Origin of the sequence: Parabacteroides sp. AF19-14 (assembly GCF_003635485.1) — a bacterium.
Classification (GTDB): Bacteria; Bacteroidota; Bacteroidia; order Bacteroidales; family Tannerellaceae; genus Parabacteroides; species Parabacteroides distasonis.
In genome coordinates this window covers 120,662-178,332 of the sequence record NZ_QTMJ01000006.1, presented here as the reverse complement: position 1 = coordinate 178,332, position 57,671 = coordinate 120,662, and the positions used below count along the sequence as shown (strand labels likewise).

Genomic DNA, 57,671 nt, shown 5'->3' with positions numbered 1-57,671 from the left:
TCTATTAAGAATCAGTTGGCTTATAAGGGAAGTCTGGCCGGAGTAAGCTCAATTTCAGAAACAGAGATCGATGCTTATATCAGTGGCACGACAACACAAAAGGACTTCGTCGACCCGGTTAATGGTCAAAACAGCATCAAGGCTCAGAATGATATTACGGTTAAGTGGGATGAGAGCGCAACTAATGAGAAGAAATTACAACGTATCATTACACAGAAATGGATTGCGAACTTCCCGTTGTCTTGCGAGGCTTGGGCGGAATTTCGTCGTACAGGTTATCCGAAATTATTCCCGAACCGCGTGAATAAGAGTAATGGGGATATTGATACGAATGAACAGGTTCGTCGTTTATTGTATTCCGATAATGAGGATAATACGAATACCGTGGAATATCAAAAAGGTATCGAGCTGCTGAACCAAGAGAATACGGGTTCGATCTCCGGTGATAAAGGTGGTACTCATGTATGGTGGGATAAAGCTGGTGCAGGTAATTTCTAATCGGCATTAATAGGTTTTATTGTTAAATAATATGTAATGAAAGGGCTTCTTCGAGTTTGCGAAGAGGCCCTTCTGAATTTTGTAGTACTTTAGAAGGATAAATCTAAGATTATATGATGAACAGATGTATTTATTTATTTTGTTGGCTTTGTCTGGCTTGCTGGTTAAAGCCCTTATCAGCAGAGGAGCAAGCCTTGTTGGCGATCCCGGAGCCGGGAGAGAAAACCTTGATTCACTCAGATTGGTATGCCCGGAAAGCGAATGAAGTGAAAATGGATGGGAACCGGTTGAGTGCGGCGCCTTTGGATAAAACAGGATGGTTACCAGCCCGTGTGCCGAGCACGGTATTGACTACACTTTTGGAGAACCATATGTATCCGGCTCCCGAGTTCGGCTTGAATAACAATCTGATACCCGATATACATGAGGTCGGCAATGATTTCTATACTTATTGGTTTACTCGTCAGTTTACTATCAATAATTTACCAGAGGGACGTAATGTCTGGTTAAATTTCCGGGGCATTAATTATAAGGCGGAAATCTTTTTAAATGGTAAGCGGATCAATCGAAATACCCATGAGGGCATGTTCTTGAGGAAGACTTTTAATATAACCCCTTATCTTCGTACGGATGCCCCCAATGTATTAGCGGTATTGGTTTATCCACCTACACATGCCGGAAATCCGAATGGCGGACAAGGTGGTGATGGGCAGATCGCCCGGAATAATACGATGCAATATACGCCGGGTTGGGACTGGATACAACCGGTACGTGACCGGAATACGGGTATTTGGGATGAGGTCTCTATTACGACAACCGGGCCGGTATGCCTCTCTTCTCCTTATGTCGTGACCAAGGTACCCGGCGTACGTGATCCGGAAACGAAAACTCAAAGGGAGGCTTTTGTGAATACCTCTGTCGAGCTAGAGAATACCGGGAGCACTTCCTTAAAGGGGCTATTGGTTTGTGAGACGAACGGAACCCGCTTAACCCAGCCGGTTACTTTATCGCCATTCGAGAAGAAAACGGTATCCTTGAATCCTTTAGCGGTAAAGAATCCTCGTTTATGGTGGCCTAACGGTATCGGTGAGCAGCCTTTATATGATATGAACCTCTCTTTTGAGATCGGGAATCAAGTGAGTGACCGTGAACGGTTGCGTTACGGTATCCGAGAGATTACTTCCGATAAATGCCCGGATAACGGGGGACGCCGTTTCTTCGTGAACGGACAGAAAATATACGTCACGGGTGGTAACTATATTAATTCCGATTGGCTGCTTCGTCTTTCTCCGGAACGTTATCGGGATGAGGTACGTTTCCATGCGGAAATGAATCTGCGTATGATCCGTGTATGGGGAGGTGCGTTGGTGGAACGGCCGGAATTCTATAACGCCTGTGATGAGTTCGGTATCTTAGTCTTTCAAGATCTGTGGGGCAGTGGTGATTGCAATGGCGCTTGGGAGGACCCGACCAAGATGGATTCCCGAGAGCGTCGTTGGGAATATCCTGATAATCACGATTTATTTATCGCCTCCGTGGAAGATCAAGTGAAAATGATCCGTAACCATCCGAGTCTTTGTTTCTGGTGTGGGGCGAATGAATGGCCTTTAGCGAAAGATATCGATCAATGTTTGAGAAAGGAGGTTTTCCCCCGGTTAGATCCGGAGCGTCTTTTCGTGAGTTTCTCTACAGATACGTTGTTTACCCGGAATTATTTGGGGGATAATGGGGATGGTCCTTACGGTATACAAGAGCCGGAATGGTTCTTTAGCTTCCGTTCGCATCCGTTTAATCCGGAAGCCGGATCGGTTGGTTCCCCGGAGGTCGAGAGTATGCGGGAGATGATGACGGAACAGGATTTGGCCGGTTTCCCAAGGAAAGGTTTTACTCGTAATTATACGTGGCGGTATCATAAGGATCTGGGCTATGGCGATCATCTGGAGCGATATGGGGAGGTGAAGGATATCGAGACCTATTGTAAGTATGCCCAAGTCGTGAACTATGACCAATATCGTAGTTTTATGGAAGGCTGGGCCTCTCATATGTGGGATTGGTATACGGGTATCTTGATCTGGAAAACCCAGAATCCATGGACATCCTTGCGGGGGCAAATGTATGATTGGTCTCTCGATGTAAATGCTTCCTTGTACGGAACCCGGAAAGGCTGTGAACCTTTACATGCCTATTATAACCCGGTAACCCGTAAGGCGGGATTGTTGAATACGACCCTGAAAGATTATACGGATTTATCGATTATAGCCCGTATTTATAATCTGGAAGGCAAACTGCTTTGGGAGAAAGAGACGAGAGCGAGCTCCAAGGCGAATACGGTACAGGAATTATTGGATATCCCCGTTCCGGAAGGGATCCAAGGCGCTTATTTCTTACGGCTGGCTTTGAATGCGGACGTTCCCAATATTTATTGGCTGACAACCGAGCCGAAAGACTACACCAGCTTATCTCAACTTCCGAAGTCAAGACCGGATATCAAGACCGAGATCAAGAAGGAAGGCTCGAATTTCGTAGGTACAGTCCGTCTGAGCGCAGATTCGCAGATCTCGTTCTTCAACCGTATCAAGGTTTTTGATAGGGAGACAGGCAAACGAATCCTACCGGTACATTATTCGGATAACTATATTACGCTAATGCCGGGTGACCAACAAGAAATAAGCTTGGAGTTCCCTGCTAATCTGCCGGAGGAGCGAATACAAATCGTGGTGGATAGCTACAATTCTCCTTTGCCTTGACGTACGATCTCGAAATTATCCGTCGTGCAATCTATAACCGTAGAGGCTTCCAATCCTCCGAAACCGCCATCGATTACGATATCCACTTGATGCTCGTATTTCTCGTGTATCAATTCCGGATCTGTCGTATATTCGATCACCTCATCCTCGTCACGGATGGACATGGTTAGGATTGGATTTCCCAAGGATTGTACCAATGTACGGGTAATGTTATTGTCCGGTACACGGATTCCGACTTCTTTCCGGTTCTTGTAAATCTTTGGAAGCTCGCTGCTGGTGGGTAAGATAAAGGTGAAAGGACCGGGTAGATGTTTCTTCATCAGCTTGAAAGCGGCATTGCTTACCTTGGCGTATTCACTAAGATTAGACAGGTCGTAGCAGATGATAGACAGGTTGCTTTTCTGTGGATTAACCCCTTTCATCTGACATATTTTCTCTACCGCACGCACGTTTAACGCATCGCAACCGATCGCGTAAACCGTGTCGGTAGGATAAACGACAAGGCCGCCGTCCTGCAGGACTTTGACGACCTTGTCTATTTCTTTTTGATTCGGATTCTCCGGATAGATTCTCACTAACATATTAGCCGTAGATAATGTGTCCGTTCTCGTCTGTATATTCCTCTAATCCTTTACTATATTGGTTCATGGCCCGGAGGCTCATACCCATGCTTGAGAAACCACCATCGTGGTATAGGTTCTGCATCGTTACCTTGCGGGTAAAGTCGGAGAACATCATTACGCAATAGTCCGCGCACTCGTCGGCGTTGGCGTTACCCAGTGGACTCATTTTGTTAGAAAAGTCCATCAAGTGTTCCATTCCCTTCACGCCACTACCTGCGGTTGTCATTGTCGGGGATTGGGAGATCGTGTTCACACGTACGCCTTTCTCACGGCCATAGATGTAACCGAAACTACGGGCGATAGATTCCAGCAGGCTCTTAGCGTCCGCCATATCGTTGTATCCGAAGAACGTGCGCTGGGCGGCCACATAACTTAATGCCACGACGGAACCATTCTCGGCGATAGCGTCTTGTTTCTTGGCTACCTGTAGCATCTTGTGGAAAGAGATAGCGGAGATATCCAACGTCTTTTCCAGCATTCCATAGTCCAGATCATCGTACGTACGTTTCTTGCGTACGTTCGGGCTCATACCGATAGAATGTAAAACGAAATCTATTTTACCACCTAATATTTCCACTGACTTCGCGAATACGGTCTCCAGATCCTCTACGCTGGTTGCGTCCGCCGGGATTACCTGCGCGTTCAACTTCTCCGCCAAAGCATCTACCTGACCCATACGAACAGCGATAGGCGTATTGCTTAACGTGATAGTCGCACCTTCCTCTACGGCTCTTTCTGCCACTTTCCAGGCGATAGACATATCGTTTAGCGCACCGAAGATAATGCCTCTCTTGCCTTTCAATAAATTATGACTCATACCTCTTGTTTATTAATTACGGCACAAACATACACAAAATGTGCAACATACGCAAATGAATATCATAGCCTGACATTTGAATATGTGCCTTGATATTAAAACAAGGTAGAGCCATTCTTTGTTGGCAGTTACTTCTTATTCCCGGAAATAAACCCTCTTTACCCGAGGCGAGATAGAGGTTAATATCTCATAAGGGATTGTTTTCAGTTTATCCGAAAGTTCGCTCACCGGTAGTTCGTCGCCGAAAATAATTACGGCGTCGCCTTCTTGCGCATGGATGTCGGTGACGTCGATCATGCAAGCGTCCATGCAGATGTTGCCGATAATCGGGCAGCGTTGTCCATTGATCAAGACCTCCCCGCCTCCGTTGCTGAAGTGGCGATCCAATCCGTCGGCGTATCCGATCGGGATGATAGCGATCCGGGAATCACGTTTCACATAACTCATACGGCTATAACCGATCGAATCCCCTGCGGGTACGTTTTGTATTTGCAGGATCGTCGTCTTCAAGGTGCTGACGTTCCGTAAGCCTTTTTGTCCGGATGCGCTTACTCCATATAAACCGATACCTAAACGTACCATATCCATTTGATAAGCGGCGAAACGCTCGATTCCTGCGGAGTTTAGGATATGTTTGATTACCTTATACTCTAACCCGTTTTCTAATTCCCCTGCGGCTTTGGTGAATTTATCCAATTGTTGATGGGTAAAATCATCGAAGACGTACGAGTCGCTTCCGGCTAAATGAGAGAAGACCGAACGGGCGATAACCCCGGATTGTGCTCTCAAGCGTTCACAGATCGCCGGGACATCCTCCGGTTGAAACCCTAGGCGATGCATGCCGGTATCGATCTTGATATGGATAGGGTAAGAGGTGATCCCTCTGCGCTCGGTCTCCCGGATCATGGCATCCAATAGGCGGAAGCTATAGACTTCCGGTTCCAGATGGTTCTCGAACAAGACATTGAAACTGCTGAACTCCGGATTCATGACGATAATAGGGATCGAGATACCTTCTTTACGCAATTCGGCTCCCTCGTCGGCTACCGCCACGGCCAGATAGTCGCAACGATGTTCTTGAAGGGTCTTCGCCAACTCGTAAGAGCCGGCTCCATAACCGAAAGCTTTTACCATACAAACCATCTTAGTCTCCGGCTTTAGCTTGGAACGATACTGATTGAAGTTGTGTACGATCGCGTCCAGATTTACCTCTAGGATCGTCTCATGCACCTTTTTCTCCAACAACTCGGAGATCTGCTCGAAATGGAAATGGCGGGAACCTTTAATCAAGATCAACTCATCCTTGAATTTCTTGAAGGAAGGAGACTTGATAAATTCCTCGGTGGTCGTGTAAAACTCCTTCTCGATCTCGAAGACGGAAGCATATTCCTTTAAGTCGCGGCCGATACCGACGATACGATCTATCTTCTTACGGCGAACCAAATCGGCGACCTTCTTATATAGAGATTTCGGCAAGGTGCCCGATTGAAGGATATCGGAGAGGATTAAAGTGCTCTTTAATTGCTTGCCTACCCGGCGGCTTTGTTGGAAATCGAGTGCGATATCCAAGGAGTTGATATCCGAGTTATAGGTATCATTTATCAATAGGCAATTGTTGATACCTTGCTTTACGTCCAATCGCATAGCCACCGGCTCAAGATGTAAGAATTTCGTTACGTCGTTTACGCTGGTGGGTTTTAGGTAAAGCATAACCGCCATACAATGGATCACGTTCTCGATAGAAGCGTCGTCCGTGAACGGAATGGTAACGACCCGGTTGAAGCCCAGTAAAGTACAGTGAATGATCGTCTCAAACTCTTTCTTATCGATAGACTCGATAAACAAAGGAGCCTCGGAGTCCGTACGGCTCCACGCGATCGCTTTATGAGAAAGGCAAGCCGATTCGATACAATTGGCGATAAATAAATCATCCCCATCATAAATAATGGCTTCGCAATCATTGAAAAGCGTCAGCTTCTCCATACATTTCTGATTGGAGGAGAGGAAATTCTCTTGATGAGCCTCCCCGATATTCGTGATGATACCGATCGTGGGGGCGATGATGGGTTGCAGGCGTTCCATCTCGTCCGGTTGTGAGATACCGGCCTCGAAGATGCCCAGTGTATTTTTCTCGCTCATCTGCCATACCGAGAGAGGAACCCCCAACTGGGAGTTGTAGCTCCGGGGCGAACGTACGATGTTGAACTCGTTATGCAGCAGTTGATAGAGGAATTCCTTTACGATCGTCTTTCCGTTGCTACCGGTGATGCCGATCACGGGGATGTTGAATTGCTTCCTGTGGTGAGTCGCCAGCTTTTGTAAAGCTCGTAACGTATCTTTTACGATCAGGAAGTTCGCATCCTTCATGCTCTCGAACTCCGGTAGCATATCGCTTACCACGAAGTTGCGAACACGAAGTTTATAGAGTTCCTGTATATATCTATGTCCGTCGTTCGTCTTGGTTTTCAAGGCGAAGAAGAGGCTTTTTTCCGGGAAGGAGAGACGACGGCTATCTGTCAACAGCAAACTGACCGTATCGTCAAGCAATTGGTTTGTTTTAGCACCGATAACTCTTGCTATTTCTTTAATTGCGTATTCCATTCTTTTATTTTAGTTTAGACTTTACTATTTCGATCTCTTTTCTGATATCAAAGGAAGGAATTTTCTTGCTAATTCGTTCCATCTTTAACAAAGTTTGAAGTATAAACCGCTTATAGGCTTCGCTATCCGGTTGAAAGGGCTTATGGTTAATAGCTTTTTGAATATCACCCCATTCTTTAAGGATTGCCGAAGTGTCTGTGGATAAGAAATTTTCGATAAAACGTTGCCAAATATAATCAATGGCCAATGGGGAGGGATGGAGCATATCGTCCGCATAGAAACGATAATCCCGGAGCTCGTCCATAAGGATCTCATAAGCGGGGAAGTAGGCGATTCGGTCGGGATAATCTTTCTGTAAGGCATCCGTGGCTAGCAATAGGGTGGCTTTGCTGAGTTGGTTCTCGTGCGCCCCGTCTTTCCAGTGGCGGATCGGACTTACGGTAAATAAGATTTTCAAGGCGGGATTTTGTTCCCAAAGGGCTAGTAACAGAGGTTTCCAGTCCTCGACGATCTCTTGCGTGGATAATCGTTGCCGGTCGAACATCTTTTCCGGTAGCTTATGGCAATTCGACACGATTCGCCCGTCGCTCTTGAGGCGGTAGACGAAAGCGGTTCCCAACGTGATTACCAACCGGGTCGCTTTTCGCAGGAAATCGGAGGATTCGGATAAGCGGCTGTTTATATGGCCTAGGCATTCTTCTTCCGAGGGAGCGGAGAAACGGCTATGATGGGTAAAACTATGGTATATGCCCTCATGCTGGAATAAATCGCCGGGAGTGAAACGCTCCGGGCGTAGCAGCATCCTCAATCCTTCCGCTACGGAAGCCGGGTTATACAGAGTACCGAATGGGTTTATATCTACGGAGAACTTATTCTCTTCCAGCTTCCGCCCGATATTCTCGGCGAAGCAGGAGCCCATCATCACGACCCGGTCCTCATACGAGAAAGAGAATCGTGCTTTCGGCAACAGGATTCGGGTATAAAGTTCCATATTTACTTTTTCGCAAAAGTAGATATATGTTTACGGAAATGCAAATAAGGAAGGTGTTTTAGGGGAATAATGTAACAATGCCCATTGTAAGGTTGTTAGGATGGGCAGTATAAGGAGCTTACGATGGGCATTGTCGCGACCTTATAATGCCTATTGGCGGAAGGTCGGGAGTGATACTATAAAAGAACGGCGGTAACTTGTTGAGTGTTACCGCCGTTGGTCGTAGCCTTTGCCGGGGCTACGCTTCATCTCCCATCGTTGCCATATATTCTTTCCATAAGGAGTCTATGTCGTAATCATTGCCGAGCGCGTATTTCACGCCACCATCGAACGACCAAGGAATAACTTCTAATGTGCTTCGGTTGAACTTCCGCAGGAAATCCGGGTTTTTGGTTTGCGTAAGCCATGCGAGGAAGAAGCCTGTCGTGCGGTAACCATCCATATAATGGCCGCCTTTGGGACGATCTTCCAAGGTAAAACCGCCGTTTAGGTATCTTACGGCATCCGCCACACCTTCTATCATGGCCCAGAAAGTCTTATTAGTCCCATAGCTACCTATGCCTTGAGGCTCCAATTGGAAACCATGCGTCAGCTCATGGTATAATACGCCACGGGTCTCGTAATCCACTTTCGCGGTGTCGTTATTGGCAAAACTTTTCTCGATCCATTTCGTGCTGTATACGATACTGATGGAAGGGGGCGCTCCGTCTTTCGCGGATACCCCGTCGTATTCCTTTAATGTATAGTGGATCTCCTCGATGCCCGGGATACTATCTTCCGGAGTGAAATAAAGCGTTTCTACGACCTTGCGGGCGTGCTTGGTAATATAAGCTTCCGGATCAGGGATAACGGCGGCATAGATCGCCGAGCCCTTAGCCTCGGGGGAAAGATTCTCGAAATCGATCTTTCCGATGTAATAATTATCCCAAGGAGTAGGGGGAGCTTCCGCTACGGTAGCCGCCTGTTCCTTTTTGCCGGAGCAAGCGATGCAAGTCCACAGCAGGAAAGCACCGCTGATTAATTGTTTATATCTCATAAGTCTCATCTGTTTTTAGGTGAAAATAGGCTAATCTGTCAGTGAATAAGGACGATCCTCTCCGTTGAACAATCGCTTTTTGTTCGGGCTGGAAGTCATCTCGAAAGTGAGCGTTCCGCCGTTCAAGATGTCATCCTGCGTGATGTATCCTTTGGTATAGGGTTTCCCGTTTAGCTTTACCGCTTTTACATAACGGTTCTTGTCGCTGACTTTATCGGCTTTTACCTCGAAAGTCTTACCATTCTCCAAGCGAACCTTCATATATGGAAGGTAGGGAGCGCCTAATACGTATTGATCCGTACCCGGGCAAACCGGATAGAATCCCATGGCGGAAAGGATATACCAAGCGGACATCTGGCCGCAGTCGTCGTTACCACAAAGGCCGTCGATATTGTTGCGATACATCTTATTCATGATCTCACGTTGCCAGTATTGGGTTTTCCAAGGCTGGCTGGTCCATGTGTATAAGAATGGGATGTGATGGCTGGGTTCGTTGCCGTGTACATAACCTCCTAGTAATCCTTCTTTGGTTACGTCTTCGGTCTCGGCAAAGAACTCATCAGGAAGATGCATCGTGAATAAGGAATCCATTTTAGTGATGAATGCTTGCTCGCCTCCCATCAACTGAATCATACCATTGACATCTTGAGGGACATAGAAGGAATAATTCAAGGCATTTCCCTCGATAAACCCTTCACCGTGCGTGCTTAACAAACTGAAGTCCTCTTTGAATTTACCATTCGTATAACGGGGACGGGCATATCCGATCGAGGTATCGAATACATTCGCGTAATTGGACGCACGCTTTTTATAGGTATCGGCCACGGATCGGTTTCCCACTAATAAAGCTGTATTATAGATTGTCCAATCATCATAAGCATACTCCAAAGTCAAGGAGCCTGCGCTACCGTTGCGATCTAAAGGAACATAACCTAATTCCATAAACTCTTTGGTTCCCTCATAATACGGAATCGTAGAGCTGCTGATCATCGCTTTTAACGCGGCGTCTTTATCGATCGGTAATCCTTTGGCGATAGCATCTGCCAAGACAGAGACGGAATGATAACCGATCATGCACCAGTTCTCGTTTGCCATATGGCTCCAGATCGGCAAGGCATGATGAACGCTTTGCTCGCAATGTTTCAACATAGATTTGGCGATATCCGTGTTAACTTGTCGGTTGATGATATTGAACAGGGGATGTAGGGCACGATAGGTATCCCATACGGAAAAAACCGTATAGTTCGTGAATCCGTCCGCTTGATGGATATTATGGTCGAGTCCGCGGTATTGACCGTCAACGTCCGTATATACGCAAGGATTGATCATCGTGTGATACAAGGAGGTGTAAAGCATAGCCAATTGATCATCGCTTCCTTTCGCGTCGATGACGGAGAGCGCTTTATTCCAAGTATCGGAGGCTTTGGCGGCTAATTGGTCGAAGTCCGCACCGGAAGCCTCGGCACGTAGATTTTTCAAGGCTCCCTCGGTGCTGACTCCGGAAAGGGCGACTTTCACTTCCAACTCATCAGACGTTTTCGGATCGAAATCAAAATAAGCGACGATCTTACGTCCTCCGATATCCGGGAAGTTCTCTTTCATATTGAACTTGGCATAACCGCCCCGATAATTAACTTTCGCTTTCTCTTCGCATCCGTAATGCGTGATCGGTTTGGAGAAAGACATGGCGAAATAAGTATAGTTGGTACGTGCCCAACCGTTTGTGATACGATAGCCGGTTACCAGCGTATCGTTCTCTACGCGAATATTGGTCCAAAGAACTTTGCCGTCATAGTTATAGATCCCGTGAATCATATCAAGGATAATGCGTTGGTTCTCACTGTTCGTAGGGTATGTGTATTTGTGGATGCCGGCCCGTTGGGTAGTGGTTAGTTGCGCCTTTACGCCATAATCGGCGAGCATCACCTCATAGTATCCGGGACGGGATATCTCGGTGTCATGCGAGAAGCGGGAACGGTAACCGCCATCGGGATTCGTGGCTGTACCGGGATTTAGCTTCAACGTTCCGGTGGTAGGCATAATCAAGATGTCTCCTAGGTCGGAGTGGCCGGTACCGCTGAAGTGGGTGTGGCTGAAACCTACGATGCTGCTATCCTTATGTTGATAGCCGGCGCAATACTCGTAGGAGCGAGGTTGGTATTTACCGTCTACGTTGTGCGGTATGGTATCCGTATCCGGACTGAGTTGCACGAGTCCGAAGGGTACGCAAGCGCCCGGGAATGTATGTCCCATTCCATTTGTCCCGATGATCGGGTTTACAAGATCAACTACATTAGTCTGTGCGATCGCTACTGTTGAGCTGGCTGCCAGAAAAAGGCAACACATCGATTTCTTGAGATTTATCATGTCGTATCAATTAGTTAGAAAAGGATGAAACATAAAAGGCCACCTTTGATAGTTCCAAGGATAACCTTTGATAGTGACAAAGGTAACCTTTTATATTTTCAGATCAATAAGTATAGTAGTCCTCTATCATTGTCAAGTGCTAATTTGTTAATAATGGATTTCTACTATACTTAGTTGATATTTAGAACAATGAGTTAGCCTCGTTCGGAGATAAGTTTGCGTTAGCATCCAATTGTCTTTGCGGAATAGGGAAGATATTACGCTTTGGTTCGTTGGATGCAGTCTTGTCCCACCAAGAAGTGGTTACGAACTTGTTAAAACGAACCAAGTCTGTACGGCGGATTCCTTCGAAAGCAAACTCTCTACCTTTTTCGGCTAAGAACTCATCCATTGTCAATGTAGCGGTCGTATATTTCGCTTTCTCCCAATCCTCTGCCTTGAAAGAACGTTGACGAACGCTGTTGATCATATCTACCACTTCTTGCGTTGCTTTGCCTCCGTTCTTACGCATCAAGGCCTCCGCTTTGTTATAGATAACCTCGGAATAACGGAACATCACCCAGTCGTTGTTCATATCGCCGGTAGTACCCGGTTGGATTTCATACTTGATAGAGCGAGCGCCGCTGTTTTCTTCGCCCTCGGTCATGGACTTAATGTAGTTTACGAATACCAAATCCTGCCCATTGTACTCCTCTGAACCTTTCAAAGGCTCTGCGGTCGTGTCGTAGTAGTAATTACCGTTTTCATCTACTTTGCGAGGATATTGCTTACCGATCAAGAAACCCTCAATTTTTCTCAAGTCGTTGTCAGCGAATGAGTCATAAAAGGTCGGTTGTGTCACCAAGCCGTTCCAAGGACCGGATTGCAAATCCCAGCCAGTTTGGTGTGCGTAATGCAACCAACGTTGATACCAACCCATTCCTTTGGCATATACTTCATCATACACGATTGACCAGATAATCTCGGTAGATCGCTTGTCGTTATCCGCACGGAAAGTGTCGTTCCACTTCTTATCCAATGCGAAACCTCCCTTAGCTAATTCATCGCAAGCTGCGATACAATCATCCCAGCGTGCTTGTCCAGTATAAATTTCCGCATTCAAATAGAGACGAGCCAATAATGCGTAAGCCCCCCATTTGGATACACGTCCGTAGGTCTCTGTTTTACTCTCTGACAAAGAAGGAATACTCTCGTTTAACTCTTTTTCGATCCAAGCGAATAACTCTGCGCGAGATTTGGAGGAAGGATTGATTTCACCGATTTTCTCGCAAATTGGAGCCGTACCGAACATATCCATCACATACCAATAACAGTAAGCGCGATATACACGCATCTCCGCTTGTGCTTGTGCTTTAGACATTGGAACTTGGAGTGCTTCAAAATCTATATTCTCTGTATCTGTAAGGAAGTTGTTAGCATATCCGATACCTTCAAATAATTTTTTCCAAGCATCCACTACTTGACCATCCGTAGGAATCCATTGATGGCGGTGTAAGCGAATCCAGTCTCCATTGTCATAGCCGTGGCGACCTTTTTGAGGCCATGCGGCACAGTCGGAAGATAACTCGTTACATGACCAAGGCGATTGGGCTACTTGCATAGTTCCACAGAAGTGTCCCCATGGACGCATCATGGCGGCCATTACCTCGCCTGCATTGTTGTAATAATTCTCAGCGATTACCGAGCTATGTATTTCCTCTGTCAGGTCCGTACAAGAGGTAAATGCGGTAGCTCCCAGCAATAATGAAATTGCGCATATATTTTTTAAAGCTTTCATTGTATTGTCTTAAATCTATTGTTACTTAATTAGAATCCAAAATTAACGCCAAACGTGAAGGTACGGGTGGTGGGATAAGATCCGCGCTTCTCTATACCTGCTTGTAGTCCTGTTACGTTTACGTCAGGGGTTAAACCAGAGTATCCTGTAATAGTCGCAAGATTGGTGACATTACCATAAATACGTAAGTTGCGCACATATTTATTATTTTTGAAGTTGAATGTATAACCTAGTGTCACGTTATCGATCTTCAAGAAGTTCCCTTTCTCTAGATAATAAGAAGAGAACAATGGTTGCTCTGTTACCTTGTTCTTCAAGGCATCCTTGTATACGTTTGTGCCAGACTGATCAATATTAACAGTCGTTCCGAAATAAATAGCACCCTCGTTCAATACGTCATAATCAAACATACCGCGCAGGAAGAAGCTGAAGTCAAAGTTCTTATAGGTAAATGTGTTCTGTAAGCCAGCCTTGAATTTCGGCAAACCATTACCGATAAAGGTACGGTCAGCGTCAGACAGACCTTCCTTTCCGTCTATGTCGCGAAGATTCCAAGTTCCGTCCGGATTGATACCATCGCATACATAACCGAAGAATGACGCGATCGGCTGTCCTTCTTGTAGGCGGTAAGCCTTGCCCGGGTTACCCGGAGAGGGCAGGTCATATTGATCCTCGTAAGAAGATTTGTACACGTCGTTAGACAAAGATGTCAATTTATTATTCTCGTATGAGAACGTGAAATTAGCCGTGTAAGAGAAATCCTTAGTCTTTACGACCTCTGCGTTTAATGCTAATTCTATACCTCTATTTCTCATTGTGCCTACGTTGGTGGTGATCGTGTTGTAGATCAAGGATGGCTGTTGGGCATTGTAGCTACTGATCAAGTCGCGAGTCGTACGACTATACCAATCGATCGTACCATTTAGGCGTCCACCTAGCAAGCCGAAGTCGAAACCGATGTTCAAGGACTCATTCTTCTCCCATTTCAAATCCGGATTCGGGTTGATATTCGGACCGTAAGTGGCGGTTAGCCATGAACCGGTGTAAGCGTTCCAAGCTCCAGCACCTGTGCCGTAGGTAGCGAGAGACATATATGGATCGGTAGGTAGACTACCCGTGATACCGAAACCGGCACGGAATTTCAATACGTCGAATACTTCTTGGCTCTCCATGAAGTCCTCACGAGAGATCATCCAGCCTGCGCTGACAGAGGGGAACCAAGCCCATTTGTTGTTCGCTCCGAACTTTGTGGAACCTTCACGGCGGATAGAGGCGCTGGCCATGTATTTACCGTCGTAATTATAGTTGGCACGGGCGAAGAAGGCGATCAGTTTGCTGGTCTCTTTTTTACTCTTCATCTCGGCCTTACCATCTTTTAGGTAACCGCCGGCTTCTAGGTTATTGGTACCGAATACGTCCGTCAAGAAGTTCTTGTTCTCGGCGCTGAATTGCTCGTATTCAAAATCTTGGTAACTGTATCCCAGCAAACCGGTAATATTGTGTACGCCGTTGATGGAAGTATTGTAGTTTGCTGTCCATTCAGTAGTACGATTGGTATTCTGATAATATTCTTTTTTGGCGCGTCCGTTTGTACCGTCTTTATATTGGCTATATTCCTCACGCATACTATAATCGTTAGTTAATGCGTCGTTCTTCTCCATAGCGAAGAAAGCGGCGGCTGTCAGACCGGGGATAATCTCATATTGAGCCTTGAAGTTCGCCAATAAATTCTTGAATTCCTTTTTCTTGGTACGCTGGTATATGCGGGCTACCGGGTTGAAATCTTCGTAACCGCTGTAAGTTTCCCAGAAGGAGCCGTCTTCCTTATAAATAGGCATCGTCGGGTTGATACGGATCGCCTGGTATAATATGCCGTAATTAGGGATATCTCCTACCTTATCCACATCATCGGAAACCGCGTCCACTTTCACGAAAGAGTTTGCTAGATTGAAAGAAAGCTGTAGTTTATCATCAAACGCACGGTGGTTCACGGCGATAGAGCCATTGATCGTTTCACGGCTGGTGTTACGGATCATACCATCATTCTTTTTGTAATTTAAAGAAGCGCGATAGTTTGTCTTACCATTACCACCGGTAGCGGTCAAGTTGTGTACATGGGTGAAATTACTCTTATTCAATAAAGCGTCGTAATGGTTATCCCGTCCACCAAAGTCGCGGATATTGGCGTTGTTGGTTTCCTTGCCATAAGCGACGAACTCGTCTCCATTTAAGATTTCCGGCCGTTTATAAACCGCCTCGTGCATGATATATCCTGAGTAATCCACTTGAGTAGTTCCGGCTTGCGGACGTCTCGTGGAGACGATGATCACACCGTTATTACCCCGGGTTCCGTAGATAGCGGCTGCGGAACCGTCTTTCAATACGTCGATCGCCTCGATATCCTCGGGTGCGATAGCGTTCAAAGAAGTCATATTACCCGGCATACCGTCAATAATAACGAGAGGCTCATTGCTACCTTTCAGAGATGAGGCACCACGCATCTGTACTTTTACCTCGCCATTCGGGTCGGTGCTACCACGTGATACAGTCAGACCAGCTACACGTCCTTCCACCAATTGCATCGGGTTCACTACCGGTGCCTTGTTAAAGTCGGATGCTTTCACGCTGGTAACGGATGAGGTGATCTCACCTTTCTTTTGGGAACCGTAACCTACGACTACTACCTCGTCTAGTGTCTCAGAGTCTTCAGCTAAGACTATGTTCAATGTTTTTTGCCCGGTATAACGAACTTCTTGGGATTTGAAGCCGATGAAGGAAAATACCAATGTGCTGTTATCCGGCACATCCAAGGTGAAATTTCCGTCAAAGTCCGAAGCTGTTCCGTTCGTGGTTCCTTTCACAACAATACTAACGCCAATCAGAGGTTCACCCTTTTGGTCTTTTACTACACCTTTAATGGTTGAACTTTGCTGTGCGATCTGATGAATCTCCATGTTTCCCATTTCAGGAACAGTAGAATCTTCGGCCGCATAAGAGGACTGAAACATTAAAGATAAACAAAGTAACAAAGAGGTTCGTCCACCTAATAAAGTCAGGCATTTCCTCGTCTTACCTTCACTCTTTTTTTTCATAAAAACATTAAATTAAAAGTTAATAATGTGCTTCCCGAAGGAAGAATACACACAAGCGGTTTGCTTTGTTATTCGACAGCAATATTAATAGGTCTTAACGAATTGAAGAGTGCTTTGAAATACCGAAGAAGTGTCATGAAATGCATATGGCAGATTATGATACTCTTTTGGTTGATTATGACACTATTTAGGAATCAATGATTTATGCCTCTTTTGTGCGGTATTCTTTAGGAGTCATGTTATATTTACGGGCAAACTCCCTATAGAAGTATGATTTGTTAGAAATCCCTACATTATAAATAATTTCCTGAACGCTCATGTTGGTATTTACGAGTAATTGCGCTGCATAGTTTAACCTATAATCCTTTATAAAATCACTCGGCGTCATGGTAGATATTTTCTTGAAACGGCGATATAAGATGCGGGTGTTTATATTCAGTGCGTCCGCTACCAGCTCGGGACCGAGTCCTTCCTTGCTGACATTTTCTTTGATGATAGCGGTTACGGCGTCAAGGAATTCCTTGTCTTCTTGATGTAATAATTGCCCTTCCGTATATTGATAAGCACTTTCCGGAGAATAGAAATACTCTTTTAATTCTCTTTGATTTGTCATCAATCGGTTCACGACGGATAGGAGAACTGTTGGCGAGAAAGGCTTGGTTAGATAGGCATCCGCTCCTATATTAAGTCCTGCCGCTTGCTCTTGGTCTGATATTTTGGCAGATACGATAATAAGCGGGATATGACGGGTATATCTATTTTCCTTGATAAGAGAGATCAATTCCAATCCGTCGATATTAGGCATCATGATATCGGTGATGATAAGGGAGGGAGTGTATTGCTTGAGGAATTCCAGAGCCTCCTCCGCATTATAAGCTTCCTGAACCTGATATTCGGAAGAGAGGGTTTCCGTGATTAGCCAGACGATGTCTTTATGATCGTCGATAACGAGTATCATCGGTTTATCTTCCGTCTCTTTTTGTGCCGTATGTGAGATTTGCGGCTTTTGTATATCCGTGTTTGGGGAAGGAAGCGATACGGGAATATCTTCGTCTATCGTGTCGTCTGAGCTCTCCTCTACGATGCCAAAAGGTAAGGTAACTGTAAATTCAGCATATTGGCCGACCTCACTCTCTATGTCGATTTTACCACCTAAGGATTGTACGAGGCTGTGGCAGATAAATAAGCCGAGGCCATTCCGTGCCGTATTTTGCCTGTTATCGTCGTTATCCATCGTGCCAAGGATACGATATCGGTCGAAAATATTTTGCATGTCTGCCTCCTCGATTCCTTTGCCGGTGTTGTAAACTTTAAGGACGAGGAAGTTCTCCTCCTCATGTAAGGAGATACGAACCGTGCCCCCGTCTTCCGTATACTTAAATGCGTTGGAAATCAGATTTGCTAGGATCTTCTTGAAATAGACGGAATCCGTATTCCAATAAAGCTCTTTGGGAGCATCGATCTTGAATTGGATTTGGTGTTGCTCGGATAGTGGGTAAAACCATTCGAATTGAGTTCGCAAAAGAGAGGATACGGATACTCTTCGGATGTGCGTATGACTGAATCCAGCGTCTTCCGCTTTCCGGAAATCAAGGATTTCTTGGATAAGCCCGTTCAGTTCCTCTACATTTTCCCGGAGGACTGAAGTGTATTTTTCTAATGTCTTGTCTTTTGAGGTGGCGGCATAGGCTTGGATATAATTCTCCACGCCATTGATCAAGGTAAGCGGGGTGCATAGCTCATGCGTAATGTGGGTAAAGAAATTCAGCTTGGACTCGTATAGCTTCTCTTTTTGCTCCTCCTTGATCTTGTCTGCGATCTGCTTCTGTTTCTTTAGTATTTGGTGATGGATACGATAGGTGGCGATGATGAGCAAAACCGTACCGATAAAAAGATACGTGAAAATGGCTAACGAGCTTAGATAAATAGGAGGTAATACCTTGATAGGTAGAGTGTATTCTTTTGCTGACGAATCAATGACATCGTTGCGATAACGGACTTTCAGCAAATATTCCCCGTACGGTAGGTTCCTGAAAGTTACCTTGTTTGTCTTTTGCAATTTTTCCCAAGAGGAATTATAGTTGACCAACTGATACGAATACTCGTAATTCTCCCCGTTGATGTAATCCGGAGCGACGAACGCAATCGTTAACGATTGCACATCAGCCGGAACCGTTACACCGTTCCGGCTGATGTCCTTATATAATGGAAGGATTTGTTTATCCATTTGCAACTCGAAGAAACTTAATTCGGGTTGATAGGTATGCTCCGGCTCCGTTTGTTTATTTACCCAGACTAATCCGTTGATGCCTCCAAAGAATAAACGCTCGGAGTATGGGCATTTCCAATAAGCGTCATCAGAGAATTCCGTGACGCTAAAGTAAGGCTGATGATAATTATGGAAAAAGTTGTTCCGGGGATTATATTTGGTGAGACCTTTATTGGTACTAAGCCAGATACAGCTATCGTTCCCCTCATGGATACCATGGATCATGTCGTTTACGATCCCGTCGCTTTTATCGAATTGGCGTAAACGCATCTTTCCCCCTCTGAATTTAATCCGGGTGAGACCGGAGCTGGCGCCTGCATAAAACGTGGAATCTTCGGTCTGGCATACGGAAAGCACATCTCCAATGGCCGGGTTTCTTAAATTGTTGGTTTGCAGGAATTCATATCCTTGATTGAAAATATTGAAACGAATGACTCCGTAACCGCCACGGCTCCCGAGGAACAGGGTAGAGTCGTTGTCATATACCATCGATTGGATTTCTTTACAGATGTTCTTTCCGTTTTTTAACGGGAAGGTTTGTACCTTCCCGATTGTAGGTACGGCTTTATCTATATGTAAGGTAACCTTTTGCAATCCGTTACCCGTTGTCGCTAGCCATAATGTGGAATCATCTACCTCGCAAATAGAGTGGACATAGCGTAGAGGGGTGGTGTCTTCTCGTTGCGGTATCGTTTTTATTCGTTTCTCTTTATACGAATAATAGGTCAGTCCCGGGCCTTCCGTGCCAATCCAGATACATGGATGGTACTCGCTTTTTTGGAAGCAATACACACGGTTGCTGGATAGGCCGTCGGCGGTGGTAAAATGCGTGATAGCGCTTTGTGGGATCATCTTTTTGTTATGGTAAGTGTCATACGCTTGTATCCGGACAATACCGTCTCCTTTTGTCCCGAGCCAAAGGGATTGATCATCGTCTGTATATAAAGAACGTATGGGGTTCTGTATATTAATCGGTAAATCCTTGAGTAAGATAGAGCCGAAAAGATCGGGTTTGTCATAAAACATCCGTATACCTTGCCCGTCTGTTCCCAACCAGAGAATCTCCTGCCTTTTATCGTTCATTAGGCAAAAGATACCGATGCCCATATTTATCGTGTTTTCCGGTTGGCTTAGGTCTAGAATATTGCCGTTACGGAAAACGATATACACATTGGATTGGAAGGTGCATATCTTGATGATGTTACCATATTGTTTTGTCATTTCAGGCAGATCGAACAGGAATTCTTTCCCCTTTCCGTCTACATGCTGTCGATATAATTTATTGTCGGTATCTACTATGAAAATATGATTATTCTCGTAAAATGCGGATAAGATCGGTTTATTATGGAATTGGCGTTCTTCCGATAGCAAATTAAAAGTAGTATCGGAGAAATCCGGAGTCAACTTTTTCAGTATGCCCGAGGCTAATAATAAATAAAAATGTCCGTCCGTCCCGGCGAATAAGGTACGTACGGTTTGAGGGCCTACTCCTTCTCTCGGCAGGTCCCGGAACCCATCGCTAGATGGGGTGTAGCAAGAGATTCTGTTTTCCTTACAAATAGCGAGCGTGATGCCGGATGAATCGGAGGCCAATAGATCGCATTCCATGTATCCGGGGAAAGACTCGGTGACTTTCCGTTCTTTTAGTGAGAATTTATTGATACCTAAAGAGGTTGATATCCATAAAAAGCCGGGTTCTGCGTCGGATATTTTGTGAATGATATTACTACAAAGAGAGTTTTTGTTATTTAATTCGAAACGATATACATACGTATCTTTTCCGTTGTATAAGTTAAGTCCGTCGTAAGTCCCGATCCACAAATAGCCATCCGGATCTTGATGCATGCAAATAATGGCATTGTTCGACAAATTAATCATATTTGCCTTATGCAAAGATTTAGACGCGAGTGAGATAGGAGATGCGATTAAAGATAGTATTCCTATAAATAAAACGGTAAACAGGATATTTCTCATGTGTTTGATCCAGATTAACTTTTACGTTCTGTAGGCAAAGATAGTGAATAAAATGGAGACTTCGTGCAAAGCATCGCATTACTATCCCGTTTCTTCTTGTATATTTTTAATACCTATTTATAGGGATTTTAGAGGGGTGTCGCAAATGTTACAGGAACATGAGGATAAAAGTTTTACCTTTGCGGCGGTAAAAATGTGGTATTAGATAAGATTGTTTATGAAATTTGAGAATGAGTGCTGGGATCACTTTAAGGGTGAGACCTGGAAAAGAGAGATCAATGTAAGAGATTTTATCCAGAGTAACTATACGCCTTATGAAGGGGATGATTCCTTTTTAGTCGCTTCTTCCGAGAAGACCCGTAAGGTCTGGAACAAGCTGACCGAGATGTTTAAGGTCGAGAGGGAAAAGGGAGTTTATGACGCCGAGACAAAATTACCTCAAGGGATCGATGTATATGGCCCGGGCTATATTGATAAGGAGAATGAGGTTATCGTTGGGTTACAAACCGATGCTCCGCTGAAACGTGGTATCTTCCCGAAGGGCGGTATCCGTATGGTCGAGAATAGCTTGGAAGCTTATGGTTATCATTTGGACCCGATGACGAAAGAGATCTTCACGAAGTACCGTAAAACTCATAACGAGGGCGTTTTCTCCGCATATACGGAAGAGATGATTGCCGCACGTCGTTCGGCTATTATCACCGGTCTGCCCGATGCGTATGGCAGAGGACGTATTATCGGTGACTATCGTCGTGTCGCTCTGTATGGTACGGCAATCTTGATCGAGGAGAAAAAGCGTTTCTTGAATCGTTTGGATATCCAAGAGATCACGGAAGAGATCATCCAGAGCCGTGAGGAGATTTCTGAACAGATCAAGGCTTTGAAAGCGTTCGAGAAAATGTGCGCTAGCTATGGCTTTGATGTGACTCGTCCGGCACAAAACGCTCGTGAGGCAGTTCAGTTTGTGTACTTAGCTTATCTGGCGGCGGTAAAAGACCAAGATGGCGCGGCGATGTCTATCGGACGTACTTCTACGTTTTTGGATATTTATATCGAGAAAGACATCCGTGAGGGTAAGTTGACCGAAGAGGAGGCGCAAGAATTGGTAGACCAGCTGATCATCAAGTTGCGTATCGTTCGTTTCTTACGTACGCCGGAATACAATGATTTGTTCTCCGGTGATCCGGTTTGGGTAACAGAGTCCTTGGGCGGCCAAGGAGTGGATGGCCGTTCTTTGGTAACAAGAACTTCCTATCGTTATCTCCATACATTATATAATCTAGGTCCGGCACCAGAACCCAATTTGACAGTTCTGTGGTTTAAGAACGCTCCCGAGAACTGGAAACGCTTCTGTGCCAAGGTCTCTATCGATACATCGGCTATCCAATATGAGAACGACGATTTGATGCGTCCGGATTATGGAGATGATTATGGTATCGCTTGTTGCGTTTCTCCTATGAAGATCGGTAAGCAGATGCAGTTCTTCGGAGCCCGTGCGAATTTGGCGAAATGTTTATTATATGCGATCAACGGAGGACGGGATGAGCGCAGCGGCGTACAGGTAGCCCCGATGTTCGAGCCGGTTCGCGGCGAGTATCTGGAATACGATGAGGTGATGGCTAAGTATGAGCAAATGATGCGCTGGTTGGCGAAAGTGTATGTGAACGCCTTGAAGATAATCCATTATATGCATGATAAATACGCATATGAGGCATTCGAGATGTCGCTTCACGATGGAGATGTAGAGCGTATCCGTGCGACAGGTATCGCCGGTCTTTCTATCGTTGCCGATTCGTTGGCTGCTATCCGTGATACGAAAGTACGTGTGATCCGTGACGAGCGTGGCTTGGCGGTTGATTTCGAACGTGAGGGAGAATATGTTCCTTTCGGTAATAACGACGATCGTACGGATAGTATCGCTGTAGAGATCACCGAGAAGTTCATGGAATATTTGCGTCAGCACGAGACCTATCGCCATGCGAAACCTACGCAGTCCATCCTTACGATCACCTCTAATGTGGTATATGGTAAGAAGACTGGTACGACACCGGATGGCCGTATCGGTGGAACTCCTTTCGCTCCGGGTGCGAACCCTATGAACGGTCGTGATACGAAAGGTGCTATCGCTGCGCTAGCTTCGGTAGCGAAGCTTCCATTCCAGCATGCGCACGACGGTATCTCTTATACTTTCGCTGTTTCTCCGGCTACGTTGGGAAAGGAGCGTGAAGTGCAGATCAATAATCTGGTTAGCTTATTGGATGGCTATTTTACTCCGGATGGAGGTCAGCATCTGAATGTTAACGTATTTGATAAGGATTTGTTGATCGACGCTATGGAACATCCTGAGAAATATCCGCAACTTACGATCCGTGTATCCGGATATGCGGTAAACTTCGTGAAACTGACTCGTGAACAACAGTTGGATGTTATTTCAAGAACCATTAACCATTCACTGTAAGTGATAAAAGGTAAGATACATTCATTAGAGAGTTTCGGGACCGTAGATGGTCCCGGAATTCGCTTTGTCGTTTTTATGCAGGGCTGCCCGTTGCGTTGCCTGTATTGCCATAACCCGGATACTTGGAACCCGAAAGGGAAGGTGAAATATCAGATGACTCCCGGCGAGCTATTGACGGAAGTCTTACGGTATAAGAGTTTTATCGCCCGTGGGGGGGTGACTGTTACCGGTGGGGAACCTTTATTGCAACCTGAGTTTCTGAAAGAGTTTTTCCGTTTGTGCCAAGAGCAAGGTCTTCACACAGCTTTGGACACATCTGGTTTCGTATGTACCTCAAAAGCTTGGGAAGTCTTGGATTATGCGGACTTAGTGTTATTGGACATCAAAACCTTAAACCCGGATTTACATCCGTTACTGGCGGGTGTCAAGCAGGATAATACGCTTCTGTTCTTGGATGAATTGGAGAGACGTGGCATAGATACTTGGATTCGCCATGTTATTGTCCCCGGATATACGGATAATGACGAGTGGCTGGAGGCGTTAGCTCGGTATGTCAGTTCATATAAAGTGGTTCGCAAAGTGGAATTATTGCCTTATCATACGATGGGAACCTATAAATATGAGCAATTAGGCCTCGATTATCCGTTAAAGGGGGTGGAACCCTTATCAAAAGAACGTTTAGATAATGCGAAAGCGATATTCTCTCGCTACAAACCAGAAAATAACAAGGCCTGATCTCTCGATCAAGCCTTGCGATTATGCAACAGCTAATCAGGGAAAACAATCTAATCCGATTAGCTTTTAAACGATAGTAATAATTTTTTGCCTAGACTAACCTTGACTATTTAATATGTGTTTGTTTTGTTATATGCAACAAATATCTATTTTTGTAAGGAGATAAAAAATGATATAGATCAGAAAATGATGAATAGTATGAAGACACCACAAGAAATAGCCGAAATGATATCCAAACGTTTTTATCCATTACCCGATGCGGATTTGGATTCTCTGGCCTCGATCATAGAATCAAGTAAGGCTGCGAAAGGAAAATTATTGTTGGATAACGGACAAATATCTAAATATTTATATTATGTGGAATCGGGATTATTACGCCAGTTTTACTATAAGAATAAACGTGATATTACCGAGCATTTCTCCTGTGAGGGAAATATCGTTATTTGTATAGCCAGCACATTCCAAAGAGAACCGACGCGTTTATTAATCGAGGCATTGGAACCGACGGTTTATCACCGGATCTCTTTTTCGGAATTTAGCGATTTATTGAAAACATCTTTAGCTATTAATAGATTGTACCAGAAAATACTGGAGTGGGCTTTGATGCTTTCGCAAGAGAAAGCGGACTCTTGGCGTTTTGAGTCGGCAAGAAAACGTTATCTGCGTTTTCAACAGGAATATCCGGAAGCAGCGAAACGTGCTTCTGTCAATCATATCGCCTCGTATTTATTGATGACACCCGAATCTTTGAGCCGGGTGCGGGCGGGAGTGTTGTAGCCTCTACCTACATTCAGGTATTATTGAGGCGAAAATAGCAATTTGTGGTGATTTCACGGTTCTAGTAATCCATCTATATTTGCGTCAGTTTAAAAAACGTAGAAGCAATGAAAATAGAAAAGATTACAGGACGTGAGATCCTAGATTCAAGAGGTAACCCGACAGTAGAGGTTGATATTTTACTAGAGTCCGGCGTTATGGGCCGTGCGTCTGTGCCTTCCGGTGCGTCCACCGGCGAGAACGAGGCTTTGGAGTTGCGTGATGGCGACAAGAAGCGTTATGGTGGTAAAGGCGTATTGAAAGCGGTTGAGAATATCAATACGATTATCGCTCCGGCATTGAAGGGGATGTCTGCCTTGGATCAGATAGGTATCGATCATGCGATGTTGGCTTTAGACGGTACGAAAACTAAATCGAAACTAGGTGCGAACGCTATCCTTGGCGTTTCTTTAGCTGTAGCGAAAGCTGCCGCAAATTATTTGGATATTCCTTTATATAGATATATTGGTGGAACGAATACCTACGTGATGCCTGTTCCGATGATGAATATTATCAATGGCGGTTCGCATAGCGACGCTCCGATCGCTTTCCAAGAGTTTATGATTCGTCCGGTAGGTGCTGCTTCTTTCAAGGAAGGCTTACGTATGGGCGCTGAGGTATTCCATGCGTTGAAAAAGGTATTGCACGATCGTGGGTTAAGTACCGCTGTTGGTGATGAGGGTGGTTTCGCCCCGAATTTGGAAGGTACGGAAGATGCCTTGAACTCAATTATCGCCGCTATCAAGGCGGCTGGTTATGAACCGGGCAAGGATGTGATGATCGGTATGGATTGCGCTTCTTCTGAGTTTTATAAGGATGGAATCTACGATTACACGAAGTTTGAAGGAGAAAAAGGCGTGAAACGTACTTCCGACGAACAGGTGGATTATCTGGAAAAGCTGATCAACGAATACCCGATCGATTCCATCGAGGATGGTATGAGTGAGAATGATTGGGCTGGTTGGAAGAAACTGACAGATCGTATCGGTAACCATTGCCAATTAGTCGGAGATGATTTGTTCGTGACAAATGTAGAGTTCCTTTCAAGGGGTATTAAAGAAGGTTGTGGTAACTCAATCTTGATCAAGGTAAATCAGATCGGTTCCTTGACGGAGACACTGAACGCTATCGAGATGGCTCACCGTCATGGATACACGACCGTTACTTCACACCGTTCCGGTGAGACGGAAGACGCTACGATCGCCGATATCGCTGTCGCTACCAATAGCGGACAGATCAAGACGGGATCATTAAGCCGTTCGGACCGTATGGCTAAATATAACCAGCTGCTTCGTATCGAGGAGGAATTGGGAGACCGTGCCGTATACGGATACAAAAGAATCAATTAAGTATATAAAGTAAATTATAATCGCTAATTATGTAGTAAGCCAAAACCCAAGATATTGAAGGGCTTCTCCGTGAGGAGAGGCCCTTTTTATTGATTGATAAAGTGTTATCTATAACCTCATAAAATATATCGATTGGAAAAATTGTTTTAATGAAGAAATATGTTATATTTTTGTATCGGAAATAAAAACAAATAGTATTCATTTAAAAATAGAAACAAGTATGGAACCGATTATTAATTCTCAACTTCCGGAGTTTAAAGTACAAGCTTTTCAAAATGGTAATTTCAAGACCGTAACCAACGAGGACGTCTTGGGTAAGTGGGCTATCTTTTTCTTCTACCCGGCCGATTTTACATTTGTTTGTCCAACAGAGTTGGTCGATATGGCTGAGAAGTATGAGCAGTTTAAATCAATGGAAGTAGAAATTTACTCTGTAAGTACAGACTCTCATTTTGTACATAAAGCTTGGCATGACGCTTCCGAGACTATCCGTAAGATCCAATATCCGATGTTGGCGGATCCCACTGGAGCACTGAGTCGTGCGTTTGGTGTGATGATTGAGGAAGAGGGTATGGCATACCGTGGCACTTTCTTGGTAAATCCGGAAGGAAAGATCAAAGTGGCCGAGATTCATGATAACAATATCGGTCGTGACGCTTCCGAGTTACTTCGTAAAGTTGAAGCCGCTCAGTTTGTCGCTTCACATGATGGTGAGGTTTGTCCCGCTAAATGGAAGAAAGGGGAGGCTACCTTGAAACCTAGCATTGACTTGGTAGGGAAAATCTAAATAATTAAGAGTATAGATCGTGTTAGAATCAACATTAAAAGAACAATTAAAAGGTATATTCGCAGGGTTAAATGCGAATTATACCTTTGATATATCGATCTCTCCTGCGCATGAAAGTAGACAGGAATTGTTGGATTTATTAGGTGATGTTGCCTCTTGTTTGGATAAAATATCTATGCAAGTATCTGATGGGGAGGGATTGGAATTCATTTTATTAAAGGATGGAGCGAAAACGGGGATTAAGTTTCGTGGAGTACCTAATGGACACGAGTTTACTTCCTTGCTGTTGGCGATCTTGAATTCAGATGGGAAAGGCAAGAATTTTCCGGACGAGAGCATTTGTAATCGTGTTAAAGCCTTGAATGGCCCGATACATCTGACGACCTATGTCTCTTTGACTTGTACGAATTGCCCGGATGTGGTACAGGCATTAAACGCTATGACGACTTTAAATCCTCAGATCCATCATGAGATGGTAGATGGGGCTATCAATCAGGCGGAAGTTGATGCCTTGAAGATACAAGGCGTCCCCTCTGTCTTTGCGGATGGAAAACTGATCCATGTAGGACGTGGGGAATTCGGTGAATTGTTATCGAAGCTGGAAGCTCAGTATGGAATCAATGAGAGCCTGACGGAGAAGACGGTAAAACGATATGACGTGGTTGTGGTCGGTGGGGGTCCGGCTGGTGCTTCTGCCGCTATTTATTCCGCACGAAAGGGGCTGAGTGTCGCTGTCGTGGCGGAGCGTATCGGCGGGCAGGTGAAGGAGACGGTAGGAATTGAGAATCTGATTTCAGTTCCGGAGACAACAGGTACCCAGTTGGCTGACAATCTGCGCTTGCATATGCGGCAATATCCGATTGACCTGCTGGAGCATCGTCGTATAGAGAAGGTAACGATAGAAGGAAACGAGAAGGTTTTATCTACGGCTGGAGGTGAGATATTCAAGGCTCCGGCGGTTATTGTCGCTACGGGCGCTAGCTGGCGTAAATTGAATGTACCGGGTGAGGCAGAGTATATAGGGCGTGGAGTGGCTTTTTGTCCTCATTGCGACGGTCCGTTTTATAAGGGAAAACATGTTGCCGTGGTTGGCGGTGGAAATTCCGGTATCGAGGCGGCTATTGATTTGGCGGGGATCTGTTCGAAAGTAACCGTTTTGGAGTTTATGGATGAGTTAAAAGCGGATCAAGTCTTGCAAGAGAAAGCGAAGAGTTTGCCGAATGTCGAGATCTTTGTTAGTTCACAAACAACCGAGGTGGTTGGAAATGGCGACAAGGTAACCGGTATCCGTACAAAGGATCGTAAGACAGGGGAAGAGCGTGTTATTCATTTAGACGGTATTTTTGTTCAAATCGGCTTAGCCGCTAATAGTGGTGTCTTTAAGGAGATTGTCGAAACAAATCGTCCCGGTGAGATCGTGATTGACGCACATTGCCGGACGAATGTCCCGGGTATTTATGCAGCGGGCGACGTTTCCACCGTACCCTTTAAGCAAATCATTATTTCTATGGGAGAAGGCGCCAAAGCGGCCCTTTCGGCCTTTGAAGATCGGGTACGTGGTGTACTCGGTTGATGAAATACCTACAAATAGGTAATTTTTGAACAGCGTATCTCTTTTATCGGTTATATTACTATATTTGCGATCGAGAGAAAAGAGATGGATAGATTAAGAAAATATCTGAGGATATTACTCCCTGCGCTGTTCATAGCCTATTTGGGATGTATTATTGCGTTTACCCACGTTCATATTGTCAACGGGGTAACGATCGTCCATTCTCACCCGTATCATAAAACGGACGATGGTCGTCCGGACCATGAACATGGCTACGCCGAGTTTCAGTTGCTTCATCAGTTATCTGTCTTGCAGATAACAGGTGCGGCTTTCGTCGCTATTCTGCTGGCGGCTTTTTATTCCTTTATCCGTAACTTATCTTTCGCTCCGGTCTATCCGGACTATATCGTTCCCTTCCGGGGAAGACGTACGCTTCGGGCTCCTCCCATATTCTGATATTGTGAGATTAATAACATTGTATTACTTATCAGAATAAATTAAAATGAATAAATTTTTCATCTTTATACTATGCCTGTGCTGTGCCCTAACGGTAGCTCAGGCCACGGGAGAGGACCGTCTAAACGACTCAGACGCAAATGTTTTCGGACATGTATTGGATAAGAAAACAGGGGAACATCTTCCCTTTATCAACGTATTGTTAAAAGGTACCACGATCGGTACGACCACCGATAACTCGGGACATTATTTCCTGAAGAATCTGCCGGAAGGTAAATTTACGCTAGAATATAAAGCGCTCGGGTATAAGACTATCTCTAAAGAAGTGACCCTAAAGAAAGGAAAAACCTTAGAGATTAATGTAGAACTGGAAGAAGACCAGATCGCCTTGGATGGCGTGGTGGTATCTGCGAATCGTGCGGAAACTTCCCGCCGGTTGGCTCCCACATTAGTGAATGTATTGGATGCGAAGGTTTTTACTACGACCAATGCGGTGAATTTGGCACAGGGACTAAATTTCCAACCGGGTGTACGGGTAGAGACGAATTGCCAGAATTGCGGTTTCCAGCAAGTCCGGATCAATGGATTAGACGGACCTTATACCCAAATACTGATTGATTCACGTCCCATATTCAGCGCTTTATCCGGCGTATATGGGCTTGAGCAAATACCGGCGAATATGATCGAGCGGGTAGAGGTGATGCGAGGAGGGGGATCGGCACTGTTCGGCTCGTCCGCTATCGCCGGGACAATTAATATCATCACGAAGGAGCCCTTGAGAAATTCCGGGGAATTGTCGCATATGTTAACCTCGATCGGTGGGACATCCGCTTTCGATAATAATACGACCCTAAATGCCTCTTTGGTATCGGAAAATGGGAAAGCGGGCTTATATCTTTTTGGCCAGAACCGTCATCGTTCCGGTTTTGATCAGGATGGAGATGGTTTTACGGAGTTGCCTAAATTGAAGAATCAAACGGTTGGTTTCCGTTCGTACCTGAAAACGAGTACTTATAGTAAATTGACATTCGAGTATCATCATATGAATGAATACCGCAGGGGAGGAAATCTGTTGGATCGTCCGCCTCATGAAGCGGATATCGCCGAACAGTTGGAGCATTCGATTGATGGAGGAGGTCTGAAATTCGATCTTTTCTCCAAGGATTACAAACATAAATGGAGTGTTTTCACTTCTGCCCAAAATACGGACCGGGATAGTTATTACGGGACGAACCAAGATCCGAACGCTTACGGCAAGACTACGGACCTGATGGTTATGGCCGGTACGCAATATGCTTATAGTTTTGATAAATTTTTGTTTATGCCATCGGATTTGACTGCCGGTTTGGAGTATAGTTTCGATCATTTGAAGGACGAGATGATCGGGTATAATCGCTTTACGAATCAGAAGGTGCATATCGAGAGCGCATTTTTGCAGAATGAGTGGAAAAATAAGCGATGGAGCTTCTTGATTGGCGGTCGTTTGGATAAACATAATATGATGGATCATGTAATATTCAGCCCTCGTGCGAATATCCGTTTTAACCCGACGGAAGATATCAATATCCGGGCTAGTTATTCCAGTGGTTTCCGTGCCCCGCAAGCGTTCGATGAGGATATGCATATCTCGGCGGTCGGCGGAGAGGTCGCTATGATCCAGCGTGCGAAAGATTTATCCGAGGAGAAATCGCAGAGCTTGAGTGCTTCGGTCGATTTTTACCATCGTTTTAAGAATGGTATCCAGTTGAACTTCTTGGTGGAAGGTTTTTACACCAGCTTAAGTGATGTGTTTGTCTTGGAAGATATTGGGAAAGATGAGCAAGGCAATCTGATTAAGGAACGTCGTAACGGTTCCGGGGCGAAAGTGATGGGATTAACCTTGGAAGGAAAGTCGGTGTTAACTTCATGGCTATCTTTGCAAGCGGGCGCTACTTTCCAGCGAAGCCGTTATAAAGAGGCCGAGAAATGGAGCGATGACGAGAATGTGCCAGCCGAGACAAAGATGTTCCGTACGCCGGATATCTATGGTTATTTTACGGCTACTCTCACGCCTTTCAAACGTTTCACGGCTTCCCTGTCGGGAACCTATACGGGAAGTATGTTGGTGCAGCATTTGGCGGGATATATACCTTTGGATAAGGCGGTGGAGACTCCGGATTTCTTTGATATGAATATCAAGCTTGCGTATGAGTTCCCGCTTTACAAAGAGCTGAAACTAGAAGTAAATGGGGGCGTGCAGAATCTGTTCAACGCTTACCAATCCGACTTTGACCAAGGTAAGAACCGGGATTCCTCCTATATCTATGGCCCGGCTAGCCCGAGAAGTTATTTTGCCGGTGTAAAGATGAGCTTTTAATCATGTAATGCCCTTTGAAAAAACATGTACGTGTTTCGTGAAAAACACGTACGTGTTTCCGAAAAAAGACGTACGTGTTTTTTTGAAGGCAAAATAAATAAAAAGACAGTGTTCCCAAGCGTATGATCGCCCTACGGAAACACTGTCTTTTTTATGGGATAAATCGGGATGTTTTATTTAACGAACGGAGCGGCTTGCAAATAGGCGGCGCTCTTCTCTACGCCCTCGAACTGGGTACGGCCTTTTTTGTCACCTTCCAGTTCCACGTAGTAGCCGAGGATACCGATCTCGTACGCTTTTTTGAATATATTCGGGAAATTCATCATACCGGAATCACCGATGATCCAACGATCCTTGATGTGCAATAACTTAAAACGATTCGGATAATTCTCCATCCATTCCACGGGATCTTGCTGCCCCATAACGGCCCAATATACATCCAACTCGAACATAACCTTATCCGGATCGGTATTTTTTAGGAATAACTCCTCGATATAAGTACCTTTAGGAGGTGCCCACGGATTCGGGTTCTGTTCCGGTTTCTCGCCGGCTTTCAATACCCGTTTGAACTCATTGCTATGATTATGGTAACCCCATAGGATTCCGGCTTTCTTCGTGATCTCTCCGGCACGGTTGAAGATCTCCGATACTACTTTGGCGTCATCCTCGTTTTCGATACGGGGTAAACTCGGTTGTACCATACAACTAACACCTAGCTCGGCATGGATATCGGTTGCCTTTTTCCAGAACTCGTCGAATTTGGGCATATTCTCTTTCGTGTACTCACGAACGGAAGGGGTAAGATGTGAGCTACTGATTCTCAAACCGGCATCATCCACCATTTTCTTATAATCCTTGGAGGCGATGAATGTCGTATTTTTAGGATTATAATCACCGAATTTACCTGTGTCTTCCCTATATCCGAAAATCTCCAGATCGGTATATCCCGCTTTTGCCAATCGGTTCAATCCGTTAGGCATATCTTGCAGTAACTCCTGTCCGAGCGAATAGGTTTGCAACCCCATCTTTTTCCCGGCGGTTGCCGAGGATATCGCATCCGTGGCGGGTATGGATCTGGTGGGATTTGAAGCCATTACTTTTTGGCTGGCTATGCCCCCTAAAGTAAGTAATGAAATGTTTCTCAAAAATGTTCTTCTGTCTGTCATGGTGATAAAGAATTAAAATTAAACATCTGTTTCTCGCAAATATAGTTAACCTTTTTGAAGTTTATTAAGAAAATGTCTCTCAAAAACTTGCGATTGGGTTTAAATAGATTTAAAATTTGACATAACTCAATTTTACGAACTTACTCCATACATCCAATTACCTGAATAAGGGGATTGTTTGGTATACCTCCGTGGATTTTTAATGTGATTTTACCCATTCTTAGGTATTGTGGGGCGGTAGTCTCTGATCGTAACTTTGCAACGTTTTAAATAACATAATTGATTAAATGATGATGAAGAAAATCAGAGGGCTTTTCCTCTCCTTTTTACTGTTGCTTATTTCCATCTCGGCTTTTTCTCAACATAAAACAATGATATCGGGTAAAGTCCTGTCCACGGAAAAAACAACCGTGGATTTCGCTACCGTTTATCTAAAAGGTACGAATTACGGCGGGACTACGAATGAGGAAGGTATCTATCATCTTCAAGCTCCCGCGGGAGAATATACATTAGTAGTATCGGCTATCGGATATAAGACGGTAGAGAAACCCGTGAAACTGATGCGTGGGGAACGGACGAAGATGAATGTGGTAATCAGCCCTCAAGCTACGGAGTTGGATGAGGTGGTTGTCGTTTCTAATGGCGTGACCCGGCTCAAGCGTTCTGCGTTCAATGCCGTGGCCCTCGATACGAAAGCCTTGCAAAATTCAACCCAGAACTTGAGTGAAGCCTTGGCTCAAGCGCCCGGAATGAAGATCCGGGAGTCCGGCGGTGTCGGCTCGGATATGCAACTGATGATGGATGGATTTACCGGCAAGCATATCAAGATCTTTATCGATGGGGTTCCGCAAGAAGGTGTCGGCAGTTCTTTCGGACTGAATAACATTCCGGTGAATTATGCCGAGCGTATAGAGGTCTATAAGGGTGTGGTACCGGTGGGTTTCGGAACAGACGCTATCGGAGGTGTTATCAATATCATCACCAAGAAGAACCGGAACAAATGGTTTTTGGATGCTTCTTATTCATACGGGTCTTTCAATACGCATAAATCTTATGTGAACTTCGGACAAACTTTCCGGAGCGGACTCACGTATGAGATCAACGTTTTCCAGAATTATTCGGATAATAATTACTATGTGGATACTCCGGTGAAGGACTTTACGACCGGAGCGATCAATAAGAAAAAGATCGAGCATGTGAAGCGTTTTCATGATACGTATCATAACGAGGCCGTTATCGGGAAAATAGGTTTCGTGGATAAGAAATGGGCGGATCGTTTGATGTTTGGGTTTACCTATTCACATATGTATAAAGATATACAGACGGGCGTACGCCAAGAAGTGGTGTTTGGCGGCAAATATCGGAAGGGATACTCGATCATGCCGTCGTTGGACTATCGCAAGCGTGATTTCTTCGTTAGGGGCTTGGATGTGGTATTGACGGCGAATTATAATAAGAACATGACGAACAATGTAGATACCTCTTCCTATGAATATAATTGGCGTGGCGAGATGCGTCCGCTCCGGATGCCCGGTGAGCAATCTTATCAGAACACCCGGTCGGATAATAATAACTGGAACGGAACCTTAACGGCTAACTACCGTATCGGTAAGGCGCATACGTTCACGTTCAATCACGTGATCAACGCGTTCCGGCGTTCGAATCAGTCTCTTTTGAACGAGGACTCGGAAGCGAACGCTATCCCGAAGGAAACCCGTAAAAATATCAGCGGTCTTTCGTATCGCTTGATGCCGACGGAACATTGGAACTTGTCTGTGTTCGGTAAATATTACAACCAGTTTATCGCGGGGCCTGTCGCTACTTCCTCGGCTCAAGATGACTATATACGTACGACCAATTCGGTAAGCGCGATGGGATATGGGGCTGCGGGAACTTACTTTATCTTGAAAAGCTTGCAAGCGAAATTATCCTATGAGAAAGCCTATCGCCTGCCGACCAATGAGGAGATGTTTGGCGATGAGGACCTTGAGACCGGCGATATTTCCTTGAAACCGGAGAACAGCGATAACGTGAATCTGAATTTAAGCTACAACGAGACATTCGGTAAGCATTCCGTATATGTGGAAGGCGGATTGATCTACCGAAATACGAAAGATTATATCCAACGGAATATATCGGATTTGAGCGGCGGTAAATATGGCGCTACCTATGTGAATCATGGTCGTGTAGAGACCAAGGGTTACAATATCTCGGTTCGCTACGGTTTCGCTAACTGGGTAAGCGTAGGAGGAAACTTTACGCAGATGAATGTGAGGGATAACGTGAAGACGGTTACCAGCGGGACGAACCAAGAGAGCTTGACATATGGCGCACGTATGCCGAATCTTCCTTATCAGTTTGCCAACTCGGATGTGACTTTCTATTGGCGTAATTTGTGGAAGAAAGGCAATACGCTAAGTGTCACTTACGATAATTTATATATGCATAGTTTCCCGCTGTATTCGGAGGCAGTAGGCAGTGAATCCGAATTTGTGGTACCAACTCAATTCTCGCATAACCTGACACTCTCTTATGGTATACAGAACGGGCGTTACAATATCTCTTTCGAGTGCAGGAATCTCACGAACGAGAAATTATACGATAACTTCAGCTTGCAGAAGGCTGGCAGGGCTTTCTATGGTAAGGTGAGGGTTTATTTCGGTAATTAATTTAAAGTGTGACTATCTTTTATTTATCAATAATTAATTCAAAACATAATAGATTAAAACAACATGAAGAAGAATTATTTAATGACAGGTCTTGCCGTCGCGCTATTGGTTGGGGGAGTATTTACTTCTTGTAGTGACGACGATCCTGTAAACCCGGATAACGGAGGCAACGGGAATGGAAATGGCGGAGGATCGACCTCGGAGGCGGTTTCGAGCTATGTAGTCGCCGCTTCTGTCGGTGACGCAAATTACTTGTTGACAGCCGATACGCTGGGTGATGGCTCTATCTCCGCTAAAAACAACGGACTCACTACGGAAAGCGGTACGCAATGGATCTTCTATAAGGATAAATATTTGTATCGTTTGGTTTACAATCAAGGAAATGCCGGTGTTACTTCTTCATACGTACTGAATGCGGAAGGTAAGATTAAAGAGCGTGATAATACTTACGAGATCAAGCGATTTACTTCTTATGGTATCTACGGCGACTATATCATTACATCTTCTACCGGTGATCTGGGTGAGGAATATGCGGACGAGAATGGTTATCTGCCTAAAGGCTTCTTGCTCTCTTATCTGGATGTGGCCAAAGAGACGTTTACGACAAACACGAATACGATCTTGTCGGAGAATTATTTGGGAAATGGCGAGTTCGTTACGTTAGCGGGTATTCTCCAAGCGAACGGCCGGATCTATTCTGCGGCTATCCCGATGGGATTGAGTAAGTACGGCGTGAAAGCGGAGGGAGGTAAATATGTTAAATACCCGGAGCTGGTAAAGACAGAATCCGGAGGAAGCGGTAGTGGCGCTTACGAAAAAGGGGAATTGCAATGGACGCAATATCCGAACGAGGCTTGGGTCGCTATTTATGCGAACGAGAAATTCGAGAACCCGAAACTGATAAAGACGGATAAGATCAGTTATGCTTGCGGACGTAACCGTTCTCAATACTACCAGACCATTTGGACGGCAGACAACGGCGATGTGTATGTGTTCTCGCCCAGCTATGCCAAGACGATGACCGCGGAGGTGCAGAAAACGACTTTGCCGGCCGGTGTAGTTCGTATTAAGGCTAATGCGGAGGAGTTTGATCCTGATTATTATTGTAATTTGGAGGCACAGACGGGTGGTAAGGCATTCTTGCGTTGTTGGCATATCACGGAAGATTATTTCTTGTTGTTGATGTATGATCGTCCGTTGACTGAATCCGGATTCGCCGCGAAAGAGTTGGCTATTTATAAAGGAGAGGATAAGAGTCTTACTTACGTGAAGGGGCTGCCTTCCACGGATGTTATTTCTGGATTTGGCAATACTCCGTTCTCGGAGGATGGTATCGCTTATATGGCGGTTACGACTACCGATGGAAGTCAACCTGCCGTGTATCGTATCGATCCGAAGACAGCTACCGCAACAAAAGGTCTTACCGTTGAGGCAGAGCAAATCAGTGGTGTAGGTAAATTGACTGCCGCTCAAGAGTAATAAGTAAGTATGAGTCGGACTCACATTCTTTTAATATTCCTCCTGCTCCCGCTAACCCTGCGGAGCCAGGAGGATATTTGTATAGGAAAGGAACTGGTTTTGTACTCTACCGTATTGCAAGAATACCGGAGTTATTGGATACACCTGCCGGAGCATTATAATATGGATACGAAACAACGCTATCCGGTTGTTTACCTGCTAGATGGAGATTCTTTCTTTCATTCGCTGGTAGGCATAAGGAAAACGTTGGCATCCGGTAGAGGTAAATATCTACCTCCCTGTATTATTGTCGGGGTATTAAATACGGATCGGACACGTGATTTTACGCCTACCGCTTCAGCCGCCGGACGGGATGGTAAAATCTCCATAGATGCGATTCCGCAAGGAGGGGGAAGTGAGGCTTTCAGTAAGTTTCTTACGGAAGAACTTCGCCCAGCTATCGATAGTGCCTATCGCACGAACGGCTGGAATATGCTTATCGGTCATTCGTATGCGGGGCTTTTCACCTTGAATACGTTTCTTCGTCATACGGAATTATTTGATACCTATCTAGCGGTCGACCCTAGTTTGTGGTGGGATCAGGGGCGGTTGGTCCGGGAGGCGGAGGCTTTGGTTGCAGGCCGGAATTTTAAAGGGAAAAGCCTGTATATCGGTGTCGCGTCTAAAAAAAGGACGGACCGGGTGGACATTCATCTTGACAAAGTGAGTTATCTTCTTTCGGAGGTTTTGCCACAAGCGGAGAACCTGCGTTTCTTTAGTAAATCATTTCCCGACGAGAACCATGGAACGGTAGCGGTTCCGGGTATATATGACGGGATTAAACAATTATTCGGAAAATGAGAAAATTCTTTGCGAAAGTACATTTATGGCTATCGATACCTTTTGGCATTATTATTGCGATTGTCTGCCTGACCGGGGCGATTCTCGTCTTTGAGACAGAGATATTAGAATTAGGCTACCCTTCCCGTTATTTTGTAAAGGAAGTAAAAGGGGACCCTCTCTCGCCTGCCGCCTTGATAGAATCGGCGCGCCAACAATTACCCGATTCGGTTCGAATAAACGGTATTCGGGTATCGTCTGACCCGAGACGAACTTATCAACTGGTATTACCGGGGAAAAAGGCCGCGGGTTTTATTGATCCCTACACCGGGGAGGTGACCGGGATGGATGACGGACAAGGTTTTTTCCTGAAAATGATGCGTCTTCATCGTTGGTTACTTGATGAGTATAAACGGGATGGAAGTTTTTCTTGGGGAAAATCAATAGTTGGCTATGCGACTTTGGTCTTGGCGATTATTATTATAAGTGGAATCGTAATTTGGTATCCTCGTAATAAAAAAGTATTGAGAAACCGGTTGAAAGTAAAGACCAAGGCTGGTTGGTTCCGTTTCTTCTATGATTTACATGTCTCCGGGGGATTCTATGCGGCATTGCTCCTGCTTATCTTAGCGTTAACCGGATTAACATGGTCGTTTGGTTGGTACCGAAATGCCTTTTATAGTGTCTTCGGTATTAGTGCAAACCCGCCTCAAGCGCATCATGCTCCAGCTTCTTCCGGCGCGAAGAAACCCGCGAAGAAAAAGACGGATTACACACAATGGGCTGAGGTGTTATCGGCATTGAAAAGCCATTATCCGGACTTTAACTCAATCACGATCCAAGATGGCTCCGCTACGGTTTCTACGGCCCGTTATGGGAATACAAGAGGAAGCGACCGTTACTCCTTTGATCCTGCTACGGGTGAGATTACGGAAGTCCAATTATATAAAGATCTCCCAAAATCGGGGAAGATAAGAGGATGGATTTATTCCGTACACGTCGGCTCGTGGGGGGGAATGACTACCCGTATATTGACTTGCTTAGTTTCCTTGTTGGGGACGATCTTCGCGATAACCGGCTATTATTTTTGGATAAAGAAACAATTCAGGAAACTGAGATGAAAAGAAAGAGGTATGTTTGACCCACATACCTCTTCATAAATCTAAACCAATCAAGTTGAATACGCAAACGTTGTAATATTAAGGTTAAACAGTTATGTATGTAAAAGTGTGCGTCTATTCAATTCCTTCTTTCCTTATAGATTCCAACCACTGGTCGATCCGCCCTTCTGTTTGATCGTCTTCATTCATTTCATCCAAAGGAAGTCCGACGAACATACCGTTTATGCAGGCGGTGGAACTGTCAAATGAATATCCCGAAGCATCTACAGCGCCAATGAATTTGCAACCTGTATTTCGCAGGTCGGAATAGATCGTACCGATGGCGTCACAGAAAGTGTCGCTAAAAGAGGCTGAGTCTCCGCAACCGAATAATGCGACGGTTTTCTCACTTAAGTCCAGCTTTTTCAGTTTCCCTAGATAACTATCCCAATCATCTTGCAAATCTCCGGCGCCCCAAGTGGAACAGCCCAATAACAAGATTTCATAAGGCGCTACATCAGCGGGAGAAGCGTTAGATACGTCATGAATATCTTTGTCTTCCACACCCAGCTTCTCTGCGATACGTTTCGCGATCCCTTCCGTCGTTCCTGTAGACGAGCCGTAGAATATTCCTATAGTCTTCATTCCTATTTGTTTTTATAGTTTAATAACGAAGACAAATATCCGATATCTTATTAGTCTCGGCAATACCTACAAATATGTATTTTGAGGGTCGCGAATACCCACGAATGATCAGCTAAAGTCACCACTCAATAAACTTACCTCTTTGCCTGCGTTTCTCCAACTCCTCTTGCAGATAACGTTGGCGGTCTTTGGCGATGTAACGACGGGCGAAGATATTGGGGACGGCTACGCCTAAAGAGATACAAAGGATGATGAGGGCGGAGTTAATACCATTGGAGAAGGCGTTCGTAACCTCGCCGATCACCCCGTGAAGGTTGATAAAACCTAATAACGAGCGATACATCAATACTCCCGGGATCATTGGGATAACAGAAGGGATCGTCAATACATGGTTCGGTACATGGAACCAATGAACCGCTTTCACTGCGATCAGGCTGACAACGAAACTTCCCATAAACGAGCCGATCACGGGACCATAGCCCAGCTCGAAGTTCACGAAGTTCCGGATGCATACGGCGATAATACCACCTAAAGCAACCACCCATAATAAACGGCGTTGGATATTGAATATCATGGAGAAACCAACGGCGGATATGGCAGCTGCTATCGCATATACGTAATACGGATCATGCGGGACCATGCTTAGTTCGCTGAATTTATGGTCGATCGATACGTCGTTCATCACGAGCAGGCGCAAGGCGAAAGCGATACCGAAAGTCATTGCCGCTACCATCATCACCGTGTTTGCGGCACGGGTAATACCGACCAGCAAGTGATTATCGATCATATCGTCTACAAAATTAATCAAAGGTACGCCCGGTACGATGAATAGGGCACAAGCCAGTAACGGGAGATACGGAGTACCGGATATTCCCAGAAAAGATGAGGCATATGCTAGACAAGTACAAATAAAGGCGGCAAGAGCGATCCCCATGTAGGCGTTAAGGCCAGCCTCTACACAACGGGTACGCACCCTGAAACCGATAAAAGTACAGATCGAGGTTAACAAGAACGCGATCCAGTCTCCTCCAAATAACTTACAGAAACCTCCACAAGCGAATCCTGCTCCGATCGCTACGATATAAGGGGTATAATTCCGAGGTTGGCGAACTATCTTTTCCAATTCTTCCTCATATTTATCCAAGGAATAATCTTGTTCGATCGCCCGCCATGAGAGCTTACTGACCTGTGATATCGTTGTCATGTTAATACCATGTTTCTCGCATTTCTGGAATTTGGAGAATGAGTTTCGCTCATCGCTTACGTTCACCATAATCATGGTCCATCGGATATCGATATGCAATTTCTCCTCGGGAATCCCCATAAAGGCGGCCACCCGCTTCATGTTGCGCTCGATACGGTTCGTATCGGCGGCACTTTCCATCAACAATTTTCCCGTACGGAGCAAAAGATCCAATTTGCGCCGTAATAACAATACTTCCTTGTCTGTCATCATCTTCTTTCTCAGCAGCGGGACTGTACCGGATTCTCACCGGATTCCCTTTTAATCCGTATGCCCGAACGAGCGTACGGAACCAATTCGTATGCAAAGGTATGAAATCATGCTAATATCCGTCTCGCTTCAGTAAGAATAATTATCCGGATACTTATATATTCTTTGTTGAATGCGCTTCTATTCTATAAATCACGACGTGGTCTGTACAAATCACGCCGTGGATTTTATAAACCACGCCGTGGTTTGTACAGACCACGTTGAAAATTGAGGAATAGATGCTGATGTAATTCTCTTTATATATAAGAGAACGGATGTTTATTTCTTGTTCCGTACAAGATTTTATGCATGTGTGTGCCTTAAAAGCCTTAAATAAAAGGATCGTACTTGTATTTTACGATTTCCTTTTTATTTAAAGAAGCTTGCACGTCAATTAACCGTTGGTTGCTGCTTCCCCGGAATAAAAGGCTCTCATCCCGAAGGGTTTGTTTGTAGCGGCCATCTACCAATACGTCGATATAGGATAATAAGGCGGCTTGTGCCGGGTTCTTTATCAGGTCCTCGAATTTATATCCCGTGTAGCACCAGATCGTCTTTTGGCTTTTTTCCTTGATCGCCTTGGCTACCTCGGTGAAACCTTCCGGCTGGAACATGGGATCTCCACCACTGAAGGTGACGTTGGCGAACTCGTCAGCCAGCACTTTCTCCACGATCTCTTCCGTTCTTACTTTCTTCCCTTTATGGATATCCCATGATTCGGGGTTGTGGCAACCCGGGCATTTGTTCGGGCAACCCGCCGCATAGATGGCGGTCCGGAATCCCGGACCGTCTACGGTGGTATCTTCGATGATATCTATGATAGACAACATGGTAATTGAAAATTGACAATTGACAATTGAAAATTAGTTGTGGGTGATGCGGTCGTTCAGCTCGGATAGCTTGGCGTTGTTCCAACGGTCGGTGGTTCCTACCAAGTAACCGGTGATGCGTTGAAGTTTGTCCAAGTGTTTGCTGCCGCATTTCGGGCAGGCTTCCAGATTCGGGGTGGAGTTCTCGTAGCCACAATCCAGACAACGGTTACGATTATGGTTTACGGAACCGTATCCGATATTGTATTTATCCATCATATCCACGACACGCATGATCGCTTCGGGGTTATGGGTAGCGTCGCCATCCATCTCTACGTAAAAGATATGGCCGCCACGAGTCAAATCATGATAAGGAGCTTCCACTTCGGCTTTATGACGGGCACTGCACTTATAATATACCGGGACGTGATTAGAGTTCGTATAATAATCCCGATCCGTGATACCCGGAAGCGATCCGAACTTCTTACGATCTTTTCCCGTGAACTTGCCGGACAAGCCTTCTGCCGGAGTTGCCAGTACGCTATAATTGTGTTGGTATTGCTCAGAGAATTGGTTGGCACGATCCCGGATATACGTAACGATCCTTATGCCTAAGGCTTGCGAATCCTCATCTTCGCCATGATGCTTACCGGTAAGGGCCACCAGACATTCGGCCAGTCCGATAAAGCCGATACCCAAGGTGCCTTGGTTGATAACGGAGGCAATCGAATCGTTAGGCTTCAATTTTTCCGAGCCTAACCACAAGGAAGACATCAACAACGGGAATTGCTTCGCGTAAGCGGTTTTCTGGAACTCCATACGCTCATGCAACTGACGAGCCGTAAGTTCCAGCATATGATCCAGTTTAGCGAAAAATAGGGCGATACGCTCTTCCTTGTTCTCCACCTGCATGCACTCGATAGCCAATCGCACGATATTGATCGTCGAGAAAGAGAGATTACCTCGTCCGATAGAAGTCTTCGGTCCGAAACGATTCTCGAATACACGAGTACGGCATCCCATGGTCGCTACCTCGTGGATATAGCGCTGAGGATCGTCCGCTTTCCAATCCTCGCTTTGGTTGAAGGTCGCGTCGAGATTCAAGAAGTTCGGGAAGAAACGACGGGCGGTGACCTTGCAGGCCAATTGGTAAAGATCGTAGTTGCGGTCTTCCGGCAGATAGCTTACGCCTCGTTTCTTTTTCCATATCTGGATCGGGAAGATAGCGGTCTCGCCGTTACCTACGCCTCTGTAAGTACTTTTTAATAACTCCCGGATGATGCAACGACCTTCCGCCGAGGTGTCGGTTCCATAATTGATGGAGCTGAATACCACTTGGTTGCCTCCACGGGAATGGATCGTGTTCATATTATGGATAAAAGCCTCCATCGATTGGTGTACACGGCTTACCGTGCGGTTGATGGCATGTTGTATGACGCGTCTATCACCGCTTAATCCATCCAAGGTCTGTGTCTGGTAATCGTCGATAGGCTTATTATATAAGTGGGAGAAATCCTGTCCGTATAAATCCTCTAAGGTCTTTACTTCCTCGATAAAGCTATTACGTACGTAAGGAGCTAGGTAGAAGTCGAACGCCGGTATCGCCTGTCCGCCATGCATCTCGTTTTGGGCGGTCTCTAGAGAGATACAGCCAAGGATACTAGCGGTTTCGATTCGTTTAGCCGGACGTGATTCGCCATGACCGGCGGAGAACCCGTATTTCAAGATGCGATCCAACGGGTGTTGTACGCAGGTCAAGCTTTTAGTCGGATAATAATCTTTATCATGAATATGGAGATAGTTGTTTGATACGGCTTCCTTGACCTCTTCGCTCAATAAATAGTCATCGACAAACGGCTTGGTGGTCTCGCTGGAGAATTTCATCATCATGCCGGCGGGTGTATCGGCGTTCATATTCGCGTTCTCACGGGTGATGTCGTTGGATTTGATATTGATAATCTCCAAGAACATATCCCGTGTTTTCGCCTTGCGGGCTACGCTTCGCTGATTTCGGTAAGCGATATATTTCTGCGCTACGTCCTTCCGGCTACTGGCCATCAATTCCAGTTCCACGGCATCTTGAATCGCCTCTACGGTCATTTGAGGTTCTCCCTTGAATGAGATATGATCTGTGATCTGGCGAATCAGTTGCATATCTTCTCCCTTGTCTGTATGCAACATGGCTTTACGGATAGCGGTTACTATCTTCTCCTCGTTGAAGCCAACGATACGCCCGTCCCGTTTAACAACTGTCTGTATCATGATGTCGATTAATTTGTGATTGATTATGCGTGCAAAGGTATCTTATTACTCCATATGATTTTCTTTTTGGAAAACTTTTTGCTGATTAAATTATGTTAAGGTGTTAATTTGTAGTGCGTTGTAAAAAGTTTTGGAAAACTTTGCGTCTTGTATGATTGCTTTTGTTTTCCTTTTTGGCGATGTGGTGTGTTATAAGCTTCTCTTTGTAAAGCTTTTAAAGAACATAAGCCGGGATATATTTTTGTTTATATAAAATAATTCATACTTTTGCCCCCGTTTTGGTGATGACGTAAAACCATCCGGTTTCGTCATAAAGAGGGAATCCGGTGTGAATCCGGAGCAGTGCCCGCTACTGTAAGCTTTTGTAAAGTAGAAAACATTTCTCATACCACTGTCTGTAAAAGACGGGAAGGTCGTTTTCTACGAGGTAAGTCAGGAAACCTGCCAAGCGTTTTTATTGCTGTTTTTCTCGGGGTCAGGAAAGCGGAAATATACATAATAACAAATCGTTTATGAAAAGAAAGTGTTTGTGCGCGGCTTTAGCTGTAAGTTGTGCGATAAACGTATCATTTGCGCAGGTACGTTTACAGGGTAAGGTCGTGGATGAAAGTAATGAACCAATTCCGGGTGCGAATATCCGCGTGTCGGAATCCTTGAATGGTACAACCACGGATGCCAGCGGAAAATTTGAGCTGAACCTTCCCGATGGTAGACATCGTATTCGTGTGACTTACCTTGGCTATGAGCAAGGCGTGTATCAAACGGATCACTCGGAAAAAGATGTCGTTATTAAGCTGAAAGAAAAGTATGTGAATATCGATCAAGTGGTGGTAACCGGTACCGGTTCGCATCGCCGCATGAGTAATTCCCCTATTCCCGTGAAAGTGCTTACGGGAAAAGACTTGAAAGAGGCGAGCGTAACCAATTTCCAAGATGCGATGACCAAGCTGAATCCGAGTATCGTATTTATGGAAAACGGACAGGGGGCTACGATGAATATGAACGGATTGACAGAGAAATACGTGGTTATCTTGGAAAACGGTAAGCGTTTGGCCGGCGATGATACCTATTCCCGTATCGATATGTCTAACGTAAAGCGGGTAGAGATCTTGAACGGGGCCGCTTCCGCTTTGTATGGTAGCGACGCGATCGCCGGCGTTATCAATATCATCACGGATGATTCCCGCAATAAGGTGAACGTGACGAGCAATAGCCGTTATGGTAGCAAGAACCAATTCTTGCAGTCGGTCAACGCGGACGTGAATGTAGGGAAGTTCGGTTCATATACTTCTTATCAATATCAACGGGCCGATGGTTGGCAATTAAATCCCTATACGGAGAGTAAAGGCGAGTTGGTTCCTACCAATAAGCAAGCTTCCGAGGGATTTCACCGGAACGTGATCAACCAACGTTTCACATACGACGCTACGGATCGTTTGTCTTTTTATGTGCGTGGCACTTTCTTCGGACGTTCCAGCGATCGTCCGATGCCGATGGATAAAGTGAATACGACCAACTATGATATGAGAAAAGAGACGTTCACTTATGGGGCGGGCGCTCAGTACATGATTAATAAGAACTCTTATTTGAACGCTGATTATCTGTCGGACAATCATAGTACGTATAAGGATTTCTTTGATGGAAAGAAAAGCGGAGAGAGTGATATGACGAAACGGATTCATTACCATAACTTGAATGTCAAGGGAATCTTTCGTTTGGGCAAATATAATAAGCTTTCGGCTGGTGCGGAGTTCATTAAAGAGTTACTGAGCAGTGAGACGGATAACATAACGGGTAAAAGTATGTACACGACTGCGCTTTATGCTCAAGACGAGATCAATATCAATGAGCATTTCCAAGCGTACGCGGGTTTGCGCTATATTTACCATGAGAATTTTAAGAGTTATGCGACTCCTAACGTGGCTTTGCTGTATAAGGTAGGCGGTTTTAATTTCCGCGGATCGTATGCGGCTGGTTTCCGTACACCTGAATTGAAAGAGCTGTATACGGAATCGGAGAAGAAAGCGTCCGGAGCGACTCGCCTTACGATCGGTAATCCGGATCTGGACCCGGAGAAGAGCGACAACTTTACGTTGAGCGCTGAATATACGATGCGGTATTTCTCTTTGTCCGTATCCGCTTTTATGAATAACGTGCGTAGCATGATTAACTATAAGATGTTGGATACGGCGGAACGGGATGCTTATAACACCGCCCATGGTACGGACTATGATGAGATACAGATGCGTGCGAATATCGATAAAGCGAAGATCAAAGGTATTAACGTAACCTTCAATAGTTATCTGGGAGCGGGCTTTACCTTGAATGGTGGCTATAGTTTCATGGATGGAAAGAACGTATACGAGGATGAACCTTTGGATAAGACCGTTAAGCATAGTGGTACGGTAGCGGCTATGTGGTCTCATACTTGGAATAAGTATAAGCTGAACGTGAATTTTAACGGACGTATCCAAGGGGAACGTTATTCTACTTCTTATGGATACGCACCGAAATATTCCTTGTGGAATCTCAATACGAGCCATACGTTTAGAGCCGGCGATTTCTTGTTGGAACCGGGAGTAGGTATCGAGAACCTTTTTGATTATGTAGATGATCGTCCCTTTAATTACAATTACGCTACATTGACCCCGGGCCGTACCTATTACGTCAGCCTTCTGGTCCGTTTCAAGCAGTAAACTGTCACATGTCAACTATTAACTAATATAATAATGTATAGGGGATTTTTACGATCCATGTTTGTTTGTTCACTCCTGCTTGGGCTCGCCTGTTCATTATGGGCGAAACCCGGGCGGGAGTTTTACGCTTCCGATATCCGGGAGAGCATGGAAAAGGGAGATAAGTTAGCGATCTTGATGGTACATTTCGGGAGTGCTTACCCGGAAGCTCGTACCCAAGTACTCGATGTGATGAACAAGCGTGTCAAGGAGGCTTTCCCAGACGTGGAAGTCCGGCAGGCTTATAGCGCCCGTAGCGTAGTGAGTCGGTTGAGGGCGCAAGGTGTTTGGGTTCAGTTGCCGGCGGACGCCTTGGTGGAGTTGCGTGATCAAGGGTTTACCCATGTAATTATCCAACCGACTATCATTATAGAGGGTGTGGAGATGGAAGCGATCCGCAAAGAGGCGGAACAGCGAAAAGGTTTGTTTAAGGATTTGCGTGTAGGTAATCCCTTGTTATATGATGATACCGATTATGAGGCGGTGATGAAAGCGGTTTCCTCACCTTCTGGAGTGACTAAAAATGGGGCTAAGTTATTGGTGGCGCACGGAACTTATCATGCCAGTAACTCGGCTTACGCGAAATTGGGGTATATGTTCCAGACCAAAGGAATGAAAGATTATTATACCGGAACCCGTGAGGGTTTCCCTACGATCGAGGATGTAGGTGAGCAAATGCGCCAAGCCGGTCATAAGCGTGTGCAGTTGATTCCTTTTATGTTCGTACTGATTCGAGGTACGGAAAATACGGTTACGGATTTCTGGCAGAAAGGGCTACGTCAACAGGGTTTCGATGTGGATATTTATTTAAAGCCTCTAGGTGAGAATCCGGCGATCCGGTCTTTATTTATCGATCACATCCGTTTCGCCATGAAATATAAACGGGCGACGATTTTTGATCGAAAGAAATTATATACACACTGAACAATTGAAAATTGAGAATTGAAAATTAGTGAGTACTTACTGAACCAATTTTCAATTCTCAATTCTCAATTATTTACTGGTAGTCTTCTCCGGTTTCCCAAGCCTCCGCATCATTATATAATGCTTTTAGATGGTTCACCCAGATCTGACGAACAGCGTCGTAATCGCCTAAGCCTATGATCTTACAGTTCTCTAAACTTCCGTTATGGCTTTCTTTCGTGTCAATCTTGAAGCCCATCTTCAAAAGTTTTAGTCTCCAGCAAGCGTCGGCGTTAGGAGCGGCAGCGCTGAAATCATCACCCTCCTCGATACCCCAAAGGTCATTATGCGCATGGTCTCCGGCAATAGACATGAACGGAGCTAAGGAGATCGTGATCTCTTCCGGTTTTAAGTTATGATCCTCGCAGTATTTGGTAAGTTTGGAATAGACACATTCCTCATTAGGTTCGCCTTCTTCCGGCCAGAACAACATATCTCCGTAATCAACGGTACCTACGAATACATTTTTGTTAGCGGCCAAGGCTTGCATAGCCTCTTCTGTTTCCGTGTATTTCGTATTTGCGTTATAGTTTTTATCCGGGTTACCATGTCCCATTAATAAAAGGATGTTCTTGTTATCAGCCAATTTATCACTGTAGTGGCTGTATAGGACTTTCGCTACGGCTTCCACATCCTCTTTGTCGTACACCAAACAAGGGCTTTTTACGACTTGAACACTCGGGAAAGACTCGATCATGAATTTCTTCTTCACGTCCGTATTCATCAAGCTTAGGTATTCCTCACCCGGGATGATGTGTAAGGACTGTACCGCTACCTTCTTGTAACCGGCATTTCCTAGAGCTTGTAACCAAAGATCCGGTTGATAACGTGCGATACCGGTCTCTGCCTCTACACGATTCACGCAAGTACGGGAGGTAAATGACAAATAGATGTCCGCGTCGGGAAATGCGTTCTGGAAATCGGCCAATGTTGCGTCGTAAGTCTTGATAGACTCTTTGAATGTGCTACCGAATGTACACAACAAGATCGCCGTGTCATGTTTCTTACTTGCCTTTACGACTTCTTCCGCCGGGTTTGCGGTATTGTCGTCGTCTCCATCATCACAGGAGGTAAAAACTGCGCTTGAGGCAAATAGACTCGCCGCAAGCAAAAGGTACTTAAATTTGTTCATCGCATTTAACTTTTAAGATTGTTTATAGTTTATGTTTATTCTGAAATTTCACGATAAAGGAGGCGTACCAAGTCCGTCCGGGAGACGTAGTTCCACGATGGCGTCCGAACGGGGTACGATCCACATAATCGAAGATATTATCGATACCGACATTGATATCTAGGTTCCATTTTTTCTTTTTCAATACGTTATGACGGGTATTCAATCGCCATAGCTGATAACTTTTTCCATCACCGTCCGTGATATAAAAGCGGGTGGATTGGTACCGGCCGAACAAGGTGACATCCAATTTATACTTTTTCCACGCATGGTTCCATGCTAGTTTCCAATTGGCATTATGGAATGAGGTTCCGTTGATCGGGGTGTAGAGCATATAATTCGGGTCGGTCGGATCATCCGTATATTGCGCTTTGGCATCCGTATAGCTATAGCCTCCACCAATAGCCAAGGAAGATAGGATTTGATAGGTGAGCGATATATCTCCTCCGAAAGAGCGGGCTTTGGATAAGTTCTTGTGTTGCATGCTGGCCTCGATCTCATCCAATCGGTCTTCGGCGCTTGTCGGGACCTCGGTCAGGGCGATCATGTTCTTGATACGGTTGTAGAATCCTGTTACCGTGATCTGCAGGTTCGACGCATGATATTCTACGCTCGCCGAATAATAATTGGACTTTTGCGGTTTTAAATCCTTATTACCATAATAATGTTTCCACGGGCCGCCGCCGATCTGCGTGATATAATCATCGTGCAACTCCTTTAAGGTAGGAGCCTTAAATCCATTTGAGTATGTGGCTCGGATATTGAAGTCGCCTAGTTTGTACAGGGCGGAGACTTTAGGGGTAAACGTAGCCCCGAACTCTTGGTGCACGACGAAGCGCCCACCTACCGTCACATTCAACCGATCCGTCGGGTTCCATTCGTCTTGTACATAAGCGGAAGCCGTAAATACGGAGGCTTTCCCGTTCTCGATACGCCGGGGAGATTTCAAATGATCGTATTGATATTCGAGTCCGGCGCTTAGGATATTGTTTTCCCCGAGGTGGAATACGCTTTTGGCTTGTCCTAGGAAACGTTGTTGAGAGGTTTCCAGAATATGTTCCCCCGGATAACGAGTAATACGTAAACCCGTCTCCGGATCGAAGAAGTTCGTGACATCTTTATGATGGTAATTATAGAAATAGCTATAGTTACCATAAGTTAGGTCTACCGAAAGAAAATTCAGTCCTCCCAATGCGTATTTAGCTCCTCCGGCCACATCGAAGTTCCGGTAGAATTGATCATAGGTATAATACTTGAATGCGCCGTGCGGACGATAATTCCATTTCTGGTAAAAAGAGCCATCGGCCGAAAGGCTCAGCCGGTCGTTCACTTTGTAGGTTAAGTTCTCCCTTAACGTAAAGTTCGTGGATCGGTTTACGGTTCGTGTCACGGTTCCATTCATTACCTCGTGATGGTCCCATTCTTGGGTCGTATTTCGCCAGCCGTCCGTATGGGTCGTACTAAGTGAGGTGGTGGAATTCACTCTCTTATGCCCAAAGCCGATTTGTACGCTTTCCAATATATCTCCATACGATCCGACACGAGTCGTATTCGATAGGCTCACTTTATCCCGGTTCTTTTTCGTGATAATATTGATAACACCGGCGATAGCGTCCGAACCATACAGGGAAGAGGCGGCACCTTTTACGATCTCGATACGCTTGATATTGGCGGGGTTGATAATACTCAAGTCGTTTTGTCCGCCGGTATCTCCGTTGATCCGTTTGCCATTGATAAGGATCAAGATGTAATCGTTGCCTAATCCGTTCATCTGGATGCCACTACCCATGTCGCTCGGATTAAAGGTGATGGAAGCGTTCAGCCCTTCCAGAATATCTTGCATACTGCGTCCTTGGTAACTGTCAAGGGCTTTGCCAGTGATTACCTCTGTTTGCACAGGGGCGTCTTTCAGATAGTGTTCGGTACCCGTACCGGTGACCACGACCTCGTTCAATAGCACGGAAAGTTCCTTCGGATCTTTCAATATGCTTTGGGCGCATACGGATTGTACGCATGCCACCAGAATAGCGAATGCTAAAAGCCTCATATAGTGTTTTATTTATACACGAAATAAAACAACAAGCCTCTATCTGGTTATGTCTCAAAAAATAAATTGAATCGTTTTTTGTATGACACATACTTCTATCCTGGAAGCTTGATGTTATTGTAAGACTTTAGCAGGTATTCTGGCTCTCCTCTGGTTAGAAACCTTCCCATTCCAATTCTGGAACAGTGGCTTTTGAACTTCTAACCAACTTAATGAGGATTACAGCTGCAGGAACAGCTCCGGATTCACACCGGATTCCCTCTCACCAAACTATGTGATAGCTTGATTACTAAAATCGTGGGCAAAGGTAGGTCTTTTTAATTAAATAATACAGACATTGAGAAAATATTTCCATTTTCTTATTTACTTCATGCCTCTCGCTTTATAGATACGCTCCTTAGCCTCATTGATCTTTTGGAGTTTCTCATTGGCGGCCTTGCGGATATCTTCACCAAGGTTGGCTACTTTGTCCGGATGATGTTTGATAGCCATGCGGCGGTAAGCGGCACGCACCTCATCGTCCGTAGCCGTGGGTTCTATCTCTAATACTTTATAGGCGTTATCTAGGGAGTTTTCCTGAAGATTTAACATGGATTCAACTTCCTTTTCAGACATTCCCATCGCTATGGCTACCTCTTTTAAAGCGTTGATCTCGGTGGCGCAAACATTACCGTCGCTCTTAGCGATCTCGGCGAGGAACGCCAGCAGTTGCAGCCGCTCCTCATAACTTAGGTTGTATGCGATCTGGGTTCCGCATTCCCGGATGGTATTCTTGAATCCTATGCTATTCTCTTGCTCCATGCGTTTGGCTTGGTCGAAAAGCTTTAGCAATATCTCTTCACCTTGGCCTACGGCGATCTCGCCGAAGTTCCTTCGGAGGAATTGACGGACATATTCCATCTCGCTGTGCATGATTTTCCCATCGGCACGGATGATATAGGAGGCCATTACCAACATGGAGAAAAGGAAACTGTTACGCTCCCCGGCGTATGGGTCTCTTCGTGTATATTGATCATCGTAATTGGTTCTGCCACCGAAGGGCTGTCCCGTCATGTTTGCCTCTTCCTCAAAGAAAGAGCCTAATATAATACCGGCTAAAGCGCCCAGTGGTCCGAATGCCATAAACCCCAAGACACCGCCTATCCATTTTCCGATACCCATATTCTTCTTTGTTTTATTTGTCGTTAATCAATGGTGCGATATTCGCTATTCTCTAAACGCATCTCCGGCTGTTGCAATTTCTGGTATTCATCATTGTTCAATTTTGATACCGCAAATTCGCTCTATTTCAAAAATATATTCTTTGGGTGTTGTGAACAATACAGCTTCCATTCCAATCGCCTTTGCACCCAACACATTCACCATTCTGTCATCCGTAAACAAACATTCCGACGGTTTAAGGCCATATTTGTCACGAAGGCGAAGATAAATTTCCTTTTCTGGCTTGATGAAGTGTTCCTCACATGATATTACCATACCGTCAAGTAACCGGAATATGTCGAATTTCTCCATGACCCGGTAGATTGTGTCGCTCCAGTTCGTCAACCCATATAGTTTGAATCCAGATTGCTTTAACTTTTTTAGAAGTACACGCATACCTTCAATCTCTCCTGTTATCTCTTCTAGATAATTATCTTTGAAAAACGTGAAGGCATCACTATATTCAGGATACCTTTTTATCGCTCCGTCAATCATTTTATCAAACGGGATTATTCCACGGTCGCACATGTTTATAAATTTCGGATCTGATAGAATTTTGTGAAAACCGATTAGTGACACTTCATCATCCCCGAAATGTCGTTCAAGCAAGGGTTGCAAATCGTGATTTACGAGGACCTTGCCAAAATCAAAAATGAGGTTTTTAATCATTATCTTCGATATTTTTAATTACACGGCAAGGATTGCCGACAGCTATGGAATTGGCAGGAATATCTTTCACGACAACACTGCCTGCTCCGATGACAGAGTTTTGGCCGACAGTCACACCCGGAAGGATTGTAGAGCCGCCTCCTATCCATACACCATCTTCTATAAGGACAGGTCGGGCAATTGTGTCGCAGATGGACGCTCCGGGATGTGTCCTTTCCGGCATCCTTTCCGCAAGGTGAACGGAATGAGTTGCGGTATATATTTTCACATCGGGGGCTATCATCACGTTGTTACCGATAATGATATTGTTATTATCGAGGAACGTACAGTTCATGTTCACGATCACCTTGTTCCCGAAATAGATGTTTTTCCCATACTCGCATCGGAAGTCTATGTCGATGTAAACATCCTTGCCGATACTTCCGAACATCTGCCGATAGATGCGCTGCTTTGCCTCATTGTCGGCATAATCCGTTTCTCTGAGTTGGTGTAGTAGCCTTTTGTTACGGACAGTCATTTCCGTTATTTCGGGCGATGAGCCGTCGAAAGGCTCCTCATCCATACATTTTTGATATTCAGTTTTCATGTGTTCAATTCATCTCATTGTAGAGTCTTATTCTTTATTTGAGCCAATTATTACGACAAGGTAACGCAAGCAAGAATAGGCAGCTTCAAATTGATATGCCTTCAAGCATACGCAAAGTTACACAAAATAGCTGAGAACACGAACAAACGAAATGTATAAAAACTGTACTTGCCTGTTGACTCTACAAAAAGTAAGGCTTTTTCATTTAACATCTCATTTAAGTGGAGCTTCTTGTAAATTTTAGCATGCGCTATTGTTTTCGGTGGAAGGATTCAGGAAAACACGTACGACCTTTCCAGAAAACACGTACGACTTTTTTCAAAAACATGTATGTGTTTTCGCAGAAAGATTATCCTGTTTTTTTAATTTTGATTTTTAATGCTTTATGCATAAGCTTCTCTTGTGAGCTTATTGTACGGAATTTTACTTGGGATCCGTGTATTCCGTATATTCCGGCCTGGCTGAAGTGGATAGTTAAATAAAAAATACTATCTTTGCCCCCGAATCGGTTCCGCATATACCATTCGGGTATGTGGATTAAAAGGGAATCGGGTGTGAATCCCGGACAGTCCCGCTGCTGTGAAGCTCCGAAGAACATCTTGAAACAACACTATCGCCACTGGTTCTAGCGACCGGGAAGGCCTCAAGATGGGAGTCAGTCAGAAGACCTGCCATTCATTAAAGGCTGTTTTTGCTCGAGGGATTAGGAAAGCAGTACGAAAAGAATAAGAATCAATAGTTAATGATTTATGGAGAATTTATGTCCTCGTGGCGACATGATCCGTAAAGTGCTTGTTGCGAATCGAGGTGAGATCGCTATCCGTGTGATGCGCTCATGTAAGGAGATGGGGATTCGCACTGTTGCCGTATATTCGGAGACCGATCGTACCGCTCGGCATGTAATGTATGCGGATGAGGCAGCCTTGATAGGCCCGGCGGCTTCCAAGGAAAGTTATTTGAATATAGACAATCTGATCGCTGCGGCGAAACGGCACCATGCCGATGCGATACATCCCGGTTATGGTTTCTTGTCGGAGAACGCGGACTTCGCACGCTGTTGTAAGCAAGAAGGATTGATATTTATCGGCCCGTCAGCGGAGACGATGGAAGCGATGGGAGATAAGATCGCCGCACGCAAACGCATGATCGCCGCAGAGGTTCCTGTGGTTCCCGGTACGGAGCAACCGTTGCAAAGTGCGGAAGAAGCGCTTCGGGTTTGCGAAGAAATTGGTTTCCCTGTTATGCTGAAAGCTTCTATGGGAGGTGGAGGAAAAGGGATGCGCCTGATACATGAGAAGGGCGAGGTTGTCGAGGCTTATCATACGGCTCGTTCAGAATCGTTGTCCTCATTTGGTGATGATACGGTATATATAGAGAAATTCGTAGAGGAGCCGCATCATATAGAATTCCAGATATTGGGAGATAACCATGGTAATGTCATTCATCTATTTGACCGGGAATGTTCGGTTCAACGTCGTAACCAGAAAATAGTAGAGGAAAGCCCGTCTCCATTCCTAACAGCGGACTTACGTAAAGAAATGGGGGAAAAGGCTGTGGCTGCGGCTAAAGCGGTTCATTATTCCGGAGCGGGAACGATAGAGTTCCTTGTAGATAAGGACCGCCATTTTTATTTTTTGGAAATGAATACCCGGCTACAAGTAGAGCATCCTATCACGGAAGAAGTGGTAGGGGTGGATTTGGTAAAGGAACAAATCCGTATCGCCAATAATGAGGTTTTGCATCTTCGTCAAGAAGATCTTTTCCAACGAGGACATGCCATCGAGTGCCGGATCTGTGCGGAGGATACGGAAAATAATTTCATGCCTTCCCCGGGTATTATCCGGCAATTAACGGAACCGAATGGTATCGGGGTACGTATCGATAGCTATGTATATGAAGGGTATGAGATTCCGGTCTATTATGACCCTATGATCGGTAAATTAATCGTATGGGCAACGACACGTGCGTATGCGATCGAGCGTATGCGCCGGGTTCTATATGAATATAAAATCACGGGCTTAAAGACGAACCTCAGTTATTTGAAACGTATCATGCATAATCCTGATTTCGTGAAAGGGGAATATAATACATTATTTATCGCTAAGAATGCCCGGATGCTACAACGGTCTAACGGTAATAACGAGGAAATCGAGAATATCGCCATGATCGCCGCTTATATGGATTATTTGATGAATTTAGAGGAAAATACTTCTACCCAATTGGTGGATACACGTCCTATCAGCCGTTGGCGGGAGTTTGGTTTACAAAAAGGTGTCTTACGGATTTAACGGGTATTGGTTATGGAAATACATATCGGAAATCGTGTGGCCGATGTGACATTGGTCAGTAAAGAAGGGAATAAAGTCCGGCTTTCTATCGACGGGAAGCCGTATGATGTGGATATCGTGATGACGGAGAACGGCAGTTGTTCTGTCTTGCACGATGGGAACTCATTTAACGCGGAGATCATCTCCGGAGAAGATCATCGGAGTTATGACGTGAATATGTTCTACCGTTCCTATCATGTGGATATCGTAGATACCCAAAAGAAATATTTGCGTATGCGTAAAAGTGCGGAAGAGAAGCAAGATGACAAGATTGTCGCCCCGATGCCGGGTAAAGTCGTGAAAATACCTGTGCGGAAAGGAGATCGCTTGGAAACGGGGGATACCGTGGTCGTACTTGAGGCGATGAAGATGCAGAGTAACTATAAGGTAAGCTCAGCATGCGTGGTAAAAGATATATTGGTATCCGAGGGAGATTCCGTTGATAACAATCAAGTGCTTATGACTTTAGACCTATTAAAAGATGATTCATATGAATAACGAGCAATTATATAAAGATTTTGAGGCTTTGAATAAAGAGGCCTCGTTGGGAGGAGGATTGAATCGCATTGAGAAACAACATGCTTGCGGGCGTATGACCGCCCGTGAACGAATCGAGATGCTGTTGGATAAAGGGACTTTCAATGAGCTGGATAAATTCGTGGTGCATCGGTGTACAAACTTCGGGATGGATAAGAATAAGATTCCCGGTGATGGAATGGTAAGTGGTTATGGAAAGATCGATGGTCGTTTGGTATTTGTTTACGCTTATGATTTTACCGCATACGGTGGGACCTTGAGTGCCACGAATGCCGCTAAGATCGTGAAAGTGCAACAATTAGCCTTAAAGAACGGAGCGCCGATCATCGCCTTGAATGACTCGGGGGGTGCCCGGATTCAAGAAGGGGTGAATAGCTTGGCTGGTTATGCTTCTATCTTTTACCAAAATACGATGGCCTCGGGAGTCGTTCCCCAATTATCGGCTATTTTGGGGCCTTGTGCGGGGGGCGCTTGTTATTCCCCGGCTTTGACCGATTTTATTTTTATGGTCAAAGAGCAAAGTCATATGTTTATCACGGGGCCGGATGTCGTAAAGGCGGTGACTCACGAGGTGATCGATAAGGAAGAGCTGGGCGGGGCGCAGGTACATAGCGGAAAAAGCGGGGTCGCACATTTTGTGTGTGATACGGAAGAGGAGACTTTGATGAGTATCCGGGAACTTCTGAGTTTCCTGCCTTCTAATAATATGGAAGACGCTCCAGTTATAGCTTGTGCTGACGATGTGCGTCGGGTAGAAGAGTCGTTGCAGCATGTGATTCCGGAAGATCCTAATGTCCCTTATGACATCAAGGATATTATAGAGCCGATAGTGGATAATCATTACTTTTTCGAGGTTATGCCTCATTTCGCTCGCAATATTGTAGTGGGATTCGCTCGTTTGGGAGGCCGTACCATAGGTATCGTAGGGAACCAACCTGCCTTTTTAGCGGGAGTCTTGGATATCGATGCTTCTGATAAGGCCGCACGTTTCATTCGCTTCTGCGATTGCTTCAATATTCCATTGATCACGTTCGAGGATGTGCCGGGCTTCTTGCCGGGCTGTACGCAAGAACATGCGGGAATTATACGCCACGGGGCAAAAATTGTCTACGCTTATGCGGAGGCCACGGTTCCCAAAATCACGTTGATTACCCGGAAGGCTTACGGGGGAGCCTATATCGTAATGGCAAGTAAGCCTACCGGTGCCGATATAAACTTGGCATATCCGATGGCTGAGATTGCGGTGATGGGGGCTGAAGGTGCCGTGAATATATTATACCGGAAAGCCAACGATGAGGAGAAGAAACAAGCAATTCGTGAATACACCGAGAAATTCTCAAATCCTTACCGGGCAGCCGAGCAAGGATTTATAGATGAAGTCATACAACCTAGAGACACACGTTTTAAATTGATTCAGGCGTTGGAAATGGCGAAAAATAAGAGCCAGAGTAATCCTCCTAAAAAACATGGAAATATTCCCTTGTAGTAATTATTATTTAAGGAAAATCAAAGCCTCTTCCTGTCGGGAGGATAGCTTAGAGGTTAAAAGATCCCGGTTCAATTGTTTTGTCCCGGGATTTTTTTATTTGGATAATAAAAGTAAACAAAAAAGCGAAAAGATATGATATATACGGAAAACATGCTATCTTTGTTCCCGAATCGGTTCCGCATATACCATTCGGGTATGTGGATTA

Annotated in this window: 38 protein-coding genes and 4 riboswitches (1 of these 42 cut by a window edge); of the genes, 19 read left to right on the top strand and 19 right to left on the bottom strand. The window is 45.1% G+C overall.

What is annotated here, in order from left to right:
- A protein-coding gene (locus DWX33_RS08435; protein WP_121961582.1) for a SusD/RagB family nutrient-binding outer membrane lipoprotein crosses the window boundary here: on the top strand, positions 1-498 show its end. 1,155 nt of this gene lie to the left of the window's left edge; the window shows 498 of its 1,653 coding nt (coding positions 1,156-1,653); its start codon lies off the left edge, out of view; the stop codon is at positions 496-498.
- 113 nt (positions 499-611) lie between these two features.
- Positions 612-3,245, top strand: coding sequence for a glycoside hydrolase family 2 TIM barrel-domain containing protein (locus tag DWX33_RS08430; RefSeq protein ID WP_122380196.1), 2,634 nt, complete (start codon positions 612-614; stop codon positions 3,243-3,245).
- Here the strand turns inward: DWX33_RS08430 and DWX33_RS08425 are convergent.
- The 9 genes from DWX33_RS08425 to DWX33_RS08385 all read right to left on the bottom strand — a co-directional run bounded on the left by DWX33_RS08425 (position 3,224) and on the right by DWX33_RS08385 (position 20,792).
- Complete coding sequence (locus DWX33_RS08425) at positions 3,224-3,826, bottom strand: L-threonylcarbamoyladenylate synthase (protein WP_005867379.1); 603 nt, start codon at positions 3,824-3,826, stop codon at positions 3,224-3,226. The two genes, DWX33_RS08430 and DWX33_RS08425, sit on opposite strands and share 22 nt — an antisense overlap.
- 1 nt (position 3,827) lies before the next feature.
- Positions 3,828-4,685, bottom strand: coding sequence for an enoyl-ACP reductase (locus DWX33_RS08420; RefSeq protein ID WP_005859732.1), 858 nt, complete (start codon positions 4,683-4,685; stop codon positions 3,828-3,830).
- A gap of 135 nt (positions 4,686-4,820) precedes the next feature.
- On the bottom strand, positions 4,821-7,286 hold the full coding sequence (locus DWX33_RS08415) for a bifunctional UDP-N-acetylmuramoyl-tripeptide:D-alanyl-D-alanine ligase/alanine racemase (protein WP_122380195.1): 2,466 nt from the start codon (positions 7,284-7,286) through the stop codon (positions 4,821-4,823).
- A 4-nt stretch (positions 7,287-7,290) separates the two neighbouring features.
- On the bottom strand, positions 7,291-8,277 hold the full coding sequence (locus tag DWX33_RS08410; RefSeq protein WP_121961579.1) for a GSCFA domain-containing protein: 987 nt from the start codon (positions 8,275-8,277) through the stop codon (positions 7,291-7,293).
- A gap of 238 nt (positions 8,278-8,515) precedes the next feature.
- Positions 8,516-9,313, bottom strand: a complete 798-nt coding sequence (locus DWX33_RS08405; RefSeq protein WP_009016816.1) for a basic secretory protein-like protein — start codon at positions 9,311-9,313, stop codon at positions 8,516-8,518.
- A gap of 30 nt (positions 9,314-9,343) precedes the next feature.
- Complete coding sequence (locus tag DWX33_RS08400) at positions 9,344-11,680, bottom strand: GH92 family glycosyl hydrolase (protein ID WP_121961578.1); 2,337 nt, start codon at positions 11,678-11,680, stop codon at positions 9,344-9,346.
- Positions 11,681-11,861: 181 nt separating this feature from the next.
- Positions 11,862-13,457 carry a RagB/SusD family nutrient uptake outer membrane protein gene (locus tag DWX33_RS08395; protein ID WP_005859723.1) on the bottom strand — a complete coding sequence of 532 codons (1,596 nt, stop codon included), beginning with the start codon at positions 13,455-13,457 and terminating at the stop codon, positions 11,862-11,864.
- A gap of 29 nt (positions 13,458-13,486) precedes the next feature.
- Positions 13,487-16,549, bottom strand: a complete 3,063-nt coding sequence (locus DWX33_RS08390) for a TonB-dependent receptor (RefSeq protein ID WP_005859721.1) — start codon at positions 16,547-16,549, stop codon at positions 13,487-13,489.
- Positions 16,550-16,751: 202 nt separating this feature from the next.
- Positions 16,752-20,792: a response regulator gene (locus DWX33_RS08385; RefSeq protein ID WP_122380194.1), complete on the bottom strand. Its 4,041-nt coding sequence runs from the start codon at positions 20,790-20,792 to the stop codon at positions 16,752-16,754.
- 217 nt (positions 20,793-21,009) lie between these two features.
- On the opposite strand from DWX33_RS08385, the gene pflB reads away from it, so the two are divergent.
- From pflB to DWX33_RS08345, 8 genes are all read left to right on the top strand, one after another.
- Entirely contained in the window at positions 21,010-23,250 is a 2,241-nt protein-coding gene (gene pflB / locus DWX33_RS08380) for a formate C-acetyltransferase (protein WP_008772883.1), read from the top strand.
- Positions 23,251-23,985, top strand: coding sequence for a pyruvate formate-lyase-activating protein (pflA, locus tag DWX33_RS08375; RefSeq protein WP_005867396.1), 735 nt, complete (start codon positions 23,251-23,253; stop codon positions 23,983-23,985).
- Between the two features lie 186 nt (positions 23,986-24,171).
- Positions 24,172-24,762, top strand: a complete 591-nt coding sequence (locus DWX33_RS08370; RefSeq protein WP_122143878.1) for a Crp/Fnr family transcriptional regulator — start codon at positions 24,172-24,174, stop codon at positions 24,760-24,762.
- 107 nt (positions 24,763-24,869) lie between these two features.
- Positions 24,870-26,150: a phosphopyruvate hydratase gene (eno, locus tag DWX33_RS08365; RefSeq protein WP_005867398.1), complete on the top strand. Its 1,281-nt coding sequence runs from the start codon at positions 24,870-24,872 to the stop codon at positions 26,148-26,150.
- Between the two features lie 220 nt (positions 26,151-26,370).
- Positions 26,371-26,937 (top strand): alkyl hydroperoxide reductase subunit C, encoded by a 567-nt coding sequence (gene ahpC, locus DWX33_RS08360; protein ID WP_122380193.1) that lies wholly within the window; start codon positions 26,371-26,373, stop codon positions 26,935-26,937.
- A 19-nt stretch (positions 26,938-26,956) separates the two neighbouring features.
- Positions 26,957-28,510, top strand: a complete 1,554-nt coding sequence (gene ahpF / locus DWX33_RS08355; protein WP_122380192.1) for an alkyl hydroperoxide reductase subunit F — start codon at positions 26,957-26,959, stop codon at positions 28,508-28,510.
- 84 nt (positions 28,511-28,594) lie between these two features.
- Positions 28,595-28,945, top strand: a complete 351-nt coding sequence (locus tag DWX33_RS08350) for a hypothetical protein (RefSeq protein WP_005867403.1) — start codon at positions 28,595-28,597, stop codon at positions 28,943-28,945.
- Between the two features lie 46 nt (positions 28,946-28,991).
- Positions 28,992-31,301 (top strand): TonB-dependent receptor, encoded by a 2,310-nt coding sequence (locus DWX33_RS08345; RefSeq protein WP_122380191.1) that lies wholly within the window; start codon positions 28,992-28,994, stop codon positions 31,299-31,301.
- A gap of 173 nt (positions 31,302-31,474) precedes the next feature.
- Here the strand turns inward: DWX33_RS08345 and DWX33_RS08340 are convergent, their stop codons facing one another.
- Entirely contained in the window at positions 31,475-32,467 is a 993-nt protein-coding gene (locus tag DWX33_RS08340; RefSeq protein WP_122380190.1) for a sugar phosphate isomerase/epimerase, read from the bottom strand.
- A 287-nt stretch (positions 32,468-32,754) separates the two neighbouring features.
- On the opposite strand from DWX33_RS08340, the gene DWX33_RS08335 reads away from it, so the two are divergent.
- The 4 genes from DWX33_RS08335 (at position 32,755) to DWX33_RS08320 (ending at position 38,555) form a co-directional block, all read left to right on the top strand.
- The gene (locus tag DWX33_RS08335) at positions 32,755-35,136 is read left to right on the top strand and encodes a TonB-dependent receptor (RefSeq protein WP_083434092.1); all 2,382 of its coding nucleotides are present in this window, start codon (positions 32,755-32,757) and stop codon (positions 35,134-35,136) included.
- 63 nt (positions 35,137-35,199) lie between these two features.
- On the top strand, positions 35,200-36,615 hold the full coding sequence (locus tag DWX33_RS08330; RefSeq protein ID WP_005859694.1) for a DUF4374 domain-containing protein: 1,416 nt from the start codon (positions 35,200-35,202) through the stop codon (positions 36,613-36,615).
- 9 nt (positions 36,616-36,624) lie between these two features.
- The gene (locus DWX33_RS08325) at positions 36,625-37,455 is read left to right on the top strand and encodes an alpha/beta hydrolase (protein WP_122378374.1); all 831 of its coding nucleotides are present in this window, start codon (positions 36,625-36,627) and stop codon (positions 37,453-37,455) included.
- Positions 37,452-38,555 (top strand): PepSY domain-containing protein, encoded by a 1,104-nt coding sequence (locus tag DWX33_RS08320; RefSeq protein ID WP_122380189.1) that lies wholly within the window; start codon positions 37,452-37,454, stop codon positions 38,553-38,555. The genes DWX33_RS08325 and DWX33_RS08320 overlap by 4 nt, the downstream gene beginning before the upstream one ends.
- A gap of 114 nt (positions 38,556-38,669) precedes the next feature.
- On the opposite strand, the gene fldA is transcribed toward DWX33_RS08320, so the two are convergent.
- The 4 genes from fldA to DWX33_RS08300 all read right to left on the bottom strand — a co-directional run bounded on the left by fldA (position 38,670) and on the right by DWX33_RS08300 (position 43,742).
- Entirely contained in the window at positions 38,670-39,179 is a 510-nt protein-coding gene (gene fldA, locus DWX33_RS08315; protein ID WP_008772874.1) for a flavodoxin FldA, read from the bottom strand.
- A gap of 118 nt (positions 39,180-39,297) precedes the next feature.
- Positions 39,298-40,524 carry a threonine/serine exporter ThrE family protein gene (locus DWX33_RS23065; RefSeq protein ID WP_158595290.1) on the bottom strand — a complete coding sequence of 409 codons (1,227 nt, stop codon included), beginning with the start codon at positions 40,522-40,524 and terminating at the stop codon, positions 39,298-39,300.
- Positions 40,489-40,734, bottom strand: a riboswitch (cobalamin riboswitch). It overlaps the preceding gene by 36 nt.
- A gap of 266 nt (positions 40,735-41,000) precedes the next feature.
- Positions 41,001-41,501: an anaerobic ribonucleoside-triphosphate reductase activating protein gene (nrdG, locus tag DWX33_RS08305; protein WP_008772872.1), complete on the bottom strand. Its 501-nt coding sequence runs from the start codon at positions 41,499-41,501 to the stop codon at positions 41,001-41,003.
- A 33-nt stretch (positions 41,502-41,534) separates the two neighbouring features.
- Positions 41,535-43,742, bottom strand: a complete 2,208-nt coding sequence (locus DWX33_RS08300; protein ID WP_011967305.1) for an anaerobic ribonucleoside triphosphate reductase — start codon at positions 43,740-43,742, stop codon at positions 41,535-41,537.
- 262 nt (positions 43,743-44,004) lie between these two features.
- A riboswitch (cobalamin riboswitch) is annotated at positions 44,005-44,206 on the top strand.
- A gap of 48 nt (positions 44,207-44,254) precedes the next feature.
- Here DWX33_RS08300 and DWX33_RS08295 point away from each other — a divergent pair.
- Together DWX33_RS08295 and DWX33_RS08290 are read left to right on the top strand one after the other, a co-directional pair.
- Positions 44,255-46,438, top strand: a complete 2,184-nt coding sequence (locus DWX33_RS08295) for a TonB-dependent receptor (protein ID WP_005867430.1) — start codon at positions 44,255-44,257, stop codon at positions 46,436-46,438.
- Positions 46,439-46,471: 33 nt separating this feature from the next.
- Positions 46,472-47,401 carry a sirohydrochlorin cobaltochelatase gene (locus tag DWX33_RS08290; protein WP_039848534.1) on the top strand — a complete coding sequence of 310 codons (930 nt, stop codon included), beginning with the start codon at positions 46,472-46,474 and terminating at the stop codon, positions 47,399-47,401.
- 73 nt (positions 47,402-47,474) lie between these two features.
- Here DWX33_RS08290 and DWX33_RS08285 read toward each other — a convergent pair whose 3' ends face one another.
- The 5 genes from DWX33_RS08285 to DWX33_RS08265 form a co-directional block, all read right to left on the bottom strand.
- Positions 47,475-48,572, bottom strand: coding sequence for a sirohydrochlorin cobaltochelatase (locus DWX33_RS08285; RefSeq protein WP_122380187.1), 1,098 nt, complete (start codon positions 48,570-48,572; stop codon positions 47,475-47,477).
- Positions 48,573-48,594: 22 nt separating this feature from the next.
- A complete protein-coding gene (locus DWX33_RS08280; protein ID WP_122380186.1) occupies positions 48,595-50,658 on the bottom strand; it encodes a TonB-dependent siderophore receptor in 2,064 nt (687 codons plus the stop codon).
- Positions 50,659-50,769: 111 nt separating this feature from the next.
- Positions 50,770-50,967, bottom strand: a riboswitch (cobalamin riboswitch).
- Between the two features lie 54 nt (positions 50,968-51,021).
- Positions 51,022-51,819, bottom strand: a complete 798-nt coding sequence (locus tag DWX33_RS08275; protein ID WP_008779150.1) for a TerB family tellurite resistance protein — start codon at positions 51,817-51,819, stop codon at positions 51,022-51,024.
- A gap of 90 nt (positions 51,820-51,909) precedes the next feature.
- Positions 51,910-52,527 (bottom strand): HAD family phosphatase, encoded by a 618-nt coding sequence (locus tag DWX33_RS08270; RefSeq protein WP_008779151.1) that lies wholly within the window; start codon positions 52,525-52,527, stop codon positions 51,910-51,912.
- Entirely contained in the window at positions 52,520-53,113 is a 594-nt protein-coding gene (locus DWX33_RS08265; protein ID WP_122380185.1) for a sugar O-acetyltransferase, read from the bottom strand. The genes DWX33_RS08270 and DWX33_RS08265 overlap by 8 nt, the downstream gene beginning before the upstream one ends.
- A 489-nt stretch (positions 53,114-53,602) precedes the next feature.
- Positions 53,603-53,804, top strand: a riboswitch (cobalamin riboswitch).
- 85 nt (positions 53,805-53,889) lie between these two features.
- Here DWX33_RS08265 and accC point away from each other — a divergent pair.
- The 3 genes from accC to DWX33_RS08250 are packed head-to-tail and all read left to right on the top strand — an operon-like array spanning position 53,890 to position 57,463.
- Complete coding sequence (gene accC / locus DWX33_RS08260; RefSeq protein WP_034526645.1) at positions 53,890-55,401, top strand: acetyl-CoA carboxylase biotin carboxylase subunit; 1,512 nt, start codon at positions 53,890-53,892, stop codon at positions 55,399-55,401.
- A 12-nt stretch (positions 55,402-55,413) separates the two neighbouring features.
- Positions 55,414-55,938, top strand: coding sequence for a biotin/lipoyl-containing protein (locus DWX33_RS08255; RefSeq protein WP_005859628.1), 525 nt, complete (start codon positions 55,414-55,416; stop codon positions 55,936-55,938).
- Positions 55,931-57,463, top strand: coding sequence for an acyl-CoA carboxylase subunit beta (locus DWX33_RS08250; protein ID WP_005859626.1), 1,533 nt, complete (start codon positions 55,931-55,933; stop codon positions 57,461-57,463). The genes DWX33_RS08255 and DWX33_RS08250 overlap by 8 nt, the downstream gene beginning before the upstream one ends.
- Positions 57,464-57,671 lie beyond the last annotated feature (208 nt).

Coding starts and splice junctions, on each gene's coding strand:
- DWX33_RS08415 (WP_122380195.1), bottom strand. CDS start 7,286: ATGGAATACGCAATTAAAGAAATAGCAAGAGTTATCGGTGCTAAAACA.
- DWX33_RS08345 (WP_122380191.1), top strand. CDS start 28,992: ATGAATAAATTTTTCATCTTTATACTATGCCTGTGCTGTGCCCTAACG.
- DWX33_RS08370 (WP_122143878.1), top strand. CDS start 24,172: ATGATGAATAGTATGAAGACACCACAAGAAATAGCCGAAATGATATCC.
- DWX33_RS08400 (WP_121961578.1), bottom strand. CDS start 11,680: ATGATAAATCTCAAGAAATCGATGTGTTGCCTTTTTCTGGCAGCCAGC.
- DWX33_RS08430 (WP_122380196.1), top strand. CDS start 612: ATGATGAACAGATGTATTTATTTATTTTGTTGGCTTTGTCTGGCTTGC.
- DWX33_RS08285 (WP_122380187.1), bottom strand. CDS start 48,572: ATGAACAAATTTAAGTACCTTTTGCTTGCGGCGAGTCTATTTGCCTCA.
- DWX33_RS08340 (WP_122380190.1), bottom strand. CDS start 32,467: ATGACAGACAGAAGAACATTTTTGAGAAACATTTCATTACTTACTTTA.
- DWX33_RS23065 (WP_158595290.1), bottom strand. CDS start 40,524: ATGAAGCGGGTGGCCGCCTTTATGGGGATTCCCGAGGAGAAATTGCAT.
- DWX33_RS08410 (WP_121961579.1), bottom strand. CDS start 8,277: ATGGAACTTTATACCCGAATCCTGTTGCCGAAAGCACGATTCTCTTTC.
- DWX33_RS08330 (WP_005859694.1), top strand. CDS start 35,200: ATGAAGAAGAATTATTTAATGACAGGTCTTGCCGTCGCGCTATTGGTT.
- DWX33_RS08335 (WP_083434092.1), top strand. CDS start 32,755: ATGATGATGAAGAAAATCAGAGGGCTTTTCCTCTCCTTTTTACTGTTG.
- eno (WP_005867398.1), top strand. CDS start 24,870: ATGAAAATAGAAAAGATTACAGGACGTGAGATCCTAGATTCAAGAGGT.
- DWX33_RS08290 (WP_039848534.1), top strand. CDS start 46,472: ATGTATAGGGGATTTTTACGATCCATGTTTGTTTGTTCACTCCTGCTT.
- DWX33_RS08350 (WP_005867403.1), top strand. CDS start 28,595: ATGGATAGATTAAGAAAATATCTGAGGATATTACTCCCTGCGCTGTTC.
- DWX33_RS08295 (WP_005867430.1), top strand. CDS start 44,255: ATGAAAAGAAAGTGTTTGTGCGCGGCTTTAGCTGTAAGTTGTGCGATA.
- DWX33_RS08390 (WP_005859721.1), bottom strand. CDS start 16,549: ATGAAAAAAAAGAGTGAAGGTAAGACGAGGAAATGCCTGACTTTATTA.
- DWX33_RS08280 (WP_122380186.1), bottom strand. CDS start 50,658: ATGAGGCTTTTAGCATTCGCTATTCTGGTGGCATGCGTACAATCCGTA.
- DWX33_RS08255 (WP_005859628.1), top strand. CDS start 55,414: ATGGAAATACATATCGGAAATCGTGTGGCCGATGTGACATTGGTCAGT.
- DWX33_RS08250 (WP_005859626.1), top strand. CDS start 55,931: ATGAATAACGAGCAATTATATAAAGATTTTGAGGCTTTGAATAAAGAG.
- DWX33_RS08275 (WP_008779150.1), bottom strand. CDS start 51,819: ATGGGTATCGGAAAATGGATAGGCGGTGTCTTGGGGTTTATGGCATTC.
- accC (WP_034526645.1), top strand. CDS start 53,890: ATGATCCGTAAAGTGCTTGTTGCGAATCGAGGTGAGATCGCTATCCGT.
- DWX33_RS08300 (WP_011967305.1), bottom strand. CDS start 43,742: ATGATACAGACAGTTGTTAAACGGGACGGGCGTATCGTTGGCTTCAAC.
- DWX33_RS08325 (WP_122378374.1), top strand. CDS start 36,625: ATGAGTCGGACTCACATTCTTTTAATATTCCTCCTGCTCCCGCTAACC.
- nrdG (WP_008772872.1), bottom strand. CDS start 41,501: ATGTTGTCTATCATAGATATCATCGAAGATACCACCGTAGACGGTCCG.
- fldA (WP_008772874.1), bottom strand. CDS start 39,179: ATGAAGACTATAGGAATATTCTACGGCTCGTCTACAGGAACGACGGAA.
- pflB (WP_008772883.1), top strand. CDS start 21,010: ATGAAATTTGAGAATGAGTGCTGGGATCACTTTAAGGGTGAGACCTGG.
- ahpC (WP_122380193.1), top strand. CDS start 26,371: ATGGAACCGATTATTAATTCTCAACTTCCGGAGTTTAAAGTACAAGCT.
- DWX33_RS08270 (WP_008779151.1), bottom strand. CDS start 52,527: ATGATTAAAAACCTCATTTTTGATTTTGGCAAGGTCCTCGTAAATCAC.
- DWX33_RS08420 (WP_005859732.1), bottom strand. CDS start 4,685: ATGAGTCATAATTTATTGAAAGGCAAGAGAGGCATTATCTTCGGTGCG.
- DWX33_RS08405 (WP_009016816.1), bottom strand. CDS start 9,313: ATGAGATATAAACAATTAATCAGCGGTGCTTTCCTGCTGTGGACTTGC.
- DWX33_RS08395 (WP_005859723.1), bottom strand. CDS start 13,457: ATGAAAGCTTTAAAAAATATATGCGCAATTTCATTATTGCTGGGAGCT.
- DWX33_RS08425 (WP_005867379.1), bottom strand. CDS start 3,826: ATGTTAGTGAGAATCTATCCGGAGAATCCGAATCAAAAAGAAATAGAC.
- DWX33_RS08320 (WP_122380189.1), top strand. CDS start 37,452: ATGAGAAAATTCTTTGCGAAAGTACATTTATGGCTATCGATACCTTTT.
- DWX33_RS08385 (WP_122380194.1), bottom strand. CDS start 20,792: ATGAGAAATATCCTGTTTACCGTTTTATTTATAGGAATACTATCTTTA.
- DWX33_RS08265 (WP_122380185.1), bottom strand. CDS start 53,113: ATGAAAACTGAATATCAAAAATGTATGGATGAGGAGCCTTTCGACGGC.